The 57,671-nt window shown below is 39.1% G+C and carries 56 protein-coding genes, 2 rRNA genes and 1 pseudogene (1 of these 59 running past the window's edge); 38 read left to right on the forward strand and 21 right to left on the reverse strand.

Annotation, left to right across the window (positions count from 1 at the left end; genetic code table 11):
• The 3 genes from rrf (I6E70_RS08930) to glsB all read left to right on the forward strand — a co-directional run.
• Window positions 1-113, forward strand: a 5S ribosomal RNA gene (gene rrf, locus I6E70_RS08930); the annotation flags it as partial.
• A gap of 63 nt (window positions 114-176) precedes the next feature.
• A 5S ribosomal RNA gene (gene rrf, locus I6E70_RS08935) occupies window positions 177-291 on the forward strand.
• Between the two features lie 572 nt (window positions 292-863).
• A complete protein-coding gene (glsB, locus tag I6E70_RS08940; RefSeq protein ID WP_197188553.1) occupies window positions 864-1,787 on the forward strand; it encodes a glutaminase B in 924 nt (307 codons plus the stop codon).
• Window positions 1,788-1,824: 37 nt separating this feature from the next.
• On the opposite strand, the gene I6E70_RS08945 is transcribed toward glsB, so the two are convergent.
• A complete protein-coding gene (locus I6E70_RS08945) occupies window positions 1,825-3,129 on the reverse strand; it encodes an inosine/guanosine kinase (protein WP_010554383.1) in 1,305 nt (434 codons plus the stop codon).
• A gap of 178 nt (window positions 3,130-3,307) precedes the next feature.
• Here I6E70_RS08945 and tadA point away from each other — a divergent pair, with 178 nt between their 5' ends.
• The gene (gene tadA, locus I6E70_RS08950) at window positions 3,308-3,823 is read left to right on the forward strand and encodes a tRNA adenosine(34) deaminase TadA (RefSeq protein WP_169060046.1); all 516 of its coding nucleotides are present in this window, start codon (window positions 3,308-3,310) and stop codon (window positions 3,821-3,823) included.
• A gap of 2 nt (window positions 3,824-3,825) precedes the next feature.
• Here the strand turns inward: tadA and I6E70_RS08955 are convergent, their stop codons facing one another.
• Together I6E70_RS08955 and mltF are read right to left on the reverse strand one after the other, a co-directional pair.
• A complete protein-coding gene (locus I6E70_RS08955) occupies window positions 3,826-3,993 on the reverse strand; it encodes a hypothetical protein (RefSeq protein ID WP_007584688.1) in 168 nt (55 codons plus the stop codon).
• A gap of 198 nt (window positions 3,994-4,191) precedes the next feature.
• Entirely contained in the window at window positions 4,192-5,676 is a 1,485-nt protein-coding gene (gene mltF / locus I6E70_RS08960) for a membrane-bound lytic murein transglycosylase MltF (protein WP_197188554.1), read from the reverse strand.
• A 211-nt stretch (window positions 5,677-5,887) separates the two neighbouring features.
• On the opposite strand from mltF, the gene purL reads away from it, so the two are divergent.
• The 4 genes from purL to I6E70_RS08980 all read left to right on the forward strand — a co-directional run bounded on the left by purL (window position 5,888) and on the right by I6E70_RS08980 (window position 12,909).
• On the forward strand, window positions 5,888-9,778 hold the full coding sequence (gene purL, locus I6E70_RS08965) for a phosphoribosylformylglycinamidine synthase (protein WP_197188555.1): 3,891 nt from the start codon (window positions 5,888-5,890) through the stop codon (window positions 9,776-9,778).
• A gap of 121 nt (window positions 9,779-9,899) precedes the next feature.
• The gene (locus tag I6E70_RS08970) at window positions 9,900-12,368 is read left to right on the forward strand and encodes a YdbH domain-containing protein (RefSeq protein WP_197188556.1); all 2,469 of its coding nucleotides are present in this window, start codon (window positions 9,900-9,902) and stop codon (window positions 12,366-12,368) included.
• Window positions 12,369-12,370: 2 nt separating this feature from the next.
• Complete coding sequence (locus I6E70_RS08975; RefSeq protein WP_002961070.1) at window positions 12,371-12,568, forward strand: YnbE family lipoprotein; 198 nt, start codon at window positions 12,371-12,373, stop codon at window positions 12,566-12,568.
• An 11-nt stretch (window positions 12,569-12,579) separates the two neighbouring features.
• Window positions 12,580-12,909 carry a YdbL family protein gene (locus tag I6E70_RS08980; protein ID WP_002961068.1) on the forward strand — a complete coding sequence of 110 codons (330 nt, stop codon included), beginning with the start codon at window positions 12,580-12,582 and terminating at the stop codon, window positions 12,907-12,909.
• Between the two features lie 49 nt (window positions 12,910-12,958).
• Here the strand turns inward: I6E70_RS08980 and I6E70_RS08985 are convergent, their stop codons facing one another.
• Both I6E70_RS08985 and waaA read right to left on the reverse strand, forming a co-directional pair.
• Complete coding sequence (locus tag I6E70_RS08985) at window positions 12,959-13,507, reverse strand: DUF1415 domain-containing protein (RefSeq protein WP_024591451.1); 549 nt, start codon at window positions 13,505-13,507, stop codon at window positions 12,959-12,961.
• Window positions 13,504-14,802, reverse strand: coding sequence for a lipid IV(A) 3-deoxy-D-manno-octulosonic acid transferase (waaA, locus tag I6E70_RS08990; RefSeq protein WP_197188557.1), 1,299 nt, complete (start codon window positions 14,800-14,802; stop codon window positions 13,504-13,506). The genes I6E70_RS08985 and waaA overlap by 4 nt, the downstream gene beginning before the upstream one ends.
• Window positions 14,803-14,983: 181 nt before the next feature.
• Here waaA and I6E70_RS08995 point away from each other — a divergent pair, with 181 nt between their 5' ends.
• Entirely contained in the window at window positions 14,984-15,574 is a 591-nt protein-coding gene (locus I6E70_RS08995) for an SIS domain-containing protein (protein ID WP_002961065.1), read from the forward strand.
• Complete coding sequence (hldE, locus tag I6E70_RS09000; RefSeq protein ID WP_121954382.1) at window positions 15,574-17,013, forward strand: bifunctional D-glycero-beta-D-manno-heptose-7-phosphate kinase/D-glycero-beta-D-manno-heptose 1-phosphate adenylyltransferase HldE; 1,440 nt, start codon at window positions 15,574-15,576, stop codon at window positions 17,011-17,013. The genes I6E70_RS08995 and hldE overlap by 1 nt, the downstream gene beginning before the upstream one ends.
• A gap of 98 nt (window positions 17,014-17,111) precedes the next feature.
• Here hldE and I6E70_RS09005 read toward each other — a convergent pair whose 3' ends face one another.
• A complete protein-coding gene (locus I6E70_RS09005) occupies window positions 17,112-18,617 on the reverse strand; it encodes a capsule assembly Wzi family protein (protein WP_197188617.1) in 1,506 nt (501 codons plus the stop codon).
• 211 nt (window positions 18,618-18,828) lie between these two features.
• Here I6E70_RS09005 and I6E70_RS09010 point away from each other — a divergent pair, with 211 nt between their 5' ends.
• A complete protein-coding gene (locus tag I6E70_RS09010) occupies window positions 18,829-19,899 on the forward strand; it encodes a glycosyltransferase family 1 protein (protein ID WP_197188558.1) in 1,071 nt (356 codons plus the stop codon).
• Window positions 19,899-20,983, forward strand: a pseudogene (locus tag I6E70_RS09015) (glycosyltransferase). Before I6E70_RS09010 ends, I6E70_RS09015 begins: the two are co-directional and overlap by 1 nt.
• A 21-nt stretch (window positions 20,984-21,004) precedes the next feature.
• On the opposite strand, the gene I6E70_RS09020 reads toward I6E70_RS09015, so the two are convergent.
• Window positions 21,005-21,727, reverse strand: coding sequence for a 3-deoxy-D-manno-octulosonic acid kinase (locus I6E70_RS09020; protein WP_197188559.1), 723 nt, complete (start codon window positions 21,725-21,727; stop codon window positions 21,005-21,007).
• Window positions 21,728-21,849: 122 nt separating this feature from the next.
• On the opposite strand from I6E70_RS09020, the gene I6E70_RS09025 reads away from it, so the two are divergent.
• The 6 genes from I6E70_RS09025 (at window position 21,850) to glpG (ending at window position 27,111) form a co-directional block, all read left to right on the forward strand.
• Complete coding sequence (locus I6E70_RS09025; RefSeq protein ID WP_197188560.1) at window positions 21,850-22,911, forward strand: glycosyltransferase family 9 protein; 1,062 nt, start codon at window positions 21,850-21,852, stop codon at window positions 22,909-22,911.
• Entirely contained in the window at window positions 22,908-23,471 is a 564-nt protein-coding gene (gene gmhB / locus I6E70_RS09030) for a D-glycero-beta-D-manno-heptose 1,7-bisphosphate 7-phosphatase (RefSeq protein ID WP_197188561.1), read from the forward strand. Before I6E70_RS09025 ends, gmhB begins: the two co-directional genes overlap by 4 nt.
• A 169-nt stretch (window positions 23,472-23,640) precedes the next feature.
• Window positions 23,641-24,834, forward strand: coding sequence for a glycine C-acetyltransferase (locus I6E70_RS09035; RefSeq protein ID WP_024611251.1), 1,194 nt, complete (start codon window positions 23,641-23,643; stop codon window positions 24,832-24,834).
• Between the two features lie 50 nt (window positions 24,835-24,884).
• Window positions 24,885-25,910: an L-threonine 3-dehydrogenase gene (tdh, locus tag I6E70_RS09040; protein WP_077537083.1), complete on the forward strand. Its 1,026-nt coding sequence runs from the start codon at window positions 24,885-24,887 to the stop codon at window positions 25,908-25,910.
• A 68-nt stretch (window positions 25,911-25,978) separates the two neighbouring features.
• Window positions 25,979-26,296 carry a thiosulfate sulfurtransferase GlpE gene (glpE, locus tag I6E70_RS09045; protein WP_007584717.1) on the forward strand — a complete coding sequence of 106 codons (318 nt, stop codon included), beginning with the start codon at window positions 25,979-25,981 and terminating at the stop codon, window positions 26,294-26,296.
• Window positions 26,293-27,111, forward strand: coding sequence for a rhomboid family intramembrane serine protease GlpG (gene glpG, locus I6E70_RS09050; protein WP_024591461.1), 819 nt, complete (start codon window positions 26,293-26,295; stop codon window positions 27,109-27,111). The genes glpE and glpG overlap by 4 nt, the downstream gene beginning before the upstream one ends.
• A gap of 3 nt (window positions 27,112-27,114) precedes the next feature.
• Here glpG and I6E70_RS09055 read toward each other — a convergent pair whose 3' ends face one another.
• Window positions 27,115-27,513, reverse strand: a complete 399-nt coding sequence (locus I6E70_RS09055) for a flagellar basal body-associated protein FliL (protein ID WP_007584719.1) — start codon at window positions 27,511-27,513, stop codon at window positions 27,115-27,117.
• 154 nt (window positions 27,514-27,667) lie between these two features.
• On the opposite strand from I6E70_RS09055, the gene I6E70_RS09060 reads away from it, so the two are divergent.
• Both I6E70_RS09060 and ubiA read left to right on the forward strand, forming a co-directional pair.
• Window positions 27,668-28,207: a chorismate--pyruvate lyase family protein gene (locus tag I6E70_RS09060; RefSeq protein ID WP_165729394.1), complete on the forward strand. Its 540-nt coding sequence runs from the start codon at window positions 27,668-27,670 to the stop codon at window positions 28,205-28,207.
• Entirely contained in the window at window positions 28,204-29,082 is an 879-nt protein-coding gene (gene ubiA, locus I6E70_RS09065) for a 4-hydroxybenzoate octaprenyltransferase (protein WP_197188562.1), read from the forward strand. The genes I6E70_RS09060 and ubiA overlap by 4 nt, the downstream gene beginning before the upstream one ends.
• Before the next feature lie 37 nt (window positions 29,083-29,119).
• Here the strand turns inward: ubiA and I6E70_RS09070 are convergent, their stop codons facing one another.
• The 3 genes from I6E70_RS09070 to I6E70_RS09080 all read right to left on the reverse strand — a co-directional run bounded on the left by I6E70_RS09070 (window position 29,120) and on the right by I6E70_RS09080 (window position 31,517).
• Window positions 29,120-29,740 (reverse strand): 2OG-Fe(II) oxygenase, encoded by a 621-nt coding sequence (locus I6E70_RS09070; protein WP_007584723.1) that lies wholly within the window; start codon window positions 29,738-29,740, stop codon window positions 29,120-29,122.
• Window positions 29,741-29,832: 92 nt separating this feature from the next.
• A complete protein-coding gene (locus I6E70_RS09075; protein ID WP_007584725.1) occupies window positions 29,833-30,717 on the reverse strand; it encodes a LysR family transcriptional regulator in 885 nt (294 codons plus the stop codon).
• Window positions 30,718-31,094: 377 nt separating this feature from the next.
• Complete coding sequence (locus tag I6E70_RS09080; protein WP_007584730.1) at window positions 31,095-31,517, reverse strand: DUF2721 domain-containing protein; 423 nt, start codon at window positions 31,515-31,517, stop codon at window positions 31,095-31,097.
• A gap of 75 nt (window positions 31,518-31,592) precedes the next feature.
• Here I6E70_RS09080 and I6E70_RS09085 point away from each other — a divergent pair, with 75 nt between their 5' ends.
• From I6E70_RS09085 to tsaD, 3 genes are read left to right on the forward strand one after another with little or no spacing between them, the layout of a single operon-like run.
• Entirely contained in the window at window positions 31,593-31,946 is a 354-nt protein-coding gene (locus tag I6E70_RS09085; protein ID WP_007584731.1) for a putative signal transducing protein, read from the forward strand.
• On the forward strand, window positions 31,939-32,529 hold the full coding sequence (locus tag I6E70_RS09090; protein WP_007584732.1) for a YjaG family protein: 591 nt from the start codon (window positions 31,939-31,941) through the stop codon (window positions 32,527-32,529). Before I6E70_RS09085 ends, I6E70_RS09090 begins: the two co-directional genes overlap by 8 nt.
• A 38-nt stretch (window positions 32,530-32,567) precedes the next feature.
• Window positions 32,568-33,581 carry a tRNA (adenosine(37)-N6)-threonylcarbamoyltransferase complex transferase subunit TsaD gene (gene tsaD / locus I6E70_RS09095; RefSeq protein WP_007584734.1) on the forward strand — a complete coding sequence of 338 codons (1,014 nt, stop codon included), beginning with the start codon at window positions 32,568-32,570 and terminating at the stop codon, window positions 33,579-33,581.
• 11 nt (window positions 33,582-33,592) lie between these two features.
• Here tsaD and plsY read toward each other — a convergent pair whose 3' ends face one another.
• Complete coding sequence (plsY, locus tag I6E70_RS09100; protein ID WP_007584736.1) at window positions 33,593-34,204, reverse strand: glycerol-3-phosphate 1-O-acyltransferase PlsY; 612 nt, start codon at window positions 34,202-34,204, stop codon at window positions 33,593-33,595.
• Window positions 34,205-34,434: 230 nt separating this feature from the next.
• Here plsY and folB point away from each other — a divergent pair, with 230 nt between their 5' ends.
• The 3 genes from folB to I6E70_RS09115 are packed head-to-tail and all read left to right on the forward strand — an operon-like array spanning window position 34,435 to window position 36,080.
• Window positions 34,435-34,794 (forward strand): dihydroneopterin aldolase, encoded by a 360-nt coding sequence (gene folB / locus I6E70_RS09105; protein ID WP_197188563.1) that lies wholly within the window; start codon window positions 34,435-34,437, stop codon window positions 34,792-34,794.
• Window positions 34,795-35,283, forward strand: coding sequence for a 2-amino-4-hydroxy-6-hydroxymethyldihydropteridine diphosphokinase (folK, locus tag I6E70_RS09110; RefSeq protein WP_007584740.1), 489 nt, complete (start codon window positions 34,795-34,797; stop codon window positions 35,281-35,283). It abuts the gene before it with no gap.
• Window positions 35,280-36,080, forward strand: coding sequence for an undecaprenyl-diphosphate phosphatase (locus I6E70_RS09115; protein WP_197188564.1), 801 nt, complete (start codon window positions 35,280-35,282; stop codon window positions 36,078-36,080). Before folK ends, I6E70_RS09115 begins: the two co-directional genes overlap by 4 nt.
• A 63-nt stretch (window positions 36,081-36,143) precedes the next feature.
• On the opposite strand, the gene I6E70_RS09120 is transcribed toward I6E70_RS09115, so the two are convergent.
• Window positions 36,144-36,932 (reverse strand): hypothetical protein, encoded by a 789-nt coding sequence (locus I6E70_RS09120; RefSeq protein WP_007584744.1) that lies wholly within the window; start codon window positions 36,930-36,932, stop codon window positions 36,144-36,146.
• 251 nt (window positions 36,933-37,183) lie between these two features.
• Between I6E70_RS09120 and mpl the strand changes: the two genes are divergently transcribed.
• The 5 genes from mpl to trmB are packed head-to-tail and all read left to right on the forward strand — an operon-like array spanning window position 37,184 to window position 41,529.
• Complete coding sequence (gene mpl, locus I6E70_RS09125) at window positions 37,184-38,539, forward strand: UDP-N-acetylmuramate:L-alanyl-gamma-D-glutamyl-meso-diaminopimelate ligase (RefSeq protein WP_197188565.1); 1,356 nt, start codon at window positions 37,184-37,186, stop codon at window positions 38,537-38,539.
• 1 nt (window position 38,540) lies between these two features.
• Window positions 38,541-39,161, forward strand: coding sequence for a flavin prenyltransferase UbiX (locus tag I6E70_RS09130; protein WP_007584746.1), 621 nt, complete (start codon window positions 38,541-38,543; stop codon window positions 39,159-39,161).
• Complete coding sequence (locus I6E70_RS09135; RefSeq protein ID WP_007584747.1) at window positions 39,161-40,090, forward strand: ABC transporter ATP-binding protein; 930 nt, start codon at window positions 39,161-39,163, stop codon at window positions 40,088-40,090. The genes I6E70_RS09130 and I6E70_RS09135 overlap by 1 nt, the downstream gene beginning before the upstream one ends.
• Window positions 40,091-40,858 (forward strand): ABC transporter permease, encoded by a 768-nt coding sequence (locus I6E70_RS09140; RefSeq protein ID WP_007584748.1) that lies wholly within the window; start codon window positions 40,091-40,093, stop codon window positions 40,856-40,858. It begins immediately after the preceding gene.
• Window positions 40,858-41,529, forward strand: a complete 672-nt coding sequence (gene trmB / locus I6E70_RS09145) for a tRNA (guanine(46)-N(7))-methyltransferase TrmB (RefSeq protein WP_101217708.1) — start codon at window positions 40,858-40,860, stop codon at window positions 41,527-41,529. The genes I6E70_RS09140 and trmB overlap by 1 nt, the downstream gene beginning before the upstream one ends.
• A 6-nt stretch (window positions 41,530-41,535) precedes the next feature.
• Here trmB and I6E70_RS09150 read toward each other — a convergent pair whose 3' ends face one another.
• On the reverse strand, window positions 41,536-43,419 hold the full coding sequence (locus I6E70_RS09150; RefSeq protein ID WP_197188566.1) for a bifunctional diguanylate cyclase/phosphodiesterase: 1,884 nt from the start codon (window positions 43,417-43,419) through the stop codon (window positions 41,536-41,538).
• A 264-nt stretch (window positions 43,420-43,683) separates the two neighbouring features.
• Between I6E70_RS09150 and panP the strand changes: the two genes are divergently transcribed.
• Complete coding sequence (panP, locus tag I6E70_RS09155) at window positions 43,684-45,309, forward strand: pyridoxal-dependent aspartate 1-decarboxylase PanP (protein ID WP_024594075.1); 1,626 nt, start codon at window positions 43,684-43,686, stop codon at window positions 45,307-45,309.
• Between the two features lie 53 nt (window positions 45,310-45,362).
• Here the strand turns inward: panP and serA are convergent, their stop codons facing one another.
• The 5 genes from serA to metK all read right to left on the reverse strand — a co-directional run bounded on the left by serA (window position 45,363) and on the right by metK (window position 49,799).
• A complete protein-coding gene (gene serA / locus I6E70_RS09160; RefSeq protein WP_007584756.1) occupies window positions 45,363-46,592 on the reverse strand; it encodes a phosphoglycerate dehydrogenase in 1,230 nt (409 codons plus the stop codon).
• Window positions 46,593-46,601: 9 nt separating this feature from the next.
• Complete coding sequence (gene rpiA, locus I6E70_RS09165) at window positions 46,602-47,255, reverse strand: ribose-5-phosphate isomerase RpiA (protein ID WP_101217710.1); 654 nt, start codon at window positions 47,253-47,255, stop codon at window positions 46,602-46,604.
• Between the two features lie 53 nt (window positions 47,256-47,308).
• On the reverse strand, window positions 47,309-47,905 hold the full coding sequence (locus I6E70_RS09170) for a 5-formyltetrahydrofolate cyclo-ligase (RefSeq protein ID WP_101164181.1): 597 nt from the start codon (window positions 47,903-47,905) through the stop codon (window positions 47,309-47,311).
• A gap of 18 nt (window positions 47,906-47,923) precedes the next feature.
• Window positions 47,924-48,472: a hypothetical protein gene (locus I6E70_RS09175; protein WP_165728434.1), complete on the reverse strand. Its 549-nt coding sequence runs from the start codon at window positions 48,470-48,472 to the stop codon at window positions 47,924-47,926.
• A 175-nt stretch (window positions 48,473-48,647) separates the two neighbouring features.
• Entirely contained in the window at window positions 48,648-49,799 is a 1,152-nt protein-coding gene (gene metK, locus I6E70_RS09180) for a methionine adenosyltransferase (protein WP_007584761.1), read from the reverse strand.
• A gap of 304 nt (window positions 49,800-50,103) precedes the next feature.
• On the opposite strand from metK, the gene tkt reads away from it, so the two are divergent.
• The 6 genes from tkt (at window position 50,104) to I6E70_RS09210 (ending at window position 56,021) form a co-directional block, all read left to right on the forward strand.
• Window positions 50,104-52,095, forward strand: coding sequence for a transketolase (gene tkt, locus I6E70_RS09185; protein WP_197188567.1), 1,992 nt, complete (start codon window positions 50,104-50,106; stop codon window positions 52,093-52,095).
• Window positions 52,096-52,279: 184 nt separating this feature from the next.
• Window positions 52,280-52,594, forward strand: coding sequence for a pyrimidine/purine nucleoside phosphorylase (gene ppnP / locus I6E70_RS09190; RefSeq protein WP_002958974.1), 315 nt, complete (start codon window positions 52,280-52,282; stop codon window positions 52,592-52,594).
• 177 nt (window positions 52,595-52,771) lie between these two features.
• Window positions 52,772-53,128, forward strand: a complete 357-nt coding sequence (gene hpf, locus I6E70_RS09195; RefSeq protein ID WP_007584763.1) for a ribosome hibernation-promoting factor, HPF/YfiA family — start codon at window positions 52,772-52,774, stop codon at window positions 53,126-53,128.
• Window positions 53,129-53,330: 202 nt separating this feature from the next.
• Entirely contained in the window at window positions 53,331-54,506 is a 1,176-nt protein-coding gene (locus I6E70_RS09200; RefSeq protein WP_197188618.1) for an NRAMP family divalent metal transporter, read from the forward strand.
• Window positions 54,507-54,577: 71 nt separating this feature from the next.
• A complete protein-coding gene (locus tag I6E70_RS09205) occupies window positions 54,578-55,033 on the forward strand; it encodes a GNAT family N-acetyltransferase (RefSeq protein WP_197188568.1) in 456 nt (151 codons plus the stop codon).
• 187 nt (window positions 55,034-55,220) lie between these two features.
• Entirely contained in the window at window positions 55,221-56,021 is an 801-nt protein-coding gene (locus I6E70_RS09210; protein WP_197188569.1) for a hypothetical protein, read from the forward strand.
• A gap of 398 nt (window positions 56,022-56,419) precedes the next feature.
• Here the strand turns inward: I6E70_RS09210 and I6E70_RS09215 are convergent, their stop codons facing one another.
• Together I6E70_RS09215 and I6E70_RS09220 are read right to left on the reverse strand one after the other, a co-directional pair.
• A complete protein-coding gene (locus I6E70_RS09215) occupies window positions 56,420-56,842 on the reverse strand; it encodes a hypothetical protein (RefSeq protein WP_197188570.1) in 423 nt (140 codons plus the stop codon).
• 1 nt (window position 56,843) lies between these two features.
• Window positions 56,844-57,671, reverse strand: the 3' portion of a protein-coding gene (locus I6E70_RS09220) for a vWA domain-containing protein (RefSeq protein ID WP_197188571.1). The gene runs 360 nt beyond the window's last position; the window shows 828 of its 1,188 coding nt (coding positions 361-1,188); the start codon falls outside the window, past its right edge — the gene reads right to left on this strand; the stop codon is at window positions 56,844-56,846.

Here is a 57,671-nt window from a genome sequence, read left to right on the forward strand (position 1 = left end):
TGGTGACAATAGCGTTTTGGACCCACCTGATTCCATGCCGAACTCAGTAGTGAAACGAAACAGCGCCGATGATAGTGTAGCATTTGCTATGTGAAAGTAGGACATTACCAGGCTTCAAATTCAGTCGAAGGACTTTAATCTTAATAATTAAAAACAAGAAAATTGAAAAGAATTTTCTTGGTGACAATAGCGTTTTGGACCCACCTGATTCCATGCCGAACTCAGTAGTGAAACGAAACAGCGCCGATGATAGTGTAGCATTTGCTATGTGAAAGTAGGACATTACCAGGATTTAATTAAGAGAAACCCGTTACAGTAATGTAACGGGTTNTAAGAGAAACCCGTTACAGTAATGTAACGGGTTTTTTGCTTTTTGAAATTAGTAAAACTCTGCATACTAAGAGACGATACGATTAATAATAGTGTAGTATTTCACTGTGACTCTCTATCGCTGTGGGCACTACGACATCCTACTGCGTAGCGCACCGACTTCACATTGTAGAGCGCTCGAATTTAAGATTCGGGCTTTTTTATGTCTGCAGAAAAGTGAAAAACACGCAATTAACACACACTCACATCAACACCTATCACGTAGGTCGGGCGAGCGTAGCGACTCCCGACACTAAAATCATAAAAATCTCCGCTCGACAATGAGTTCGTAGCATTTGCACTGTGACTCTCCACCGCAGTGGGCATCATGACATTACCAGGATTTAATTAAGAGAAACCAGATACAGTAATGTGACGTTTTTTTCTATTTAAATTTAGTAAAATCTCACCGTTAAATTCGACAACAAAACTAGGTGCACCTAATAGCGCGTGTTAAAATCCAATTCTTATGAATGACGATATAGAGGTCTAGATTGCCTACAGCTGATTACCAAAAGGTGCTTGATGAAATAGCACATGAAGTACGTCCTTTATTATCACAAGGGAAAGTAGCTGATTATATACCGGCGCTTGCCGAGGTTGATCCGGAACAATTTTCTATCGCTATTTATACAACTGATGGTGAAACTGTGTGCGCAGGGGATTGTTCTCAACGCTTCACTATTCAATCAGTTTCTAAAGTTATGACACTTACTATGGCACTACAGCGTTATGGTGATGAACTTTGGCATAGAGTCGGAAAGGAACCCTCAGGTACAGCCTTTAACTCGCTTACACAGCTTGAATTTGAAAAGGGGATTCCTCGTAACCCATTCATCAATGCAGGCGCAATTGTAACGTGTGATGCATTATACAGCCGCTTATCTGCGCCAATGCATTCTATGCTCGAAACCTTCAGGTTATTAGCTGGTAATAGAGGCTTAGTAATTGATAAAAAAGTCGCTAATTCAGAGTATGAGTTCAGGCACCGAAATGCTGCGATGGCGCATTTGATGAAATCGTTTGGTAATTTTGAAAACGAAGTAGATGATGTTTTGTGGGCTTACTTTAACTTTTGCTCTATTGAGCTCAACTGTATTGAATTAGCAAAAGCTTATAATTTTTTAGCTAATAAAGGTGTTGATTATAGCTCTGGTAAACCCGTTTTAAGTAGTCGTCAGAATAAACAGCTTAATTCGCTTTTATTCACGAGTGGTTTATATGATGCTGCGGGGGATTTTGGTTACAGAGTGGGTATGCCTGGTAAGTCGGGAGTATCAGGAACTATTTTAGCTGTACTACCAAATAAGTTTACAGTGGCTGTTTATTCACCGGGGCTTAATTCGTTTGGTAATTCGGTTGCAGGAATTGCAGCGCTCGAGCTGTTATCTAAAAAACTCGATATTTCTATTTTTTAGGTAAACAAAAGGGAGCAATAATTGCTCCCTTTGTAATTTATTGTTCCCAGTAAACCTGCTCTAAACAATCTTCACGTTCAGGTAAGCCACGAGATAAACGCGGAGAGTGCTGAACTAATACTTCATAGCTCGCTCGGTTAGCATATTTACTAATTTGCGATAGTGACGAGTAAGTAATAGCTTGTTGCTGATGTTTAGCTGAGTTTGCCACATTAAGCTTATGGTAAACATTCGCTGACAAATCATGAAGCACAGCCGCAAGTGCGCAATCACCTGCACCATTGGTGTTTTTGATTGAATCAGGTCCACCCATAAATGGGGCCGTATGACTATATGCTCTGATAGGTTCATCACACTCATCTTTACGCATAGCTCGTGAGAATTCGTAACGGTTAAAATCAGGTATGGCGCCTGGTAGTAACGGGTATTCGGTTTCACGCTTTAAGCTTTCGTCTACGTAGCCGGCCATAAATAAGCCTTTTTCGCCAGCGGTACAAATAACTAAGTCTACCCAATCAAGTGCTTTATCAGCAGCTAGAAGAGGATCTTCAAAACCTGTAATAGCTAAACCTTCTTCTTCGTTCATAGCAAGAATATCAACATGCTTTTCAACAAAGTTTGCCCACCAAGTAGGGTCTTGTTCAATTAAGAACTTAGTACCGAGTGTAAGCACAACTGGCACACCTGCGTCATTAGCGTATTTTACCGCTTGCATAGTGGCTTCAGTCATTGTTTCGCTACCTTGAGTACGCATAAGATAGGCACTAATCACTAACGCTGATGAATTCTCAATAAGGTCTTTATCGATAGATTCAGGACGTAAGTGATTCATTAGGCCTGCACTTATTGCAAAAGTACGCTCACCGGTTTCATCAATTAATGTAAAACAACGGCCTACAGGCCCATCAACTGGTTGAAGGTAGTTTAAGTCTACACGGCTTGAGGTATTACATAAAAAACGGTAAGCGTAGCTACCTATTTTTATATTTTCGCTCATTACGCCTAATAAAACTGAGCGATCATCTGCAAGTACAGAGTAGTTGTGCATAGTGTTACCAATGGTTCCACCGGCAAACTCAAAATCAACCATATTGTTTAATTTTAAACGATCGTATAAGGCGTTTGTTGTATCGCTATCAATAACTTGCGACATCCCTCTACGTAGTTGAAATTCGTCAAGGAAAGCTTGATCAACTTTTGCCTCTATATCAACAACGATCTGATCGATACCCGTAATATAACTACGTTGTAATCGCTCTGTTGCGTTAAGTTGATTGGTAAGTGGATCTTTGGCTTCCACTGGAAAATAATGTTTATGCCTGCGGCGTCCAGGAAATTTCATTTGCTACCCGTGTTGTGAGCTAAATAAAAAAAGCGTGAGATTATAGCGTAAATCAGCACTAGTGAGCCATTACAAACGGGTAAATATTGTTTTATTTTTGCAATAAAGTAATGAATGGCGCACTTTAGAGTGCTAACTAGGTATAATTACAGCATAAAAGGTTATTTAAGTAGAAATAATGAACGAACCATTTGATGATTCCTACTGGATGGAACAAGCGCTTTTGTATGCAAAGCAAGCAGAGCTGCTTGATGAAATTCCGGTTGGAGCAATTGTAGTCAAAGATAACCAGCTAGTTTCAGTCGGGTATAACCGCTCAATAACGGATAATGACCCATCTGCCCATGCCGAAATGATTGCAGTGCGAGAAGCTGGAAAAGTCCTTAACAATTACCGCTTAATTGATTGCACCCTATACGTAACGTTAGAGCCTTGTTCTATGTGTGCGGGATTGTTAGTGCATAGCAGAATAAAGCGTTTAGTATTTGGAGCAGTCGATGCTAAAACAGGGTCTGCGGGTTCAATTATGAATTTATTACAAGAGCCTAAGTTAAATCATCAAGTTGAGGTGTGCGGTGGTGTTTTGGCACAGCAGTGCGGGGATACTATTTCGAATTTTTTTAAACGTAGAAGAGCGCAAATTAAAGCAGCTAAGAAAGCTGCTCGTGATGATCAAATAAATAAGCCTAGCTAAAGTTAACTAGCGATTGGCTCTATTTCTGATTCAGCCATTTGCTGCATAGCAAACATTCGGCGACGCCAGATGATTTTTTTGTGTAGTTTTCGCAACATAACACGACGACGTGTGGCCGTTGAATAAATGACATTGCGTTTTAATCTTTGTGTGCGTCTACGTTTTAGCATGTTTTCTCCTAATGCAAGAGTGAGAAAGGCACGGGTATATCTTATAAAATAATGATATACAATTAACACACATTAGTGATCATTTGGTGACAAGTAAACAGATATTTAATTTACTTAAATTTTGCTTACTGACATACTCAATAAACGGGTACTTATATTAATCTTAGCCATTGTTTTCACTCGACTGTTCGGGTTCGATTATAGGTTGTTTTTTTCTGTTTGAGCTTCATCGGCCTTACTTTTTACTTCACTTTTCACTTCACTTTTTTCGTTTAGCTTTAGCTCAGTATCAGTGCTCAACTCTGTAATTGGTTCTGGCTCAGGCTCTGCAGCAATAGCATCATTTTCATCTAGCCAAACAAGTGCATCGTAATAGCGACGAATATTATCGACATATTTAACAGCTACATCGCCTCGGGCATAACCGTAGCGAGTTTTACGGTAATAGCGCTTTTTAATTAATAGCGGTAGGCGTTTTTTTACATCAGCCCATTTGTCAGGACTTGCGCCTTGCTGTTCGGTAATTATACGTGCGTCGTTAACGTGCCCCCAACCTACATTGTATCCGGCCAAAGCAAGCCATGTGCGGTCGGGTTGCGGGATACGGTCAGGAATACGTTTAATAAGCTTGCTTAAGTATTTAGCGCCACCACGAATGTTTTGCTCTGGTTCTAACCGGTTAGTAACACCTACTTGTTTGGCTGTACTGCGAGTTAGCATCATGATGCCGCGCACACCTGTTGGTGATTTAGCGCGAGGATTCCACATAGATTCTTGATAGCTTAGTGCCGCTAATAACCGCCAGTCAAGGCTACCTGCATATTGTTCAAACCATGGCTGGTATGTTGGTAAGGTTTCTTTAATTGCTTCGATATAAGCAAGGGTATTTACATAGTTAAATTGGCGTACGTGACCAAAGTATTTTTCTTCAAGTACATAGAGCTGGTTACTTTGCTTAACGTCACCAAAAAATGGCACCAGCAACGCATATAAAGAGTCGTCTTTAGATTTATTAAGTATCCATGCAATCGGGTCGTTATGGCTAACTGAAAAACCAATGCTTAAATTTGGGTGATAACGGCGAAACAGCGATAGCGTGTGCGTATCAGCGAGTGTGTAATCTATCTCGCCATCAATAACTGCTTGAAGTAGTTCTTCTTCATCAAACTCTTCGCTTTCTATCCAAGTGAGATCTGGATTGTTCTTCTTCATTTTTTGTAGAGTAAGCGAGTGGCTACTTTTAGCTATAACAGTAAAGTTGCCATCTAAATCGTCAAATTCTCGAGGACGAACGCGCCCTTGTTTATAAACTAACTTTTGGCTGATTGTTCTGTAAGTTGGTCCGTAACGGTATTGCTCTGCACGGGTTTTATTATAGGTAAGTCCTGACGCTATTAAGTCTAAATCACCGCTTTCAAGGCGTTCAAACATATCAGATAAGTTAAAGAAAGGGACTATTTCAAGCTCTACACCTAAATATTCAGCGAAGGCTTGAGATAACTCATATTCAAAGCCTTGCTCACCTTGAACAGCTTGATAATAATTACTAGCACTGGCAAGGGTACCCACACGTATTTTATTGTGTTCTTTTATTTGGGCGAGTTGAGTTGGCTGCTCTTGCATATCGCATGCACATAACAGCATAACTAAAGTAATGATTATTATTAGTTTTTCTTTGAACATTGAGTGCCCCTTAAGCTCGCCAGTCACCGTTATAGCAAAACTAAGCCATCGCGTCACTTTACCTTTTATTTTATTAACCAAAAGAGGCTATAAATAAAGCTAAAAAGTTAATTTTATGAAAAGCGTAATTTTGAGTTAAATCTGAATGCTAATTGGACTATAATGCGTGCCTAAAATATCGTTCAATCCCTAACCCCGGATGAAATTACCTATGTTGATCCTTCGTGGTGCACCAGCACTGTCAGAGTTCAGAGTTAATAAAATTTTAGCGCGTTGCCAACAATCGCAACTTCCAGTCACTAACGTATACGCCGAGTATGCTCACTTTGCCGATTTAACATCGCCGTTGAGTAGCTCCGAGCAAACCAAGCTTGAAAAACTATTAACTTACGGTCCAACTATTGCTGAGCATACCCCAGCTGGCAAACTTGTACTTGTTACACCTCGCCCAGGTACCATTTCACCTTGGGCATCTAAAGCAACCGATATTGCCCATAACTGTGGTTTAAAACAGGTTCACCGTGTTGAACGCGGTATTGCTTATTATGTTGAAGGTGACTTAAACGCAGAACAACTTGCACAAGTAATTGCGTTATTGCACGACCGTATGACCGAAGCCACGCATAGTGAGCTTGAAGATGCTGCACAACTGTTTCGCAGTGATGCACCGCGCCAAATGTCGTCTGTTGATATTTTAGGCGGCGGACGCGAAGCATTAGCAATAGCTAATGTTGAGCAAGGTTTTGCCCTTGCTGATGACGAAATAGATTACTTGGTAGAAAACTTTATAAAGTTAGGACGTAACCCTAACGACATCGAATTGTTTATGTTTGCACAAGCAAACTCAGAGCATTGTCGCCATAAAATATTTAATGCTGACTGGACAATCGATGGAAAAGAGCAGCCAAAATCGCTGTTTAAAATGATTAAAAATACTTTTGAGTTAAATCCTGAAAATGTATTGTCGGCGTATAAAGATAACGCGGCAGTAATGAAAGGCTCAAAAGCGGGTCGCTTCTTCCCAAATGCGCAAGGTGAATATGCGTATCATCAAGAAGACATTGAAATACTAATGAAAGTTGAAACGCATAACCACCCAACAGCTATTGCCCCATTCTCTGGTGCGGCTACAGGCTCTGGTGGTGAAATTCGCGATGAAGGCGCAACTGGTCGTGGCTCTAAGCCAAAAGCAGGTTTAGTTGGCTTTACTGTATCAAACTTACGTATTCCAGGTTACGAGCAACCATGGGAAAGCGATTTTGGTAAGCCGAGTCGTATTGTTAACGCGCTTGATATAATGACAGAGGGTCCACTAGGTGGCGCTGCATTTAATAATGAGTTTGGTCGTCCTAACTTATTAGGCTACTTCCGTACTTACGAAGAAAAAGTAACAAGCCATAATGGCGAAGAAGTACGTGGTTATCATAAACCAATTATGCTTGCCGGTGGTTTAGGTAATATTCGCTCTGATCATGTTCAAAAAGGTGATATTCCTGTTGGCGCAAAATTAATTGCGCTAGGTGGACCTGCAATGAACATTGGTTTAGGCGGTGGTGCTGCATCAAGCATGGCCTCAGGTCAATCAAATGAAGATTTAGATTTTGCTTCAGTACAACGCGAAAACCCAGAAATGGAACGTCGTTGCCAAGAAGTTATCGATAAATGTTGGCAGTTAGGTGACGAAAACCCAATTGCATTCATCCACGATGTAGGTGCTGGCGGTTTATCAAATGCGTTCCCTGAGCTTGTTAATGATGGCGGACGTGGTGGTAAGTTCCAATTACGTAGCATTCCTAACGATGAGCCAGGTATGGCACCACACGAAATTTGGTGTAATGAATCACAAGAACGTTATGTACTCGCTGTTGGCGTAGAGGACTTTGACCGCTTTGAAGCAATTTGTAAGCGTGAACGTGCCCAGTACGCTGTTATTGGTGAAGCAACCGCTGAACCTCACTTAACAGTGTCAGACAGCCATTTTGAAAATAACCCTGTTGATTTACCGCTGGACGTATTATTAGGTAAAGCACCTAAAATGCACCGCGATGTAACGTCAAAGCAAGTTGTTGGTAAAGCGCTTGATACTACATTAATAAATGCAGCAGATGCAGCGCAGCGCTTAATGCGTTTACCAGCCATTGCAGAAAAAACATTCCTAATAACAATCGGCGATCGCTCAGTTACGGGTTTAGTCGCGCGCGATCAAATGGTCGGTCCTTGGCAAGTACCTGTTGCTAACTGTGCAGTAACTGCAGCAACGTATGATACTTACTACGGTGAAGCTATGTCACTCGGTGAGCGTACTCCTGCAGCATTACTTAATTACGGTGCATCTGCTCGTTTAGCTGTAGCTGAGTCGTTAACTAATATTGCCTGTGCAAACATCGGTAGCCTTGAAAACATTAAGTTATCGGCAAACTGGATGGCAGCAGCGGGTCACCCAGGTGAAGATGCTGGTTTATACGAAGCGGTTAAAGCCGTAGGGGAAGAGCTTTGTCCTGCGCTTGGTTTAACGATTCCAGTGGGTAAAGATTCTATGTCAATGAAAACGACATGGAAAGATGAAGGTGACTCACAAGAGAAGTCAGTAACATCGCCGCTTTCACTGGTTATAACTGCGTTTGGTCGTGTTGACGACGTACGTAAAACAGTCACTCCACAACTGCGCACAGATAAAGGCGATACATCGCTTATATTAGTTGATTTAGGTGCGGGTAAAAACCGCATGGGCGCATCAAGCCTTGCACAAGTTTATAAGCAATTGGGTGATGTAACACCTGATGTTGATAGCCCTGAGTTATTAAAAGGCTTTTATAACGCAATGCAAGCGCTTGTGGCTGATAGTAAGTTACTTGCTTATCATGACCGCTCAGACGGTGGTTTATTTACAACTGTTGCTGAAATGGCGTTTACGGGTCATACCGGTGTAACGGTTGATTTAGCTGGTTTAACAGGCTCTGACATTGAAGCGCTTTATAACGAAGAGCTAGGTGCGGTAATTCAAGTTGCAAATGCTGATTTAGATGCAGTAAATGCGGTGTTTGAACAACATGGTATAGCAGCAATTAGCCACAACATTGGCACGCTTAACAGTGACGATACAATTATATTTAACCGTGGCGAAAATACGGTACTTAATCATACGCGTACTGAGCTTCGTACTATTTGGGCTGAAACAACGTATCAAATGCAAGCACGCCGTGATAACCCTGAGTGTGCTAAGCAGGAGTTTGATGCTAAATTTGATGCAAAAGATCCAGGCTTAAACGTAAAACTAAACTTTGATTTAAACGAAGATATAGCTGCACCATACATTGCAACCGGCGCTAAACCGCAAATGGCTATTTTACGTGAGCAGGGTGTTAACTCTCATTTAGAAATGGCGGCAGCGTTTAATCGCGCAGGCTTTGCAGCCGTTGATGTACACATGAGCGATATTTTAGAAGGTCGTTTAACACTAGAGCAATTTAAAGGTTTAGTGGCTTGTGGTGGTTTCTCATACGGTGACGTACTTGGTGCGGGTGAAGGTTGGGCTAAGTCTATTTTGTTTAACGACATGGCACGCGATCAGTTCCAAAACTTCTTCCACCGTGAAGATACCTTTAGCTTAGGTGTATGTAACGGTTGCCAAATGTTATCAACGTTAAAAGAGTTGATCCCTGGTACTGAACATTGGCCGCGCTTTGTAACTAATAAATCAGAGCGTTTTGAAGCACGCTTTAGTTTAGTTGAAATACAAGAGAATCCGTCTGTGTTCTTTAATGGAATGGCTGGCTCGCGTATGCCTATAGCGGTTTCTCATGGTGAAGGTCATGCTGAGTTTGCAAACGATGCAGCCACTAAAGCGGCGCTTAATAGCGGCACTGTAGCGGTTAAATTTGTAGATAACTACGGCAACCCTACAACGCAGTACCCAGCTAACCCTAATGGTTCTCCAGAAGGTATTACAGGTATTACGTCAACTGATGGTCGCGCCACTGTAATGATGCCGCATCCAGAACGCGTATTCAGAAGCGTTGCCAACTCTTGGCATCCTGATGAGTGGATCGAGGATAGCCCGTGGATGCGTATGTTCCGTAACGCACGTAAAAACGTAGGTTAATTATATTTACGTTTATACAAGTTAGATTCATAATCTTACTGTAAAATTAAAAAGGCTGCATTGTGCAGCCTTTTTTGATTAGTATAGTTTTAGCTAAAAGCACAAAGCATTTAAGGATAGTATGTTTAAGCGAGTTGGTTTAATTGTTGGGGCTGTATTACTAAGTACCTTGCTGCTTGGTTATGTATTTCGTTTACCTTTATTACAGTGGGTTATAGCACCTGAGCTTAAAAAAGCAGGCATTACGTTAAGTTGTCTCGATTTTTCAATTACGTCTGAACTAAATATTCATGCTGATAAAGTGTGTGTAAATTACCAAAATCAACAATTACAACTCACTGGTATTACTGCAAATACAAAGCGTGTAGATATTAAAAATGCAGTGTTAACGGTTAATTCTTTCCCTAAAAGTGATAATGATAATCAACTTGCTAAAAATCTCGATTTAGCGCTGCCTTCAACCCGCCCATTAATTAATATTAAACAGCTTATAGTAAAAAGTGATGAGCTCAATAAGCCACTTAAAATAAGCATATTAGAACCAGAACTAAATAAATTTAATGTCTTGGGTGATATAAACGCGAGTGCAATTTTGACTGCTAATAAAGTAAGTGGCCAGCTTGAAATTAATGACACTTTTTTAAAGCACGTTATAAACACTAAAAATACATTAATTGCAGATACTAATTTTAATTCTCAGCAAGCGTTTAGCTTTGACGGTATAGAGGTTGAGTTAAATGGCGATATTAGCTCCCAGTTTGCTCACACGTATGAGTTTTCTCATACAAATCAGCAGTGCCAGATTAACGTATTAACCACTGGTAAATTGGCGACGCGTTTTAATTTAAATAGCCAAGTGCTAATGTTTAATACCGATTTGTTTAATAACAAAATTAATCTAACACCAAGCTGTGCTGAGTTAATTCCACCGAGTGAATACGCAGGCTTTGTTAGCAAACAAGTTCCTTTAAATTGGCAACTTAAACTCCCTCAATCAATTCGCTTAGAGGGTAGTGAGCTCAGTGTACCTGTAATTAATTTGATGAGTGAAGGCGATAAGCAATTTGATTTTTTAATAACAGATACAACACTAAATATTACATCTCCATTTGAGTACTTACAGACAAATTTATCAGCTCAAATAAATACACCCGATATAAATAATATTAGCGTTAATGCTCAGTTATCTGGCGCTGTTATTAAAGGCGATTACGCCATTATGCTTAAAAGTTTGCCTGAGTTTGCACCTGCAACAGCCAATGGGCTTAGCCTCAGTGGTCACTTTGATATAAGTGAGTTTATAGACTCAAAACCAGTTGGGCTTATAAATGCTAAATTAACGCTTAATAATGTAGATGCGTTTGATATAAGTGTAGTGCAATATCAAGGTGATTTAACTGCAAAAATGGATAAACAGTTAAACGCAGAGGTAGCGTTAACGCAGCAATTAAAAAGCGCAGAATATAAAGAATTTAAAGTCACAGATATAAGTAACACATTAACAGCAAATGCTAATTTAGGCGTAGGTGAGTTATTTGCTGATCTAACAGCAAAAACGAATATAAAGGCTGTTAATAGCCCTGACATAAAACTTAATAATATAAAAGTAGAGTCTACAGGCTTGCAAAGTCGTGCACTAAAAGCCACGCATCACGCATTTATAAACGATGTTGAGTTAGTTGTAAATCATCATATGTCGTCGCAAGCTCATCCGTTTGAAGTCATTATTCCTGAACAAAGTGCGCTGTCGTTAAATGCGTTTATTAGTCAATTTGAGGCACTTGCACAGTTAACAGAGGGCGAATTTAATGGCTATATTAGTGGCGATATAAACTTACAAAATGCACTGTTCAATATAGGGATTAGCCATACAAGTGCATTGTATAACGATTACCTTGCGAGTGATTTAAACAGTGTATTTAGCGGGGAATATAATTCAGGTAAGCTTAATGTAAAACCAACTACCTTTAATTTAAATGAATTTAGAGCAGGTGCTGTAGTTAAAGCGATTGAAGGTCAATGGCAAGTTAATAACAATACCGCGCTTATAAATGATGTAAAAGGAAGTGTGTTTGGTGGCGAGTTTTCATTAGATAGCTACACAGTAGGGAAGCCAAACCAAGTTGCTAATGTTAAGTTTGAAAACATTGATGCAAGTAAACTCGTTACACTCGACGATAAGTCGGGCATTGTATTAACGGGGCGCTTGGCGGGGTCTTTACCGGTTCACTTTGATAGTGGAAAAATTGAAATAATTGACGGTAGCTTATTTAGCCAAGGAACAGGTAATTTAAAAATTACCAATAATGACGCGTTTGATTCAGTAATGCAGCAACAGCAAGAGTTACAACCTGTGTTAGGGCTATTAACTAACTTAGATATTCAAAAACTGAATAGCAGTGTGGCACTAAAAAATGATGGTTGGTTAAAACTAGGGGTTAATTTGCAAGGCTATAATAAAGCAGAGCAGCAGCAGGTTAACTTTAATTATAACCACGAAGAAAACGTATTGACACTTTTACGTGCACTGCGTTTAAGTGACGAAATTACACAAAAAGTTGAGCAACAATACTCACAAAAAGGAAACTAATAATGAGACAGTCGTTATTGATAAAAGTACTGCTCGCGCTGGGTGCTATTAGTGCACTAAGTGCTTGCACGCATCGTGTTGAGGTGTCTGCTAAAGAGCCCATTACTATTAATTTAAATGTGAAGGTCGATCACGAAATTCGCGTAAAAGTAGATAAAGAACTCGACAATTTATTTAGTGACGACAGTGAGTTATTTTAAGGAGCTAGAACATGAATACGAAGAAAAAATTAAATATTATTACGTTAGTTAGTGCAGTATGTATGTCGTTCTCTGCGTGGGCTATTAGCCTTGATGACGCTAAAAACCAAGGTCTAGTAGGTGAAGATAGCTCTGGTTATTTAGGACTTGTTGTACAAAACGCAGAGGCAAAAGCCGTTGTTGATGACATAAATGCAAAGCGTAAAGCGCAGTACTTAAAGCTCGCTAAAAAGAATAACTTGTCGCTTTCACAAGTAGAAGCACTTGCTGCCGCTAAAACAATTGAAAAAACCCAAAGTGGTCATTACGTTGAAGTTAATGGTAACTGGGTTAAAAAATAAGCGTTTTTTTATTGTCTTGTTTTGCACAAACCAAAATAAAACCGAGCATTTAAGCGCTCGGTTTTTTACAGCCTTCAAGTAACTGCTGCCAAAAATCAATCCCCTTACGCCTTGCTAGATTTATATTATGCTCAGGAATAGATTCAGGCTCGTTATAACTATCAAGTGCTTCGCTCATACTTGCTTCGCGGATTAAGTGCAATGTAGGAAAGGGCGCTCTATTTGTGTAGTTTGCGGCATCGGTTTCATCGCTGTCGGCAAATACGTAATCAGGATGAAAGTTAGCAATTTGATACTTCCCTTCAAAGCCTTGCGCGACTAAAAGTGCATTAGCTAAATCGACCAAGTCTAAAAAGTCTTCAAAGTCACTAAAGCCATTGTCAAACATGATAAGGGTTGTTTCGCGCTCTGGTTCACGGTCAAGCTCAACACATTGCTCAAGCATATCCATTACAGCATCATCCATAGTTGCTGCTGGGCTTACTATGTAATGAATACAGTTGTTTTCTACTTCTTTTCGAGCAAATGGGCAAAAGTTATATTTAACAATAACAGATGACACCCATTCACGGGTTTGGCTTATAGCTATGTTGGTCACGGTTTTGGCTCTAAATATTGATTAATAATGGTAAGTGTTTTTTGTATAGCACCTTGGTTTTTAGTTACGCATTGCGCAGCTTTAATACCTAAGGTTTGGCACGCTTTTGTGTTTTGGCTAAACGTTATAAGCTGCTTTGCGAGTTCGTCGTTACTATCAACCACTACAGCACCTTTGAGCTTTGTTAGCTCGGGATAAACATGGTCAAAATTGTATGTGTGTGGACCTGTTATTACACCTACCGAAAACGCTGCTGATTCCAGTGGGTTATGCCCACCTCTGCGAATTAAGCTGCCACCAATAAAGCTCACATTTGCAGCGCCATATAAACACTGTAATTCACCAAGCGTATCAGCAAGAAGTACTTGCTCATTGTTATAGTTATTTTGGCTACGACGGCTAAAGCTAAGTGGGCTTTGCGTTAAAAGCTCTGCCACTTTGTCAAATTGCTCTGGATGGCGCGGGGCAATTATAAGTAATGCGTTCGGTTGTTTTTTTAGTAACTCTTGATGGGCTGAAAGTACCAGCTCATGCTCAACAGGATGTGTTGAGCCTGCTACCCACACAAAGCGCTCATCGTTATTGTCTTCATTACTGTTATAAAGCTGTTTAAGGTTGAGTACTTTGGCTAATTGCTCGTCATTTGGTGTTATATCAAATTTTATAGAGCCTGTTACATGGCTTTTTGAAGCTTCAAGACCAAGTTCAATAAAACGTTTAGCATCTGTTTTATTGTGACTCGCAAGTACCGTAATTGAGCGCATAATAATATGCGTTAATTTAGCGACCTTTTGATAGCCCTGCTGCGATTTCTCTGAGAGTCTTGCATTGATGACAAGCACTGGTATGTTTTTTTTGTGGCTTATCGCCATTAAATTTGGCCATAGCTCTGTTTCTAAAATACACAATGCTTGTGGCTTTATACGCTTTAAAAATCGGGCTGTCGCAAACGGAAAATCGATTGGTAAGTAGCTACACGGCACAGTATTTTTAAACTGGTTAAGTATTTGCTCTCTGCCTGTTGGAGTATTACAGGTTATAAGTATATTTAAATTTGGATGCGCTTTTTGAAGAGCTTTAATAAGCGGCGTTGCGGCTAGTACCTCACCAACAGAAGCACAATGAAAAACTAAAGGTTTGGTTTTAGTCGTAAATAAAGACTTACTGACAAACCCAAAGCGCTCTTTAAAGTGTGCACGATAACCTTGGTTTTTTTTACCTCGTAAAATATAGAGATAAAATACAATCAGTGGGCTAATAAAAATTAATGCTAATGAGTAAAAAATGCGTGCCATACTGATCTTTCTTAAAGGGAAGTGTCGTTAGTTTACCGTGAAATAGCCGTTTTCTAAACATACTCGCAATAAAATATGGTCTGGGTTCAGTTATAACCCGATAAAATGCACACAATTAAATAAAATTATGGAATAATGGATTTAATTTTTCCCTGCTATTTCAGTTCCTAGAGGAATTTTCATGTCAATTATCGATTCAGTGGCAACTAGCTACGTTGAAACATTAAACCGTCATCAAGCATTATTTGAAACGATGGAAGCTTATCATCAAGAATCTATGCAACTGTTAGAAGCATGCCACAGTGCATTACAAGCTGGTGGCAAGATTGTTTGGTTTGGTAACGGCGGTAGTGCAGCCGATGCGCAGCATTTAGCAGCAGAATTTGTAGTGCGTTATAAATTAGAACGTGGTCCGCTTGCCTCAATGGCATTGACTACAGATACATCAATTTTAACAGCACACAGTAACGATTATCACTTTGATACGGTGTTTGAACGCCAAGTTCAAGCGCTATGTAAGCCAGAAGATTTAGTGATTGGTTTAACCACATCAGGTACTAGTAATAATATTAATTTAGCATTAGAAGCTGCAAATAAACTAGGCGCTTTTACAGTGGCATTAACTGGACGTGATGGCGGTAAAGTAAAAGATATTGCTAAGTTACCTATCATTATAAAAAATGACGAAACAGCACGTATTCAAGAAGCTCACATGTTTATAGGTCACTGGTTATGTGAAGCCATGGATATGGTTGTTGCGGAGCAGCAGTAATGGATTTATCGTTATTAAAAAACTTATCAGCGGCACGAATATTAGTTGTTGGCGACGTAATGCTAGACCGTTATTGGTATGGTGATACAGGTCGCATTTCGCCAGAAGCGCCAGTACCGGTTGTTAAAGTGAGTAAATTTGAAGACAAAGCGGGCGGCGCAGCTAACGTTGCAAAAAATATAGCGCGGTTAGATGCAAAAGTTGGCTTACTGGGCTTAATTGGTGAAGATGAAAGCGGGCAGATTTTAGAGACTATTCTAAAAGGTGAAAAAATAAGTTCACAATTAGTCAGTGTATGTGATTTACCGACTATTTCAAAAATGCGTGTTATTAGCCGCCATCAACAACTGGTTCGTCTTGATTTAGAAGAAACATTTACCGAGCAACACAGCCAACTTTTATTAAACCGTTTAGAGCTTGTACTTGATGAATACGATTTTATTGTGTTCTCTGATTACAGCAAAGGATCTTTAAGCTTAATTAAAGAGATGGTAAGCCTTGCTAAGGGCGCCGGAAAAACGGTTTTAATCGACCCTAAATCGCCAGACTTACACTTATACGAAGGTGCTGATTACATTACGCCTAATTTACATGAGTTTAAGTTAGCGGGTGGTCAAACCGATTCAGAAGAAGCTTTAGCAGCAAGTGCACGTGATTTAATTAGCAAAAATGGCATTAAAGCCATGTTGCTTACGCGTTCTGAGCAAGGTATGTCGTTAATTAATGCAGATGAAAAGTTTGATTTTGCAGCACAAGAACTTGAAGTAAGTGATGTGACTGGGGCTGGTGATACGGTTATAGCTACACTCGCGGTTATGCTTGGTGCGGGCATGGAACCTAAAGATGCTGTCGAAATTGCTAACTTAGCGGCAGGTATAGCGGTTAGTAAATTTGGTGCAGCTACTGTCTCGCCAGAAGAGTTAAGTCGTAAGCTTGGTCAGTATTTACATACTACTGGTGAGCATTACCAAACACCATTTGATGATGTACTTCAGCATATTGAATTTGCAAAACAAAACGGCGAAACCATTGTATTTACTAATGGCTGCTTTGATATTTTACATGCTGGGCATGTGCGTTATTTAGCACAAGCTAAAGCCCGAGGCGATAGACTCGTTGTTGGATTAAATAATGATGAATCTATTACGCGTTTAAAAGGGGCCGATCGTCCTATTAACCCACTAGATGAGCGTGCAATGGTACTTAGCGCACTTTCATCAGTTGATTGGGTTATTCCGTTTGGCAGTTTAGATGAAAACGATACTCCCGCTAAATTAATTGAGCAAATAAGCCCTGATATTTTAGTTAAGGGTGGCGACTACACCGTAGAGCAAATAGCGGGTGCTGAGCATGTAATCCGCCATGGTGGGAAAGTTGAAGTGCTTGAATTTTTAGATGGATGCTCAACATCAAAAGTAATTAGTAAAATTAAACAGTAATTACTGATTTAGTTTGCTAAAAAATACAAAAAAGGGATGAAAACACTGTTTTCATCCCTTTCTTACTTTTAATACGTTACTTTATTAAAAGTAACGTATTAAAAGTTATATTCGTACTTAGCAAATGCAGAAGTATCGTTTTCAGCGCCGTCATTGTTAGACGCAAAAGCACCTAAAGTAACGCGGCCGCCCATAGAAAGCATTCTGTAACGTACTTCTAGTTGTTTAGAGTTAACCCCAGTTTTAGTGATGGTATTTCCTAAGTCAGGATTGTTAGGATAACGATCGCGATTGTCACTATTATAATCAACACTGCGCAGTTTTACCTGCCAATCATTACCATTTGACAGCTGGCCTAATAAAGTTAAAACAACTGATTGTGCATCATTATCGTATGTTGAGCCAATAGTGCGACCATGGTAGCGGTAACCTGATCTATAAGTATCATGCTCGTAGTAGCAGCTTTCAATCGTTGATTCAACTTGGCATGAAACACTGGTATCTATATATTCGATATTTACCAATATATTTTGATGGTATATACGCTGTGTTGTTTGCATACCAAATAAATAAGCTCTGTCGGCTGGCTTAAACTGTGAACTGGCATCTTCTCCAATAGTACTGGCATACACAGCATAAGGTCGGTTGAAAAGTGTATCTGACCAACGAATATCGATCCCCCCTAGCTGATTACCTATTTTTGACTCTAACTGGCTATCACAACTTTCATTACCATCAGTGCAAACTGCTTGCCCCGTAATTATATCAATAAAATCGCCTGCAGAGCTTGGTTGTTCGTCACCTGCCCATTGTGCAGACAGACTAAGTGCAATTTCTAGTTGTTGAATAGGGCGAAAATTAATACGAGTACTCCAAAGCAAAGCATCAGGTATAACACGTGTAGATTCAAGTTTTGCCATTTGAGCTGTAAAGCTCCATTGACCAATCCAGCTTAACCATGGTGTTTCAAAAGCTGTACTTTTTTCTCTTGTTACACTTAGTGCAGGTAAAGGTTTCGCATTACCTGACATAATTAAGCTATTATCAACACCAGGTCCCCAAAATTGTTCAACAGCACCGGCTCTAAAAATCCAGTTACCTAAACGGTAAGCTAAGTAACTATTATCAAGTGAGGTATCGTTACAATCGGTTAAAGCTTGCTCGTTGGTTTCAATGTCATCTATCGTTTTTCCATTAACTAAGCACTTCTTACCGTCTTTTCTATAATTTATAGCTACTTTAGCTGCAAAGTTATCGCCTAAATAAGCGTAAGCTGCTGAAAGCTCTGTTTCTTGGGTATCAGTTGCACCAAAACTTGTTGCTATGATTGGATCTGTGGCTGCAAAAGCTGATAATTGAAGACTATGTGAGCTATTATTTTCTGATTTATATCGATGTTTAACGCGAAGTAAAGCATCTTGTAAGCTTGGAGATAATTGCTCCAGCGGCATACTTTCCACATCGCTTATAAAACTTTTCCACATAAGCGGATAGGTAGTTACAGGAGCTAAAATAACACCGGCATCAGCTAATTGTTGAATATCAGCTCTTAGACCATAATCATCGGGTTTTACCCATGGCTCAGCATTAACTGATGCGCTCATAGCGCAAAAAAGAGTAGAAAGTAGAAAAATTCTGTTTCGCAAAGTTCAGATCCTTGTGATTAAGATTGCGGCTAAGTTTATCAATCTAAGTCTGCTATTGCAGTAAATAATCAAATTTATAGAGTTAATTTAATATATTAAAATGTAACCTGTCTATCGTAATAAGTATCTGATTGATATACTGGAGCTCAAATAGGACATTGAGAATGCAATGAGCAACAAACGACTTTTATTTATTCCAGTATCATCACCAGAAGGCATTGGTGAATATATGCGCTCGTTGTTGTTGGCTCAAAGTTTAAAGGCAGAACTTGCAGATTCTCTCGATATTCACTTTATATTAAATAAGCATACAAGCTACGCAAAAGATTGTCCTTTTGAAGCCACACTACTCGAACACTCAGCGACTAAAGAGCTTGATTTTGTTTGCGACTTTATAGAGCAATTTAAACCTGATGTCGTTGTTTTTGATTGTGCAGGACGTGCAGGGCATATGAAGGCGGCTAAAAAGGTAGGCGCTAAAGTTATATTCATTTCTCAGCATGCAAAAAAACGTGCTAAAGGCTTAAAACTTAACAGAATTAATTTAATTGATACACATTGGGTTGTACAGCCTGATTATTGTATTGAGCCACTTACATGGGCTGAAAGTACGAAGTTAGACATGTTTCCCTTGGCACATCCTCGTAATGTAGGTCCTTTTGTTACATTTGCCTCTTGCGCGCAAAAACGTGATGTTTTAAATCGCTATAAATTAGTACCTGAAGGCTATTTTATTGTTAATGCCGGCTCAGGCGGGCATATATTAAATAATATTAATTGTGCTGATGTTTACTTTAAAGCCGCGCTTAAAATTACTAAGCACACTGGTTTAAAAGCAGTTGTTGTGTTTGGTCCCAATTATAAGAAAGCCATTCCGAAAAGCGATGAGGTTACTTGTTTAGCAAGTCTGCAAAGTACTGATTTTTTGGCATTAATGAGCCAAGCTAAAGTCGCATTACTTAGCGGTGGAGATACTTTATTACAAGCAATTGCCGTTAAAACTCCCGTTGTGGCATGTGCTATCTCAAAAGATCAAAATACACGTTTAGATCGTTGTGTTAATACAGGTGTTGTAATTAAAGCAAATTTCGATGTTGATGAAATCATAACAAAAATAGCTCAAGTTATTACTGAGCCTTTTTATAGTAATTTTATTGATAAAAATAACCAGCTTGATAATTCAAATAGTTATGATGTAATCACTAATGGCATAAAAAATATGCTTATAGAGGAGCGCTAATGAATATAGTGATTGTAATTGATTCCCTAGTGGGTGGTGGTGCTGAAAAGTAATGCTTACCCTTGCTGAGGAAATGGCCAAGTTACAGTACTGAATCACTATTTTGTTTCTTGCTAACTCTATTGAATATAATATCCCTGAAGTACTTAACGTGGAGAGTTTATTCGCACATAGGGCATCAAAAGTAGATCGATTTTGGCAGCGTAAAAATAGCATTTTAACACTACAAACTTGGTTTGAAAAAAAACAAAGCGAGATTGGCAATATTGATCTAGTACTTTCTAACCTTGATAGAAGTAATAATTTACTTGCGCGTAGTAATATCAAAAATGTTCACTTTGTTATTCATAACTCTGTCAATGCAGAACTTGCACGTCAAAAAAAGTTAGGTCCATTTTCATACTTATATCTTAAAAAAAGTAAGCAAAATTTAAATGGTAAATCACTTATTTGCGTATCAAAGGGTGTTGAAAAAGAAATAATACAAGGGGATTTAATTAACCCAAGTGCAATTGCGACTATTTACAACCCGTTCGATTTTGAAAAAATAAGACAGCAAGCAAATGAGCAAAATAACAATATCCCAAATGAGCCCTACTTAATTCATGTAGGAAGACTCGCCAAACAAAAACGCCACGATATATTATTTGCAGCATTTGCAAAGCTTGATAAAAAATACAAGTTAGTACTTTTATGTAATAAACCGGCTAAAGCGCTAAAGCTTGCACAGGAATACGGCATAGAAAAATAGTTAGTAGTGCCAGGATTTCAACAAAACCCGTACAACTGGATTAAGCATGCCAAAGCTTTAGTGTTGAGTTCTGATTTTGAAGGACTTCCAACGGTATTAATTGAGGCTTTAGCGGTGGGTACTCCGGTAGTTAGTACTAATTGTACATTTGGACCAAGCGAGATATTAACAGGCGAGCTAAGTAAATATTTAGTACCCGTTCAGCAAAGTGAGGCATTAGCCAATGCCGTTAAGCAGGTGCTAGCAGATAAGCCAAATGTAGAAAACGCAGATATTCTAAAACAAGTACAGGCAGAGCAGGTTGCTCTGCAGTATTTAGCATTGGCTAACTAAGTTAACTTATATTAGGTTAACTTAGTTAGCGAGTGCTTTGAGGTAGTTGCTATGCAGAGTTTGCCAGTCAGTCGCTTGCCAATTAAATGACTCGTTTCGACCTTGTTCTTTTAAAAATGAGCGCTCAAGTCGTTCCATATTACTTTGTTGCCACTGCACATTAGGCATTTTTATTTCACCTCTATCAAAGTCGATAATGTACACATCACCAGTATCATCAAACAAAATGTTATTAATGTTTAAATCGGCGTGATACACACCTTTTGAATGAAATAGCGCGATTGTTTTAGCTATGCGCTCCAACTCATCTTCGGTCAATGGGCGTTCAATTAATACATCGAGTACACTTTTAGCGCCTTTAACAGCCTCGGTAATAATATCACCACGATAAATTAATCCGCTGCGGGTTACTTTAGCTGCAATAGGGGTTGGTACGTTTAAACCAAGCTCTATAAGTTTACTCATTAAGCTAAACTCTTTATACACACGGGTTTGTTCAAGTCCTGGGTATAAATATTGATCGCTTAGCAATTTACCTACGAAGCCACCGCGCCAATAATGCCTAAGTACGGCTGTTAATTCGTCTTGCTTAAAAAACCACGCAGTTGCTCGACCTTTTTTAGCGCCCACAATTTTATTTTGTTGTTGCCAATAATTTGCATCAAACCAATCGAGGGTAATTTGGCTCGTGTATTTAGGGTGGCTTAATACAGTGTGATTGCCTTGCACGTGTTGTTTAAACATAGCTCTGCGTAATTGCTAAATAATGTGCCTATATTAGCGCGTTTTAAAGCTGAGGATAAGTGCTTGCAATAGCGTGATTATAATTTAAGATCGGCTTTTGTATTTAATACCTAAGGGAATGTGTGACTCAAGCTCCTAACTATTCATCTATTTGTATATTAAGACTCTCAGCCATTGGTGACGTATGTCATGGTGTGAGTGCTGTACAAGCCATTCAAAAAGCACACCCAAATGCAAAAATCACGTGGGTTATTGGTAAAATAGAAGCGATGTTACTTGCCGACTTATCGGGTGTTGAGCTGGTGGTATTTGATAAAAAACAAGGTAAAGCAGCACTTAAAAGCTTAAAGCAACGCTTTAAAGATCAACAGTTTGATGTACTACTTAATATGCAAGTTGCATTAAGGGCTGGGTTTGTAGCGCGTTGTATTCCTGCAAAAGTAAAAATAGGGTTTGATTGGGCGCGTTCAAAAGAATTGCACGGCTTGTTTATTAATAAACGAATAGCCCCAGAAGCTCAGGCGCATGTGCTTGAAGGCTTTAAAGGTTTTGCAAAAGCCATTGGTGTAGCTGATTATAAACCGAGTTGGGACATGCCATATACAGAGCAAGACCAAGCGGTTGCTGATGAACTACTAACACCAGAGTACCTAACTAATAAACTGTTAGTAATATCGCCAGCAGCAAGTAAAGCACAGCGCAATTGGCTCGCTGATCGTTATGCAGCATTGGCTGATTATGCAAATGAGCAAGGCTTTAAGGTGGTATTGACGGGGGGGCCAATAGAACTTGAAATTAACCTAGCAAATAGTATTGTTGAGTATAGTAAAACACCTATTTTAAATTTAGTGGGTAAAACGAAACTCAAAGAATTGTTGTGCGTGTTAAAGCGTGGCAGCTTAGTGCTTGCGCCCGATACAGGCCCTGCACATATGGCGGTAACTGTTGGTACGCCGGTTATTGGTTTATATGCACATTCAAACCCAGCACGAACAGGCCCTTACTTATATCAAGATTACGTGGTTGAGGTTTATCATCAAAATTTGCTTAAGCAAACAGGTAAAACAGCTAAGCAAGTACCGTGGGGTACGCGCGTAAAAGGCGATGATTTAATGAGCCAAATTACGGTTGATGATGTAAAAGCAATGTTTGACCATGTTGTACAAAAAGAGTCTTTGCAATGAATGTACAACAAAAAAATAAAGCGCTTTTTTTAGATCGAGATGGCGTGGTAAACGTTGACCATGGTTATGTGTATCAAAGCGATAAATTTGAATTTATTGAAGGTGTTTTTAGCACTTGTAAAGCATTTTATGATGCGGGCTATAAAATCATAATCGTCACTAATCAATCTGGAATTGGTCGAGGTTATTACACCGAAACTGATTTTTTAGCACTAACTGATTGGATGAAAACCCAATTTAGCGATCACAGTATTGAAGTTGCCGATGTGTATTTTTGTCCGCATCACCCTAAAAAAGCGCACCCTGAATATTTGAAAGAGTGCAGTTGCAGAAAGCCTGCGCCAGGTATGTTATTACAAGGCATACAAAAGCATAACATCGACCCTGCTTGCAGCATTATGGTGGGCGACAAACTCAGTGATATGCAGGCTGCGAAAAAAGCGGGCATTACGACCCGCGTTTTAGTGCGTTCGGGTCAAAGCTTTGATGAAAGTGCTAAGCAAGAGGCTGATTTAATTATCGATTCTATAAACAGTTTACCTGCACTTTTAAAGACATAAATAAACTAAACAGATTAGCCTGTAAACTGGCAGGAATTACTTCCAGTCTAGGGTGTTTACGACGAACTGCAAACCGTGCATTTTTCCCATTAAACTTTTACAATACCCCTCATAATAAACAGTCGTTTAAATGTGATTGTTTACCCGTTCAAATATATGGAGAACTTAGATGAGAGCATCTGCTTTTTTTAGCCAGTTACAACAGCAAATTGAAGACGTAAAAACCGAAGGTTTGTATAAAAGCGAACGTATTATTAAATCTCAGCAGCAAGCTCAAATCGAAGTTGCATCAGGTAAAGTAATCAACTTTTGTGCTAATAACTACTTAGGTTTAGCTAATAGCCCAGAGCTAATTGAAGCTGCGCAAAACGGTTTAAATAATCATGGTTTTGGTGTGGCGTCTGTTCGTTTTATTTGTGGCACGCAAGATATTCATAAAACGCTAGAGAAAAAAATCAGTGAGTTTTTAGAAACAGAAGATACGATTTTATATTCTTCATGTTTTGATGCAAATACAGGCTTGTTTGAGACTATTTTAGGCGCAGAAGACGCTATTATTTCTGATTCGTTAAACCATGCATCAATTATTGATGGTGTACGTTTGTGTAAAGCTAAGCGTTTTCGTTATGCAAATAACGACATGGCTGATCTTGAAAAGCAACTTATTGCCGCAGATGAAGCCGGCGTTAAAACGAAACTAATAGCTACCGATGGCGTGTTTTCTATGGACGGCGTTATTTGTAATTTAGAAGCCGTGTGCGACTTAGCCGATAAATATGATGCGCTTGTAATGGTTGATGACTCTCACGCAGTTGGCTTTGTTGGCGAAAACGGTAAGGGTACACCTGAGTACTGTAATGTATTAGACCGTGTAGATATTATTACCGGCACATTAGGCAAAGCGCTAGGCGGCGCTTCAGGTGGTTATACTTCAGGTAAAAAAGAAATTGTTGAATGGTTACGCCAACGTTCGCGCCCATACTTGTTCTCAAACTCATTAGCGCCTTCAATTGTTACTGCATCAATTAAAGTACTTGAAATGCTAGAAAGTGGCGGCGAGCTTCGCGCTAAACTTTGGTCAAATGCTAAATATTTCCGTGAGCAAATGGAAGCTGCTGGTTTTACGTGTGCAGGTAAAGATCATGCAATTATTCCAGTAATGCTAGGAGATGCAAAAGTAGCCTCGTTAATGGCTGATAAGTTACTTGTTGAAGGTATTTACGTAACCGGTTTTTCATTCCCAGTAGTACCAAAAGGGCAAGCCCGCATTCGTACACAAATTTCAGCGGCGCATAGCATTGAGCAACTCGATATTGCTATTGATGCATTTACCCGTATTGGTAAAGAAATGGGCGTTATTTAATTTTATTTTAAACCGAAGCCTCGCTTCGGTTTTTTAGTTGAGTGTGGATTATGAAAGCATTATCTAAATTAAAAGCAGAACCGGGCATTTGGATGACAGATGCACCAAAGCCAGAAGTGGGTCACAACGACTTACTGATTAAAATTCGCAAAACAGCTATTTGCGGCACCGACGTACATATTTACAAGTGGGACGAATGGGCAAGTAAAACGATTCCTACTCCTATGGTTGTTGGTCACGAATATGTTGGTGAAGTCGTTGATATGGGCCAGGAAGTTCGTGGCTTTAAAGTAGGCGACCGCGTATCGGGTGAAGGTCATATTACCTGTGGGCATTGTCGTAATTGTCGTGCTGGGCGTGTACATTTATGCCGTAATACAACGGGTGTTGGCGTAAATCGTGAAGGTGCATTTGCAGAGTATTTAGTTATTCCTGCATTTAATGCATTTAAAATTCCAGATAATATTTCTGATGAGCTGGCTTCAATTTTTGACCCATTTGGCAACGCTGTTCATACCGCATTATCGTTCGACTTAGTTGGCGAGGATGTACTTATTACTGGTGCTGGCCCAATTGGTATTATGGCTGCGGCTGTAGCAAAACACGTGGGTGCTCGCCACGTTGTTATTACCGACGTAAACGAATACCGCCTAGATTTGGCGCGTAAAATGGGCGCATCACGTGCTGTAAACGTCGCAAACGAAAAGCTTGAAGACGTAATAAAAGAGCTAGGTATGACAGAGGGCTTTGATATTGGTCTTGAAATGTCAGGTGTGCCAAGCGCTTTTAATTCAATGCTTAATAACATGAACCACGGCGGTAAAATTGCCATGCTAGGTATTCCACCTTCTGATATGGCGGTTGATTGGAACCAAGTTATTTTTAAAGGTTTAGTGATTAAAGGTATTTACGGTCGCGAAATGTTCGAAACGTGGTACAAAATGGCAAGCTTGATTCAATCTGGTCTTGATTTGAACCCAATCATTACACATCAGTATTCTGTGGATGACTTCCAAGCTGGCTTTGATATGATGATTTCAGGTCAGTCAGGTAAAGTAATTTTAAACTGGGATTAGTTCCTAACTAAATTACAAGAAGGGCGGCTTTAGCCGCCTTTTTTATACTATTAATTAAAGAGACTTCAATGGCATTTAAACACATTTCTATAGCGCAAACGTTAGAACTTCTAGATAAAGAAGACGTTGTAATTGCAGATATTCGCGATCCAAATTCGTATCAAGCTGGTCGTATTCCAGGCTCAGAAGCACTTTCTAACGGTAATATTGCACAATTTATGATGGAAAAAGAATTCGATCAGCCAATTATTATTGTGTGTTACCACGGTATGAGCTCTCAGGGCGCAGCTAGTTATTTAGTTGAGCAAGGTTTTGAAGATGTATACAGCATGGATGGCGGTTTTACTGCTTGGGAAGCGTCTTATAGCGAGAAAGTAGAACGATGATAGAGCTTGGCAGTTTAAATAACCCACGCGCCGCACAAGGCTTTATAGATTATTTAAAAAGCCAAGGCCTAGATGCAAAGATACACTCAGCAGATGGCAGTAATGTCATTATTAGCGTGACTGAGGAGGACTTTCATCAAGTTCAGCCTTTATGGGTTGAGTTTACACAAAACCCTAATCATGAAAAATACCAGCAAGCATCTTGGGATGTAGGCAGCACACAATCGCCGCTTAAATATCAAGGGCAATCACTTAATCTTATGGCGCGGTTTAAAGCGCTTAGCTGGCTTAACCAAACTGTTAGCATATTGAGTATTGTTATTTATGTCGCTTTTTTATTGGGTGGATTTGATGAAATTTATACAGTTCTGCAATTTAATCCATCACAACCACTAAGCTGGCTAACTCCCGCGCTTGTGCATTTTAGCGCGATCCATATTGTGTTTAATTTAATTTGGTGGATGTCGCTTGGCGACAATATCGAAAAGCAATGCGGAAAACTCAGCTTAATAGGTTTGTTTTTAGTGACTGCACTTATTAGTAATTGGGCGCAATACCTAATGGTTGGTCCCAACTTTGGCGGTTTGAGTGGCGTAGTATATGGGTTACTTGGTTTTTGTTGGATTCATAGCTTTTTAAATCCGAACAAACCTGCGCTGGTTAGTACGGCTATTGTTGGTTTTATGTTGATTTGGTTAGTGCTTGGGTTTGCAGATGTATTGTTTGTAGGTATGGCTAATTGGGCGCACTTAGGTGGGTTAGTTAGCGGTATGGCTTTTGCCTACACCGCCAAAGTATTTAACGCAAAACGTTAAATACTAATGATATAAATATTTAGTGAACAAGACTTCACGGATGATCTCTTGTCCTGTTTCTTCTTTTAAGAGGCTTTTTAGTTTTTCGGCGCACTTTGCGCGTATTTCTTCACGGCCAGTAAGGGATTTTATTTTTTCTTCAGGCTCTTTAGATAAAATCTCTACTAGGGCATCACGTAGTAATGGCGTGTGGTGCTCTACTACTGCAATATCTGAAGTGTCATTAAGCATTAAATCAATAGTTACACGCACATAGCCCATTTTTTTACTTGATGCGCCAATGTAGTTGGTGATTATATCGGGCTCAAAACCAAAATAACCAACTGTAGATTCAGCACGAGCTGTAAAGCTTATGACACTTACAAAGAACGTAAAAAGACCTGCGTATACTATTTTTTTCATATTTAAAGCGTTTCTTAAAACTTGTTACAAATAGTTTATACTTAATAGTGGGTAATAAACAGCGCCAAGCTATTATTTATGGTTATAAAACATCACTTTTTCAAAAGCTTTGACAATGGTATCATCTCGTTGTTTTTTATTTTGTTGAGCTATTGTGATTACTTATCCTCTGTCTATATCTGCTAATTGGCAGTCCACTTCATATGTAAGTGACTTATCTCCTCTAGAGCAAGAATGGCTTTTTGAACCTAATTCTTTAACTGCTAAATTAAAAAGTAAATCACAAATTTTTAGTGTAAGAGTATTAAGCGAGCAGTTATTTACTTTAAGTCTAGAGCAAAAGTTATTACTAAACTGTAGCGCTAAAACAGCTATTAATAGAGAAGTACTCTTATTGTGCGATAACAAACCTGTGGTATACGCACAGAGCTGGCTTCCTAAAAATGATTCGAGCAATCCTTTGCACAATATGGGTGAACGACCTCTTGGTGATGTGATTTTTCAAGACCCAGCACTAAAACGAACGGATATAGAAATTGCTTATTTTGATGCCAAGCACCCCGTTCAGCAATTAGTTGCAAAATTAAACCTACCCGAAAAAAACTTACTAGGGCGTCGAAGTGTATTTTCACTCAAAGAATATAAATTTTTAGTGTGTGAAGTGTTTTTACCAGGAGCATATTTATACTCATGAAATTAGCCGCTTTAAAGCCAAAACATATTTCTTACTATATACAGCTAATGCGTATAGATAAGCCCATTGGTACCTTGTTATTACTTTGGCCAACATACTGGGCTTTATGGCTTGCTAATAGTGGGATGCCGAGCTTACTCAACTTTATTATATTTACGCTGGGCGTTGTTGTTATGCGAAGTGCAGGGTGTGTAATTAATGATTTTGCAGATAGGAAAATAGACGGCTCTGTAAAGCGCACAGCTCAGCGGCCGCTAGCTTCAGGGCGGGTTAGTAGTGGTGAAGCACTTAGCCTATTTTTACTGCTCATAGTTATTGCGTTTATTTTAGTATTAATGCTTAGCGTTAATACTCTTTTGCTTTCTTTTTGGGCTTTGGCTTTAGCCTTTTGCTACCCTTTTATGAAACGCTATACACAATTACCACAAGTTGTTTTAGGAGCTGCATTTGGTTGGGCTATTCCAATGGCCTATATGGCTTCAATAAATGCATTACCGCAGCAGGCATGGTTATTATTTATAGCCAACATTTGCTGGACAGTTTCTTATGACACTATGTATGCGATGGTTGATAGAGATGACGATTTAAAAATAGGGGTAAAATCAACCGCTATTTTATTTGGTAAATTCGACCGCCACATAATCTTTTTACTTAATGCTGTATTTATAGCGCTGGTTGCGTTTATTGGTATAAGTAATCATTTAAGTGTCGCGTTTGGCGTTGGTTTGAGTGTAGCAGCTGGTTTATTGGCATATCAACAAACGCTTATTCATAAGCGTGAAAGAGATGCCTGCTTTAAAGCGTTTTTAAATAATCATTATGTGGGCTTGGCTATCTTTATAGGGTTATTACTTTCATACCCAATAGCATTTTAAAGCCTTAGTAAAGGCTGTTAAAATGAGTTATTTAGAGCTATCGGGGCGGATCAATAATACCGCTAATAGAGGCGTTTTTTCTAAACCACCCAGCAATAGAATAGCGTTCGTCAACTGCAGGAAGCACTTCATGAGCAAAACGTTCACTTTCAAACATAACCAATGTGCCAGCAGTTGGTTTAATCGTTATTTCTACTTCTTTACTTTTAGGTTTATATATAACAAGTTCGCCACCTTGCTCTGGCGTATTTAAATAAAGCACCGTTGTAAATACACGATTAGATCGACCTTTAAATGCATCTAAGTGTTTTTTGTAAAAATCACCCTGTGTATATTTTGCATAATGGCATTCGTAATCAAATAGCCCCATAAAAAAGCTACGATTTAACGTGGTTTTTATACTTTGCATTATTGCTTGATACGTAAGCTGTGCTTGAGAGCTGCCGTCAAACCAATAGGTTTTGTCAGTGCGAATAGTTTTATCTATTTGTAAGTTATTTAATCGACCAATACCGGCAAGGCTAAAGTGGGGGTTTATACGGTGACAATCTGCAACTAAATCGTTAACTAAATCGGCAATAAGCGCGTTATGAATTACGGTGTATCCTTGGCGTTCTATATCATCTAAATAGACATCAGGACCAAAAAGTGTGTTCATTCACATCAGCTGTTTAAAAAAGGTGCGACAGTGTAGCCGAAAAGCGATTTAAAGCTACTGTTTATTGTGCCGCACTTTTTCAAAAAGAAGGGTTAGTTAAATGCAGCTCCCGCCTTTTTTATAAGCGACAACAAGTGTTCTACATGTTCGGTAATAGACGTTTGTTGGCTTGTTTGTACAACGAGTTGTTCGTGATTTAAATCTTTATTTGTTTTTAGTTGCACGAGTTCAGAGTTCTCTGCGATTGTGTTTGCATGCTCAATGCTTGCAATAGCAAAGTGATCTGATTTAACTACACCAGCCATTACTTGCTCAATGCTACCCACTTTAATACTTGATGATTTATTTAAAGAATCAATTGCTTCATTAAGCATAGTTTGCACTTGTTTAGATTGAGAGAAGCAGCCAAACATAGGGTAGCTATCAAGATTTTGCTTACTTATATCGTTTTTATGTGCAAGAGGGTGATTTTTTGAAACAAATAATACAAGCTGATCAGGTAAGTGAATGTCACTGCCAATACTATTAATAGCTTGAGAGTATACACTTATGTCTATTTCACCTTGTTGGAGTCTGCGTGTTAGCTCTTGTTGATCTTGTAACTGCATTTCAATTTTTATATGAGGATATTGAGCTAAAAACTGTCCACAAGAAATAGGTACTATGCTGCTTGCCTTATTGGTATAGCCAATAACAAGTTTTTCATTAGCATTACCGTTTACTGATTGAAAAATCCGTTTTTTCGTTAGCTCAAGTTCCGATAGAGTCGTTTTAGCATATTCAAGGAAAAGTTCGCCTTCAGGCGTTAATTTAACAGAACGAGTTGAGCGTTTTACTAACTCATATCCCATTTCATTTTCAAGTGTTTGAATGCTGCGCGTTAGCGCTGAAGTACTAATTTGGGTTTGTTCAGCTGCTTGTCTAAAGTGACGTAATACACCAAGTGCTACAAATTGCTCTAATTGTTCAAATCTCACTTTATAGTCCCTTTTTATAAGTAAGTCGCAGATACCACGGATATCAAATATATTAATTTTTATTCTAAAGTTTAGTAAAATTCTATATTGAAATACGGTTGCAAGTTCATACGTGTTTCCAGCAGGATACCCCCCTTTTAGTATTAATTAAAGAGGAAAGCGACCAAATAGTATTACTTTTTTAATTGATAACTAGTTGTTTATTGTGTTTTGTCTATATTTTTGCAATTAACTATCTAGGCAAAGTTATTTTAACTCAGTGGGTTAGTTAGGAGATTGGAATTTAATTGTTCTAATTAATAAAAAAGTACGCCCCAAAATAGGGCGCACATATAACATGATTATGACAAATAATAGGGTGTTTTATCTATAAGAGTTTATTTTACAAAATTTCTATTTATTCGGCTGCTTAATGGTTTATTTTCAATGCTTTGTAGTTCTATTTCAATCGCATCACAGGAAATATGTATTTCGAATAAAGACGTTAATAACGATAAACTTAAGCAAGCTAAGCTAATGCCAAATAAAATAATCCCTGTGGTATTAAATTCAATAAATAAAGCAAACATCGAAAATGTACACAGTAAAAAAGAGGCTACGCCGTATACCTGCATTGTTCTTATTAAGTTTATTCGTTTACGTAAGTTAGTGATTTGAGCGACTACAACAGGTCGGATAGATTCGCCTTCACGCGCATTTAACTCTCTAATTAATTGCGCTAAAACTAAAAATCGGTTTGTATAGGCTAATAATAGCAGCGATATGGCCGGAAAAAGTAAGCCCGGGGTTGTAAGTGTCATGTTTATTCCTTAAAAGTGCAGCATGCTAATAATTTAGCGCAGGATATTGATAACACAAAATAAATGAGGTGAATATTGCAAAATATTAATAATAAAAATTCAACTGATAGCTCTTTTCAATGGGTTACAATTTATAAAGCCGAAAATACCCTTGAAGCTAATATTATTAAAGGTTTAATACAAACCAGTGGCATTGAATGCAAAATAAAAGGTGAGATGCTCCAAGGCGCATTGGGAGAAATTCCATTTGATCAAGCACAAGTTAGTGTGCAGGTTTATGCGATAAAAGAGCGCCATGCGCGCCAAATATTGTTAAACTATCAACAAGTAAAACAATCCGCTCCAGATTGGGTATGCCCTAACTGTAATGAGCATAATGGATCAACATTTGATTTTTGTTGGTCGTGTGAGACGTTAAAGAATGACTAAAGCAAATAATTTTCAGCGTATTAGAGAGCTTAACTATTTACAAAAAGCTGTTTTAGCAAGTGCTTTAATAGAGCGAATGCTGCCAAATTACGGTTTATTTAGCGAAGCAACGGGGTTTGGTGATGAAACCTTACTTCGTAATTCGCTTAATGTTTGTTGGGAAAAAATATTACTGCCTAAAAGTAAAATAGATCTCGAAAAACAAGTTGAAAAAATAGAACCGAATGTTCCTGAACTTGCTGATTTTGATATGTTTGGTACTTACCCTGCTATTGATGCTGCAACGTCTTTACTTAGCTTAATGCATGGTTTAATGGCGCAAGATGAGCAAGAGTTCATTAGTGTCAGTAAAATATCTCAAGCAACAGTGGCCCGCTTTATTGAATATCAAATGACGGTTGAAGGTGAGGTTGCAGATAACACGGCCGTTAGAGAGCATCCATTAATGCAATACGAAATTGAAGTATTAGGTGAGCTAATTGATTTTGTAGAAAATATGGGGCGTATTACCTCTGATAGCGTGAAGGCACTTAAAAAGTTTGCCCTAGAAGATGGCCAAACAAATATTGGCCTTACGTTATAAAAACAGCGAAGTGAAATATTAAAGGCAGGAGAAGTACAGTGCGAATTTTAGGCATTGAATCGTCATGCGATGAAACAGGTATTGCAATATACGATGACGAAAAAGGCTTGTTAGCTCATCAACTATACAGCCAGGTAAAAGTACACGCTGATTATGGCGGTGTAGTACCGGAACTTGCATCGCGCGATCATGTTCGTAAAACGCTACCACTTATAGACGCAGCTTTTGCACAAGCGGGTTGCGGCCCAGAAGATTTAGACGGTATTGCTTATACTGCAGGCCCAGGTTTAGTTGGAGCATTATTGGTAGGTACTTCTATTGGTCGTTCATTAGCATACGGTTGGGATATTCCAGCTGTTGCTGTTCATCATATGGAAGGGCATTTACTTGCTCCGATGCTTGAAGAAAATATTCCTGAGTTTCCGTTTATTGCATTGCTTGTATCGGGCGGTCATACCATGATGGTTAAAGTAGCGGGTATTGGACAATACGAAGTACTAGGTGAGTCAGTTGATGATGCCGCAGGCGAAGCCTTTGATAAAACGGCTAAGTTACTTGGTCTTGACTACCCTGGAGGTCCGCGCTTAGCTAAAATGGCCGAACAAGGCGTTGCGAAGCGCTTTATTTTTCCTCGCCCGATGACCGACAAACCAGGTCTTGATTTTAGTTTTAGTGGTTTAAAAACTGCAGCATCAATCACTATTCGTGAAAATGACGACGACGATCAAACTAAAGCTGATATAGCGCATGCATTTCAAACAGCGGTTATTGATACGCTGGTTATTAAGTGCAAGCGAGCGCTTAAACAAACAGGTATTAAGCGTTTAGTAATCGCCGGTGGCGTAAGTGCAAATACACAGCTTCGACTGCAGCTTGAACGCGTAATGAAAGGTATGAAAGGCGAAGTTTTTTATCCGCGTACTGAATTTTGTACCGACAACGGTGCAATGATTGCTTATGCAGGAATGCAACGTTTAAAAGCAGGGCAATTTGCCACGCTTGATATGAAAACAAAACCTCGTTGGCCTATAGATAGCCTTGAGCCGATTTAATGACTCATATTTTAGATATTTTTGTTTTCATCGGTGGGTGCTTTTTTAGCACCCACTTTTGGTTCTTCCCCGCTAAATAATCGAATAATATTAGTACGGTGACGAAATATAATTAACAGCGTGATAAAAGTAACGGGAAGAGTATAAAGTGGTTTTATTAGCCATGTATATAAGGGCGCTAAAGATACAGCTACAAGCGCTGCCAGTGATGAATAGCGTGTTATTGCCACTATAACTAACCAAGTGCACACAAGTAAACCAGCCAATGATAAGCCAATAGGTAATAATGAGCCAAATGCCGTTGCTACGGCTTTACCGCCTTTGAAGCTAAAAAACAGTGGGTACATATGGCCTAAACAAGCAGCTACTGCGACTAAACCAAGCTCTAAAGGTTCAACTTCTAAAAAATAAGCTCCCCATACTGGAATAGTGCCTTTTAAAATATCAAACACTAAAACCAAGCAAGCCGGAAATGCTCCGCCTAATCTATAAACATTTGTAGCCCCTGGGTTGTTAGAACCACTATTACGAGGGTCAGGGAGTTTGAACAACCGCGACACTAAAATAGCCGACGAAATCGACCCAAGTAAATAAGCTAAAACAAACATTAAAGTGGCTAACACACGCTTCCTTATTTTTTAATTGCTATACCAATTGATAGTACTTTTAAGCTATTATTGGCAGCAAAATTTATCGTGAAAATTATTAACAGGCTATTTAATAGCTAGTTTGGTTATTTTGCTATTGTAGAAGTTATTTTCACATATTTAAACACTGGCTAAACCATATACAGTATTAATTTTATTGATGCCTTGTATAGTTGCTTAGTCGTTTGTTGTTATTTGGAGTATCAATGGATAAGGTTTTTATATCTCAATTGCACGTCGACACTATTATTGGAGTGTACGACTTTGAAAAAGAAAGTAAACAGAGCCTTTATTTTGATATTGAAATGTTTAGTGATATTAAGCCTGCAGCCGAAAATGACGATATTAATTTAGCACTGGATTACTCAAAAGTAAGCGAACGCGTTATTAAGCACTGCACTGCAAAACCTGTTGAGTTGCTAGAGACTTTGGTTGAGCAGTTGGCTGAGATTATTTTAAGCGAGTTTAATACGCCACAAGTTACTATAAGAGTAAGTAAACCTGCAGCAGTAGCACAAGCACAAACTGTGGGTGTTGAAATTACACGTGTTAAGGCAACTGACTAAATGGCTCAAATTTATATCAGCCTAGGGTCAAATATAAATAAAGCGCATTATATACAATGTGCATTAATTGCACTTAAGCAGCACTTTGAGCACATTGTGCACTCGTCTGTTTTTGAAAGTGAAGCAGTTGGGTTTGCTGGCAATAATTTTTATAATTCAGTAGTTGGCGCTACAACTGATATGTCGCTTGCTGATGTATGCGCTTTATTAAAACAAATAGAGCGTGATAATGGGCGTACAGCGAACGATAAAAAATTTAGTCCACGAACGCTCGATTTAGATTTACTGTTTTATGATGATGTAACTTGCGATTCCCCAGCGCAATTACCACGTGATGAAATAACTAAAAATGCATTTGTATTACAACCTCTGAGTGAGGTTGCCCCAGATTTTTATCATCCTGTAGCTAAGCAAACGATTGCGCAGTTATGGAATGAATATAATAACCCTCAACAAAAGCTATGGAAGGTGGAGTTTTCTAACCTATGAGTATTATCGAAATAATTATTTTAGCCCTCATACAGGGATTTACTGAGTTTTTACCAATATCGAGTTCTGCGCATTTAATTCTCCCATCGCAAATTTTAGGCTGGGAAGATCAAGGGCTTGCGTTTGACGTAGCAGTACATGTTGGTACTTTAATAGCCGTTGTTATTTATTTTCGTAAAGAAGTAGTAGATATACTAAGCGCATGGTTTAAATCTTTTGGTAAGCAAGGCACTACCGATGACAGTAAATTAGGCTGGTGGATTATACTAGGTACAGTGCCTGCCGCTATTTTAGGTTTACTTTTAAAAGACTTTATTGAGTTATATTTGCGAAGCGCTTGGGTAATTGCTACTACCACCATTGTATTTGGTTTGTTGCTTTGGTACGCGGATGCAAAAGGGAAACAAACTAAAACTATTTATCAGCTCAATTGGAAAACGGCACTTATCATTGGTTTCGCACAAGCTGTTGCAATGATCCCGGGTACTTCTCGATCAGGTATCACGATGACAGCTGGTTTAATGTTGGGTATGAATAAGCAAAGCGCAGCGCGTTTTTCGTTTTTACTAGCGATTCCGATTATTTCTATGATGGGGCTTTATTATATTGCAGAGCTTGCACTGGGTGACCATGTAGTTGATTGGAATACATTATTGCTTGGTGTGATGCTATCGTTCTTATCGGCTTATGCATGTATATTTATGTTTTTAAAAGTAATAGAGCGAATGGGTATGTTGCCATTTGTAATATATCGTTTATTACTCGGTGTCGGTTTGATTGTATTTTTAACGCTATAAACAAACTTAATTAGTAAAACCAAAAAAAGCACCTTTAGGTGCTTTTTTGGTTTTAAACTCAGCTTATAAATTTAATAAATAAGCTTCAATAAAGCGGCGTTGGTTAGCGGCTTTTGGCGCTGTTTTAAATATAAGTGTATTACCATTTTTACGTAGTTTTAGCTCATTAGTAAATTTACATTCGATAGCATTGAACTGAGCTATGTCGTTTTTAAAACTTTGGTCTTTTTCGCACATGTATGCCATTTCGTTTGCAACTTGTGCACAAAATGAACCCACTGGATATTCTTTTAGGTTTTCATCATCAATGCTTTCCCAATCAACATTGGTATTTATTTTTAATCCGCATTGCTTATCTATTTCGCTATTAGCGGCAGCTATATTTTTTTGTTGATACCCTAAATGCTTTTCACGATTAAACTTCGCTAGTTTAGCTTGAGTACCTTTATTTAACTGTTGATCGTATTGCGCTTTTAAATCTTCAACAATGGCAGGGTTTGACTCTTCTTTTTTTGATAAGTAAATTCCATCACGAGTGTCTGGAATATAAAGATTGTAAGAGCAACAGCGGTAGCCTTCCTCAACACTTACTAAACTTCTTTGTGTACCATCGTAAGTATATTTGTAAGCTTTATTACTACCATGAGGTTTTAAATCGGTTAAAAATACAATGCCATCAATATCATGGTTTATGCCTGTTACTTTTACTAAAGCTTGTTTTTTATCTGTTGTTGGGGCAATAACAACATTAACGCCTTCGCCCGAACTTAGTTCTATTGGGTACTTAGCAAATTCCAAAGCAAAGCTTTTTTGACTAAGTAAAATACAGGCTATAAAGAATAGTTTTTTCATATTAAGTCCTTTTTAAGTTTTAAAGTTATACAGCAAGCTGGTTTATAACATTGATAATAATTGATTAAAAGCAATACAGGGTAGGTGAGCGTGCCTATTTTTTGATTTTTAGCGTTTAAAAAACTAATTAACGTGTTTTTGGCACGAGTGAATTGTGCAGACGTACATAGTAACTAAGCACGAATTTTGGCATTATAGCGCCATTAAACTTTGCATAGCTGTAAAGTGAGCATACGATTTAAGGAAAGTATATGCATATACATATTTTGGGCATTTGTGGCACGTTTATGGGTGGTATTGCAGCCATTGCTAAATCATTAGGTCATAAAGTAACGGGTTCCGATCAAAACGTTTACCCACCAATGAGTACGCAACTTGAAGAGCTTGGCATTGAACTGACTCAAGGCTACGACGTATCTCAATTAGAGCCAAAACCAGATATGGTAGTTATCGGTAATGCAATGAGCCGTGGTAACCCGTGTGTTGAATATGTGCTTGATAAAGGCCTGCCTTATACATCTGGCCCTGAATGGCTTAAACATAATTTATTACAAAAATCGTGGGTACTTGCTGTAGCCGGTACGCATGGTAAAACAACCACAGCAAGTATGCTTGCGTGGGTATTAGAGTACGCAGGTTTAAAACCAGGGTTTTTAATTGGCGGCATAGTCCAAAATTTTGGTGTATCGGCCAAATTAGGTGAAACGCCATTTTTTGTTATTGAAGCCGATGAATACGACACAGCTTTTTTTGATAAGCGCAGTAAGTTTGTCCATTACCTTCCGCGTACACTTATATTAAATAATCTTGAATTCGATCACGCTGATATTTTCGAAGATTTAAACGCAATAAAAAAACAATTTCATCACTTAATGCGTACATTACCTCAAAGCGGCAAGGTAATTTGGCCTAAGCAAGACGTAGCGCTTAATGACGTAATAGCACAAGGGCTTTGGAGCGAAAGCGAAACACTCGGTGATGACTGGGGCTATGAATTAATAAAAGCCGATGGTAGTGAGTTTAATGTACTTTTAAATAACGAAAAGCAGGGCACTGTTTGCTGGCAAGCAATAGGCGAGCATAACGTTAAAAATGCAATTATGACTATCGCAGCAGCGCGCCATGTGGGTATAGCTGTTGATCATAGTATTGATGCCCTAGGAGAATTTATTAGCCCTAAAAGGCGTATGGAGCTAAAGGCTGATATAAATAATATTAAGGTGTATGACGATTTTGCGCATCACCCAACAGCAATTAAAACTACGCTTGCAGGACTGCGCGCAAAAGTAGGCGATGAAAAAATTATCGCTATTTTAGAGCCGCGCTCAAACACAATGAAAATGGGTGTGCATCAATATACATTATTAGATTCACTGCGTGATGCTGACGACGTACTACTTTTTGAACCAGAGAATCTAAATTGGTCGCTAAAAGAGCAAGCAGATAAAGCTGGTATGCAGTGCTTTAGCAGCACACAAACAATTATTGATACGGTGCTTAAAAATATTGAGCCTAATCAACATATTTTAATTATGAGCAATGGCGGTTTTAATGGCCTTCATCAACACCTTGTTGATGGTTTAGCTGATAAATACAGCGGAGAATAGTGTGCAATTTAAAGATAGAATTACGCTCGCTTTTAGCGGTGCATCAGGTGCGCCTTATGGTTTAAGGTTACTTGAAGTATTGCTTGAGCAGCAATTTCAAGTTTACGTACTTATCTCAAGTGCTGCGCGAGTGGTGCTTGATACAGAATCAAATATTAAGCTCTCTGGTAATGAAGACAAAGCCACTGAGCAGTTAAGTACGCTGTTTAATGCTAAATCTGGGCAGTTAAAAGTATACGGTAAAGATAACTGGTTTAGCCCTGTGGCTTCGGGCTCTGCGGCGCCTAAAAAAATGGTGGTATGCCCGTGTAGTGCTGGGTCGGTTTCTGCAATTGCAGTAGGGGCGTCAGATAACTTATTAGAGCGCGCCGCTGATGTGGTAATTAAAGAACGCGGACAGTTAATTTTAGTGCCGCGCGAAACACCGTTTAACGAAATTCATTTAGAAAACATGCTTAAGTTATCTCGTTTAGGTGTGACCATAATGCCAGCAGCGCCTGGCTTTTATCATAAGCCACAAAGTATTGAAGACTTAGTTGATTTTATGGTGGCGAGAATTTTAGATCATTTAAATATTGAACATAACCTAACAAAACGTTGGGGTTATGGTGAGGGTAAGTAATGAATAAGCAAAATATTGCTTTAAATATAGAAGGCCTTACCAAGGTTTATAAAAATGGTGTTGAGGCTATTAAAGGCGTTGATTTACAAGTTAAAGAGGGCGACTTTTTCGCTTTACTTGGTCCAAACGGAGCAGGAAAATCAACCACTATTGGTGTTATTTCGTCACTTGTTAATAAAACAAAAGGCAAGGTAGAAGTATTCGGTTGTAATATTGATACTGATTTAGAAGCTGCAAAAGCGCATTTAGGCTTAGTGCCGCAAGAGTTTAACTTTAGTCAGTTTGAAACACTTAGCCAAATACTTGTTAACCAAGCCGGTTATTATGGTGTGCCACGTGGCGAAGCCCATAAACGTGCTGATAAGTACTTAGCGCAGCTTGGCTTACTTGAGAAAAAAGACAAACAAGCACGTACGCTTTCAGGCGGTATGAAACGCCGATTAATGATTGCGCGTGCCCTTATGCACGAACCTAAGTTGCTTATACTTGATGAGCCAACAGCGGGGGTAGATATAGAACTTCGTCGTTCAATGTGGGATTTTTTACGCCAAATAAATGAGCAAGGCGTTACTATTATTTTAACTACGCACTACCTTGAAGAAGCAGAGTTACTGTGTAAAAACATCGCCATAATCGATAATGGCCGAATTGTTGAAAACACGACCATTAAAGCACTGCTTGCAAAGCTTGATAAAGAAACCTTTATTTTAGATTTAAAAATGCCAGCAAACCCTGTAACGCTTGAAGGTTATAAATTTACCATGACGGACGATCACACTGTTGAAGTAGAAGTCGCTAAATCTCAAGGATTAAATGCGGTTTTTAGTGCATTAACAACTCAAGGTAATACTGTATTGAGTATGCGAAATAAAGCAAACAGATTAGAAGAGTTATTTGTTGGATTACTAGAGCAAGGGCGGGGCGAATAAATGTTTAAATATGGCGTAGCCTTAAAGAGTTTGTGGATCAAAGAGTGCATTCGTTTTTTACGTATTTGGGTGCAAACTTTAGTACCGCCAGCAATTACGATGAGCTTATATTTTGTTATTTTTGGTAACTTAATTGGTTCACGCATTGGCGACATGGGCGGCTTTAGTTATATGGAGTTTATTGTACCTGGCCTTATAATGATGTCGGTCATTACTAATTCCTATTCCAACGTAGCCTCTAGTTTTTACTCAACAAAGTTTCAAAAAAGCATTGAAGAGCTTTTAGTTGCACCTGTACCTAACTACATCATTGTTCTAGGTTATATGGGTGGCGGTATGACGCGCGGTATTATGGTGGGCTTTATAGTTACCTGTGTATCGTTATTATTTGTTGATATTCAAATTCATAATATTTTTGTAATTATGGCGACGGTTATTTTAACCTCAGCTGTGTTTGCTTTAGGTGGCTTAATTAATGCGATTTACGCAAACAGCTTTGACGATATAAGCATTATCCCCACCTTCATACTAACGCCATTAACTTACTTAGGCGGTGTATTTTATTCAATTACGTTGCTGCCTGAATTTTGGCAGAATGTATCACAAATCAACCCTATAATTTATATGGTTAACGCATTTCGTTATGGTTTTTTAGGTGTGTCGGATGTTGATTTGAGCGTGGCTCTTGGGGTTATTTTAGTATTTATAACAGCGTTATTTACATTAGCGCTTACATTGATCAAAAAAGGTGTGGGGCTAAGACACTAATGAGTGATGCAAATTCACGTAGTATTGTATCTAATCAAGCGGGTATTCACGAAAAGCTTGATGAAATAGTAAATAAGCACTTAGATGCTGAATTTAAAAAGCCAATTGCAGCGCATACCCAAGCCGCATTTGAGGAGGTTAATGCTAAAGTACAAGCCTTTAGTGGCCCGCTTATTTTAGACTCGTGTTGTGGCGTAGGTGAAAGCTCAGCTAACTTAGCTAAGCGCCACCCAGATGCACTTATAATTGGTATTGATAAATCGTCGCACCGATTAGATAAGCACGATGTTGAATATAAGCAAACCGACAGTGGTCAGTACATCTTAGTGCAAGCAGACTTAAATGACTTTTGGCGTTTAGCGGTTGCTGCTAATTGGCAACCTACGCACCATTATTTGTTGTATCCAAACCCGTGGCCTAAATCTAAGCATATTCGTAGACGCTGGCATGGCGCGGCTATTTTTCCATTTATCGTTAAGTTAGGTGGAAAATTAGAAGTGCGCAGCAATTGGGATATTTACGTTAAGGAGTTTGCTCGGGCGCTCGAATTAACAGGCAACCCTTGCGATGTAACGCTTTATGAGTCAGACGATGCAATTACGCCTTTTGAGCGTAAATACTGGGCCAGTGGCCAGCAAAGCCACCGACTCGTTATTAACTTACCTCGCTAAAGTAAGTTAAAGTGCTAATTCTTCTTCTATAACCGTACTAACATGTGACACTGGGTGGGCAAAGTAGTTGCCTTGCATTAGTGTCACATTCGCCTTTTTAAGTGCGGTTACTATGGTTGCATTTTCTACCGACTCTGCCATTAATTGCAAACCAAGTTGATTAGCAAAACTGGCTATATGTTCAATAAATAAATAGATATCTTTGTCATTCACTATTTGCTTTATTAGTGCGCCATCTAGCTTAATACCATCTACTTCCAGCTTAAGTACGTTTGATATATTTGAATAACCACTACCAAAGTCATCAATAATAACCTTAACGCCTTTCGTTTTAACCATTCCAATAAATGCTTTCACCTCAGAAAAGTTGGCAATAGCTTGGGTTTCTAAAAGCTCTAGTGTGATATTACCAGGATGCGGGTAGCGCTTAAGTTCGTCCGCAATAAACTCACTTAAATTAGGGTCGAGCATATCTTGTGCTGTTATATTTAAACTCCAGCAAATATCGGTTTTTCTAAAGCGACTAACACATTGTGAAAATAGAGTACGGGTAAGTATTCCGTCCATTCTTGAGCGAGTAACAACATTTAAAAATGCATCAGGTTTCAACACTTCCCCTTGCGCCGTTACCATTCGAGCTAAACATTCGTATTGAACGACCTTGTTGGTATTTGTATCAATAATGGGTTGAAAGTAAGGCACTATACGGTTGTTATCAAACGCTTCACGCACCTCTTTAGCCATTTCAACATTGTATTGATATTGCGTTTTTACATCGTGTAGCGCTTTTGAGTAGTTAACTACGCTATGCCTGCCTTGTTTGGCTTGCAGTGCCGCTATATGAGCGTTTTCAAGTAGTAGTGATTTATTGCCACTGGCAATACCTGCACATAGGGTTATGTAAATAAAAGGGTCAGTTAACACTGGGGTATTAAAGTTATATGTTTTTACGAGATCGGTAAATTCGTCATTACTCATTTCTTTAGGCGCGAGTAATACTATTTTGTTGGTTGCTAGTCTGTATATATGGCAATGCGCAGAGCTTCTGAGTTTAAAGTGAATGAGTAAGTTTTTCATTACTTTATCACCCACTTCAGTGCCGTAGAAACTGTTTATATCTTCTATTTCATTAACCCAAATAACGGCTAACTGCATGTGATGAGCATTACTTTTTTTAATAAAGTACTCAAGAGCAATATGATTAGAAAAACCAGTACTTGAGTCAGTTGCTAAAGAGCGCTTTAGTAAATAAATATATATGGCGGCAACAAGTATCGCGATAAAAAAGAAGAAGCTCGCCATTGCAGCAGCTTTCGATACACTTTCTTTAAGTTTCTCGTTTAAATTGTAAATAGTTATATCGGCACCCGTTAAATAGGTATTGCCGTTAATAGGGTCAACGTAAGGAATAAAAATAGTTTTAAAGTGGCCCCACTGATCGCTCGATATTTCAAATACAGGCTCGGTTGAGTAAAAAGCACTTATATTTGCATCGGTAGCTTCAGGGTAGAGATCTAAAAATTGAGTTACCTTGCCATTATTCTGATCGTCTTGCGTGTAGCTTGATGAGCTAAAAAGCACCTTACCGTCTTTTAAAATCATTGAATAGACATAAGCAATATCAAGTGCTTGAGCAAACTCAGAGAGTTGTTTACTTTTATCTTGATAGTAAGAAAAACTTATGTTGTCGCCTTGATTAACCGCACTTAAGTAATTTTCACCTAGAATATGTTTAACGCTGGTGGCGGCATTAAGTAAGCGATTATCAACCGACTGCATTATTTCAGCACGCGTGGTTTGGTAAGTGTAGTAAACATAGGTAAGCAAGCTTATTAAAAATAAGCTAAAGCCTGCCACTATCCAACTAACTTTGACTCTTCCTTCTGGCATATGTGTCCCTTTTTTGTTATCAAATTTATTATACCCAAAATAAGTCAATGCCCAATAAATAATTAGGTTTGGTAGAGTTTTAATTAAATTATCATTTTTTTGTCATCGCTTTGATTGCTTTTATAGGTTTAAACGAGACATTTTAGTTATATTGCAGTAAAGTTAGCGCAATTTTTAAAGAAACACGATTGCTCTAAATGTCCTAATAATTAGGCGTTTTTGATGGGTAAGCGCGTGTTTTAGCTACACACACTAGGTATTGAGATGGATCAAAAGCGTTGTGCCGTCGCCTCTAAAGAAAGCCTTAAGCGTATATTTACTGTACCTGAAGCGCCAGACTCAACTTTAAGCAAAATCGAGCTTGAAATTTCGAGTAATTTAGCAGGTTTTCTAAACGAAAATATAGCGGCAATTGAAAAACCATTACATGAAATCGAAAAAGATTTTCAGTCGGCAGTGATCCCAGAGGATCCAACGTTTGTATCTGCTTATGCCCAAGACATAATGGAGCAACTTGTTGCACATTCTGTGCATACAGCTGCGCCTAGCTTTATTGGTCACATGACCTCTGCCTTGCCGCATTTCTTATTACCGCTGTCAAAATTGATGGTAGGGCTAAATCAAAATCTAGTAAAAATAGAAACGTCTAAAGCGTTTACGCCTCTTGAGCGTCAAGTGCTTGGAATGATGCATCATTTAGCTTATGGACAAGAAGACTCGTTTTATTCTAAATGGATGCACAGTGCTAAAACCTCATTAGGTGCATTTTGCTCTGGTGGAACGGTTGCTAATATTACTGCGCTTTGGATTGCTCGAAACCGCTTATTAAAACCCGATGGCGATTTTAGAGGTATCGGCGCACAAGGCCTAATTGCCGGTATGCTGCATTACGGCTATAAAGGTTTAGCAGTATTAATATCAGAACGCGGACATTACTCATTAGGTAAATCGGTTGATTTACTCGGTATTGGCCGCGATAACTTAATTGGCATTAAAACCTGCGAAAATAATAAAGTTGATGTAGGAGCTATGCGCGAAAAAGCACGTGAGCTTGAATCGCAAGGCATTAAAGTAATGGCGATTATTGGGGTAGCGGGTACAACCGAAACCGGTAATATTGACCCTCTTGATGAAATGGCCGACTTAGCACAAGACATTAACTGCCATTTTCATGTAGATGCTGCATGGGGAGGAGCAACCCTTTTATCGAACACGCATCGCCCTTTACTAAAAGGGATTGAGCGAGCAGATTCAATTACCATCGATGCACATAAACAAATGTATGTACCAATGGGAGCGGGCTTAGTTTTATTTAAAGATCCCGCTGCAACTGATGCAATAGAGCATCACGCTGAGTACATATTACGTAAAGGTTCAAAAGACTTAGGTAGCCACACGCTTGAAGGCAGCCGACCTGGTATGGCAATGTTAGTACATGCTTGCTTACGTGTTATTGGTCGTAAAGGTTACGAAATGCTGATTGATCGAAGCATCAAAAAAGCACATTACTTTGCTGATTTAATTAAAGCTGATGAAGACTTTGAGCTTATTTCGGAGCCTGAGTTGTGCTTATTAACGTATCGTTATGTACCTAAGCAAATTAAACAAGCAATAGCCGATGCTGATGCAGCAACTCGGTTAGATATTTTTGCTTCACTGAACCGTTTTACTGCCAGTATGCAAAAACGTCAGCGAGAGTCTGGTCGCTCATTTGTATCACGTACACGCTTAACGCCTTCTAAATACGACAATCAACCAACGGTTGTATTTAGAGTGGTCCTTGCTAACCCGCTTACCTCAGGCGCTATTTTAAAAGAGATATTAGCTGAGCAAAAAGAGTTGGCTGCAACAGATCCGGTATTCAAAAAATACTTAAGAAAGTATATGTAATCTAAATACAAAAAAGGGTCCATAAGGACCCTTCTTAATATCAAAAGTACTTATTAATGTAAAATACGTGCTCTAATTGTACCTTCAACAGCGCTTAGTTCTTTAAGTGCTACTTCAGATTGATCTGTATCTACATCAATAACTACATAACCAATAGATGCGTCTGTTTGTAGGTATTGCGCAGCAATGTTAATACCGTGCTGTGCAAACGCTTGGTTAATTTGCGTTAGTACACCAGGGCGGTTGTGGTGCACGTGTAATAAACGGCTACGATTAGCAAGCTCTGGTAGTGATACCTCAGGAAAGTTAACAGCTGTAATAGTTGAGCCATTATCTGAGTATTTAGCCAGTTTACCCGCTACTTCAATACCAATGTTTTCTTGCGCTTCTTGTGTAGAACCACCAATGTGCGGCGTTAAAATAACATTGTCGAATTGGCGCAGTGGCGATACAAATTCTTCATCGTTAGATTTTGGCTCAGTAGGGAACACATCGATTGCTGCACCACTTAGTTTTTTCTCTGTTAGTGCTTCTGCAAGTGCATCAATATCAACAACAGTTCCGCGTGAAGCGTTGATCAAAATAGATCCCTGCTTCATAACAGCAAGTTCTGCGCTACCAATAAGATTTTTAGTTTGCGGTGTTTCTGGTACGTGTAAACTAATAATATCAGAGCGTTGTAATAGCTGAGTTAGGTTGTGAACTTGCTTTGCATTACCCAGTGATAACTTATCTTCGATATCGTAAAACTCCACGTTCATACCGATATTTTCAGCCATAATACCTAGCTGAGTACCAATGTGACCGTAGCCAATAATACCTAATGTTTTACCACGTGCTTCAAACGAACCATTTGCTGTTTTTAACCAGCCACCACGATGAGCCGCTGCATTACGCTCTGGAATACCACGTAATAAAAGTAGGATTTCACCAAGTACAAGTTCAGCAACTGAACGAGTATTAGAAAATGGTGCGTTAAATACAGCAATACCGCGTTCGCGTGCTGCATCTAAATCAACTTGGTTTGTACCAATACAAAAACACCCAACAGCAACTAGCTTGTCAGCTGAGTCTAATACGGCTTGGTTAATATGAGTACGAGAACGAAGTCCTACAAAGTGAACATCTTTAATGCGCTCTTTTAATTCGTCCTCAGGTAAGGATGTTTTAACGTAGTCGATATTGCTGTAACCGTTACGTTTTAGCGTTTCAACAGCGCTTTGGTGAACACCTTCAAGCAAGAGAATTTTAATTTTGTCTTTTGCTAACGATACCTTACTCATAACCTCATCCTATTTAATTTGTGGCCCATTTTTAGTACCGATAATCACTTTATCAGCACCACGCATTGCAAATAGGCCGTTGGTAACTACGCCAACAATTGAATTTATTTGTGCTTCAAGTTGTTTAGCATTGGTAATTTTTAAGTTAAATACATCTAATATAACGTTACCGTTATCGGTAACTACGCCTTGGCGATAAACAGGGTCACCACCAAGCTTTAATAATTCTCGTGCAACGTAGCTGCGCGCCATTGGAATAACTTCTACCGGAAGCGGGAAGTCGCCTAATGTTTTTACTAATTTGGTGTCATCTACAATGCACACAAATTGTTTAGCTACTGCGGCTACTATTTTTTCGCGAGTGAGGGCTGCACCGCCACCTTTAATCATTTCGTTTTGATCGTTTATTTCGTCAGCACCGTCAACGTATACATCTAAAGCAGCAACGTTATTAAGCTCAAATACTTCAATACCTAACGCTTGTAGGCGCTCGGTTGAGGCTTCTGAGCTTGATACAGCGCCTACAATAGTGTCCTTTACTGAACCAAGGGCATCAATAAAGTGATTAACAGTAGAGCCTGTACCCACACCTACAATAGTGTTTTCTTTTACAAACTCGAGTGCTGCCCAAGCAGCTGCTTTTTTTAATTCATCTTGTGTCATTGCTTTGTGCTCATGTATGTCAGAAATATGCGGTTAGTAATCAAATTTAATTGTTACCAACAGTATGTTTTATCTGGGGTGATAATGGTTTTAAGTGGTACATCCCACGACTCGATTGGTAGGGCCTCAACTTTTTGGCATTCATGTGCAAGGCCAATTAGTTGCGGTTTTTGCCAATTTTGTTCATGTAAACGCGCCAATGTCCGGTCGTAAAACCCACCTCCCATTCCTAGGCGATTACCTTGTTTATCAAATGCAACTAATGGCATAAGGAGGTAATCAAGCACTGGTAATGGGCATATTTGAGAGCAGTTCAGCTTAGGCTCCAAGATACCATAGCGATTTGCTCTCATGGGTGAGTTTTTCTCATAGCGCTGAAATAGTAAATTAGCGCCATTGAATGGGTGTATTATAGGTAGGTAAACGGTATGGTTTAAACTCCATAATTCTTTAATTAACAATGAAGTGTCTAGTTCCCCATCGTTACTCAAGTAAATGGCAATATGCTTTGAATTCGTTGTTTTTTCGCTTTTTAAATGTTGAATAAAATTCATTTTTAGCGATTGCGCAGCAATTATTTGCTGATTATTTGACAAGTTTTTACGGGTATTACGAATTTCTGCTCTTATTTTTGCGCGTTTATTACTCATTAAATTAATTAGCCATTCTTAAAAAGAGAATAAATCGGGAAAAATTAAAAAAACAGCCAGTACGACTAGCAAAATGGTGGCAGTCGCAATCAATGAATATAAAAGTAAGTTACTGCGTTTTTTAGGAGGCGCTAAATCATCATCTAGCATTAGATCGTCACCTTGCCATTCGTCAATACTTTCGTCTGGTGCTTTTAATTGAGCTTCAGGAAGGCGTTGCTCTAACTCGTCTAGCTTTTCTTCAAGGCGAATTAAGCTGCTAGTGATGTAATCGAGTGCATCAAAAATACGTTCGTCACGTTGGTTGTTATTTGCAGCAGGGTTTGAGCCATTTTGAATGATGTTTGAAACAGCTTGAAGCTTACTTTTAATGCCTAAGCCTGCTAGTAACTTAGCCTGTTTTAACGCTTTGTCTTTATCGCTTGGTGCAAACAGTGGCTTACCTTTAAAAAAAAGAGCTACTTTTTCATCTGACGTTTTTAATTTTGCAGCTAAATTTGTGCATGCTGTTTTTATGTCAACGTTATCGGCAAGTCCTGCAAATATAACGCGAAAGTTATCGGCCATTTAACTGTCCCTAAAGCTTTTATAATGAAATGAGTATATACCTAAAGTACAAAAGAATTCGAGGTCGATTTAATAGTTATTTTGTAGACGCTCTACAAACAATATAGCGAATAAGTTTTAGATGCAAAAACGGCCCTTAAAAGGGCCGTTTTTAATTTACTACAACAATTTTGGCTTAAAGGCCAGCAGCTGCGCGAAGTGCGTCTGCTTTATCTGTACGTTCCCAAGGGAATTCGTCACGACCAAAGTGGCCATAAGCCGCTGTAGGAAGGTAGATAGGGCGCTCTAAATCAAGCATTTGAATTAAGCCGTAAGGGCGCAGGTCAAAATGTTCACGAATAAGCTCGATTAAACGGCTTTCTTCTAGCTTGCTTGTACCAAACGTTTCAACGCTGATAGAAGTAGGCTCTGCAACACCAATTGCGTAAGAAACTTGTAGCTCACACTTGTCAGCAAGACCAGCAGCAACAATGTTTTTAGCAACGTAACGTGCAGCGTATGCTGCTGAACGGTCAACTTTTGATGGATCTTTACCAGAGAATGCACCACCACCGTGACGAGCCATACCACCGTATGTATCTACAATGATTTTACGACCAGTTAAACCACAATCGCCCATTGGTCCGCCAATAACAAAGCGACCTGTTGGGTTAATGAAAAACTTAGTTGCACTTGTAATAAGTTCTGCAGGAAGTACCGGCTTGATGATTGTTTCCATCACAGCTTCTACTAAATCTTTTTGCGAAATGTCTTCGCTGTGCTGAGTAGAAAGTACAACAGCATCAATACCTACTGGCTTACCGTTTTCGTATGCAAAAGTAACTTGAGATTTTGCATCTGGACGTAACCAATTAAGCTCGCCGCTTTTGCGTACTTGCGCTTGGCGCTGTACTAAACGGTGTGAGTAAGTAATTGGAGCAGGCATTAGTACTTCTGTTTCGTTACATGCGTAACCAAACATTAAGCCTTGGTCGCCAGCGCCTTGCTCTTCTGGGCTAGTACGGTCAACACCTTGGTTAATGTCAGGAGACTGTTTACCAATAGTGTTCAAAATTGCACATGAATCGGCATCAAAGCCCATGTCTGAATTTGTGTAGCCAATGTCACGAATTGTTTTACGTGTAATTTCTTCGATATCAACCCATGCGCTAGTAGTGATTTCACCACCAACCATAACCATACCGGTTTTTACGTAAGTTTCGCATGCAACACGGGCATGAGAGTCTTGCTCTAGGATAGCATCAAGTACCGCATCAGAGATTTGATCGGCGATTTTATCCGGATGACCTTCAGAAACTGATTCAGAAGTAAATAAATGTTTTGCCATTGTAATTCTGCTCACAAATATTGCGCTTCACAAACGTCGGTATTAGCGCTAAAAAATTAAGGGGCGTATTTTATCGAAAACAAAACACCTTGCATAGTGTTTTTACGCCTAGACGTCTAAATAAAATTACTAATAACTTTTTGGTCTTAAAAAATATTCATAATGCCTCACTTTTATAGGGTTTTTAATTGCACACAGCCCCCACAATAAGTAAGAATGGTCGGTATAAACGAACCCAAGTTACTTGGGTGCATAAACAAACACATAAATACCCGCGCAAATACACATAAAGGTAGGAGAATTCATGCCATCTCGCAAAGAACTTGCAAATGCTATTCGCGTCTTGTCAATGGACGCAGTACAAAAGGCCAAATCTGGTCACCCTGGAGCCCCTATGGGCATGGCTGATATCGCAGAAGTATTATGGCGCGATTATCTAAAACATAACCCAACGAATCCAGAGTGGGCTGACCGTGACAGATTTATTCTTTCAAACGGCCACGGTTCAATGCTTATCTATTCTCTATTGCACCTAAGTGGTTACGACTTACCACTGGACGAAATTAAAAACTTCCGTCAAATGCATTCTAAAACACCAGGTCACCCTGAATATGGCTATGCACCAGGAATCGAAACTACTACGGGTCCATTAGGTCAAGGGATCACAAATGCCGTAGGTATGGCAATTGCTGAAAAAGCACTTGCTGCACAGTTTAACCGTGAAGGTCACGATATTGTTGATCACTTTACCTATGCATTTATGGGCGATGGCTGCCTTATGGAAGGTATTTCTCATGAAGCAGGTTCACTTGCAGGCACATTAGGTCTGGGTAAACTTGTTGCATTTTGGGATGACAACGGCATTTCAATCGATGGCGAAGTAGAAGGTTGGTTTACAGATGATACACCAGCTCGCTTTAAAGCATACGGTTGGCATGTAATTAGTGGTGTTGATGGCCACGACAGCGATGCTGTAAGTGCTGCAATTGCAGAGGCAAAAAGCGTTACCGATAAACCTTCACTAATTTGTTGTAAAACAATTATTGGTTACGGCTCACCTAATAAATCTGGTAGCCACGATTGTCACGGTGCTCCACTAGGTGATGACGAAATTAAAGCATCTCGCGAATTTCTAGGTTGGACTGGCGATGCGTTCGAAATTCCTGATGATATTTACGCACAGTGGGATGGCAAAGAAAAAGGCAAGCAGCTTGAATCAAGCTGGGACGAAAAATTTGCAGCATACGCAAAAGCATACCCAGAGCTTGCAACTGAATACAAACGTCGTATTAATAACGAACTGCCTGGCGATTGGGCTGCAAAATCACAAGCGTACATTGAGCAATTACAAGCAAACCCTGCAAACCCAGCGTCTCGTAAAGCATCGCAAAATGCATTAAACGCATTTGGTCCGTTATTACCAGAATTTATGGGTGGTTCAGCCGATTTAGCAGGCTCAAACTTAACAATTTGGGATGGCTCTAAAGGTTTAACACGCGATGATGCAAGCGGTAACTACATTTACTACGGTGTACGTGAGTTTGGTATGTCGGCAATTATGAATGGTATTGCCCTTCATAAAGGCTTTATTCCTTACGGTGCTACGTTCTTAATGTTTGTAGAATATGCAAAAAATGCTGTGCGTATGGCTGCATTAATGAAGCAACCAAGCATTTTTGTATACACGCACGATTCAATTGGTTTAGGTGAAGATGGTCCAACTCACCAACCAGTAGAGCAAATTGCAAGCATGCGTTTAACGCCTAACTTATACAACTGGCGTCCATGTGACCAAGTTGAGTCGGCAATTGCATGGCAACAAGCTATTGAGCGTAAAGACGGCCCTACATCGCTTATCTTTACTCGCCAAGGTCTTGAGCAACAAGCACGTGACGCACAGCAATTAGCAGACGTTAAAAAGGGTGGTTACATCCTTAGCTGTGACGGCAATCCAGAGATTATCTTTATTGCGACGGGCTCTGAAGTGCAACTAGCACAAGATTCAGCAAGCGAACTACGCAGCCAAGGTAAAAAGGTACGTGTTGTATCTATGCCATGTACTGATGCCTTTGAAGACCAAAGCGCAGCATACAAAGAAAGCGTATTACCGGCATCTGTTTCACGCCGCGTAGCAGTAGAAGCTGGTATTGCTGACTACTGGTACAAGTACGTAGGCCTAAACGGCGCAGTAGTAGGTATGACTACCTTTGGTGAGTCAGCACCTGCAGGCGAGCTGTTTGAGCACTTTGGTTTTACAGTGGCAAACATTGTAAGCAAAGCAAACGAGCTTTTTTAATCGCTTTGATTAAATAAAGTAAGTAATTGAAAAACCCGCACATGTTGCGGGTTTTTTTATGCCCTTACATGAAGCAACTTCACCTTGAACAATGCAGCTTTCCTTGCAAGAAAGTAAGCTATCAGGCAAGGTAGTGCGATAAAATTTACAAATAAAAATCTTAAATTAATAGCAGGAGCTAAAAATGCCAAAGTTCGATAACGTGAGTGTAGTAAAAAAAGCCAATGTATATTTTGACGGAAAAGTGTCGAGCCGTACCGTTATTTTAGGTGATGGCGAAGCGAAAACGTTAGGCTTTATGCAACCAGGTGAGTTTGTTTTTGATACAAACCAAAAAGAGTGCATGGAGCTTTTAGCTGGCCAATGGGATATTTTATTACCAGGTGCAAGTGAGTGGAAAACATTTAACGCGGGTGAATCGTTTAATGTTGATGCAAATGTAAGCTTTAAAGTAAAAGTATCTGATTTTGCTGACTACTGTTGTTCGTACACAGATTAATCAGTACAGCTAGACGTCTGAAAGCCCATGCACTATGGGCTTTGCATAAACTTTGCGCAACTCATGATTTAAATCACCAAAAACCGCAAATAAACCTCAAATATCTCTCTTTTTTCCTTGTGTTAATCTAAATAGCCCCCAATACTATTTATGAGGTAACAAATAAAAGGATACCCTATGAAAATTAATCTTTCTGGTCACCATGTTGAAGTTACTGACTCTATTAGAGAGCACATCAACGAAAAATTTTCAAAAATCGAGAGCCATTTCCCATCGCTTATTGCACTCGAAATTATTTTGTCTAAAGAACATCATAAAATCCAAGCTGAAATTAGCACTAATTATGAAGGCACGCGCATATCGGTAAAAGGGGAAAACGAAGTTATGTACCCTGCCATTGCAAGTGCAGCTAAAAAACTCGATGCAGCACTAAAACATCGAAAAGGGCAGATAAAAGCAAACTTACACGAAAAGCCTGTTAGCACTACACCTGAAATCGCACACGAGATCATCCAAGAGATGGATCTTAAATAAAATTTAGTCACAAAGTATTGTAAAAAAGAGCCGTATGGCTCTTTTTTATTGCCTGTAATTTAGGTAAGTTATGCGTTCTTGCAGTTTATTAATTATAAAAATTGATAAAAAGAACACACAACACACATATTTTGAGAAATTAATGCACAAAACAAAAGCAGTATGGAAATCTCGACTAGGTGCGCTTGGGCCTGGGATCCTAATGGCAACGGCCGCTATTGGCGGATCTCACCTAGTTGCGTCTACACAGGCTGGAGCAATATTTGGCTGGCAATTATTTTGGCTTATCCTCGTTGTTAATGTTTTAAAGTACCCGTTTTTTCGCTTTGGTATGGAATACACACTCGCCACTAAAAACAGCCTAGTGGAGGGCTATAAAAGCAAAGGTCCGTTTTACTTCTACAGTTTTATTGGCTTAAACATTGTTGCCGCCGTAGTTAATACCGCCGGCGTATTACTGCTTACCGCAAGCTTACTGCATTACGCCTTACCCGTGGTTATTGAAGTAACCTTGCTTTGTTGGATGCTGCTGGGTGTATGTTTAGTTATATTGCTACTTGGGCACTTTAAAGCGCTTGATAACGTTGCCAAAGGCATTATGGGGCTGCTTACGCTCGCTACTTTGATTGCCCTTGCCATTGCATTTAGTAACGGCCCAATGGCACCTGCTGATTATGTGGGACCTTCACCGTATGAACTTGCCATGCTTAGCTTTATGGTGGCTTTAATGGGCTGGATGCCAGCCCCTATCGAAATATCTGCATTAAGTTCTTTATGGCTAAAAGAAAAACAAGCGCAGCAAACAGTGACTAAAAGCCAAGGCTTGTTCGATTTTAACGTAGGTTACTGGCTTACAGCTGGCTTAGCATTAGTATTTTTTAGCTTAGGTGTATTAGTGCAGTACGGGCAAACCAGTAGTATAGAACTTGGCGGTGTCGCGTTTGCCAAGCAGCTTATTGATATGTACGCATTAACAATAGGCGAGTGGGCAAGGCCGCTTGTATCAGCAATCGCCTTTTTATGTATGTTTGGCACTACACTCACCGTGCTAGATGGCTACGCCCGTACGCTTAACGAATCTCATAAACTACTTGGCTTTAAGCAATCAAAACACAGTCTAAATATTTGGTTAATACTACAAGCACTTGCCGGTATGGCGGTTATTTTATTTTTTAAATCAGCCCTTGGCCCCATGCTTACGTTTGCTATGACACTTTCATTTGTTACAACGCCTGTATTTGCATGGCTCAACTTTAGCCTTGTGCGCTCAGAGCCTGCTATAAAGCACAGCGTGCTATTACGCAGCTTAACGTGGTTAGGGCTAGTGTATTTAGTAGGTTTTGCTGTCGCTTTTGTAGTGTGGAAACTAGCATTCTAAATACAGCCACTTACTTTAGGGTTTTAATTAAAGCCCTAAAGCATTAAATTCTAGGATTAAACGAGATATAAATGGATATTAAAATAGGTGAGCTTTCAAACCCACACGTTATAAAGCTACTACAAGCACACCATAACGATATGCTAAAACAATCACCCGTTGAGAGCGTACATGCACTTGATGTGAGTAAACTCACTCAGCCCGATATAACTTTTTATAGCTTATGGATTGATAATAATTTAGCGGGTGTTGGTGCTTTAAAAGCACTAAATACAACGCATGGCGAAATTAAATCAATGCGCACATCAAGCAGCTATTTACGCCAAGGCATAGCGGCTAAATTGCTCACCCATATTATTGAGCAATCCACACTGCGAGGTTACAAAACGGTAAGCTTAGAAACCGGTACCGCTGAGGCATTTTTACCCGCACAAAAGCTTTACACTCAATTTGGTTTTAAAGAGTGCGAACCATTTGGTGATTATGAGCTAGACCCGTACAGCTTATTTATGAGTAAAGTGCTTTGAACAAAAATGAACGAGAAAGTAAGGTTTTATAGTCAGACGACGTATATATTATTTGTATGGCGGCTCAGAGCGTGAAGCTGACAGTTAAAAATTATGATGTATGAAGTCAAGATTTGATACTTTGCTTTTATAAGGGGAAGCCGAGATTGTGTTATGTTACTAGATGTCTATATAAAGGAAATGTTAAATGCTTAAGCATCTAAAAGTAAAAGTAGGTCGACTTTATATAAATTACTTCTTTTGGCTCGCTCTTTGGCTTTCAATAGCAACTCTTTTATATGGCTCATTTATAATTCTATCAGCAAAGGGAGTGTCTAGTAATATTTTAGCAAACTTTGGAAGCTTTTCTGGTGGAATGGCTACAGTTGTAGCTGCTCTTGTTGCTGTAAGAGAATTTATATTATTTAGGCATAATCAAGGTGTTAAAGAGTTTAGAGAGTTTCTCAGTAAACAGGTACAATCATTGCCTAATTTTGTTCTTGAGATGGCTGATGAGGCTTATTTACTATTTGCTAAGTTGGATCGTAAAGCTCAAGAAGATTTAAAAATACCCGAAATAATTAATGAAATACAAGAGCTTGAGAATGAGTTGAAGCTGCTTGAAGAAGCGGTTTCTATCCGATACCACCAGCTAAGTGCACAGGCTGCTAATATTTTTTCTATGAGTACATACTTAGAAATATTAATAGGCACTAAAACTAAACGTTTGCTTTGTATTTTAGAAGAGTTAGAAGACGCAATTCATAATTACGAGTTGAGAGCTAATTATTATACCAGTGCAGTCTCAAAAATGAGGAGCTCAGAAATAAAGTGTGGTTACGTAGTTAATAATAAAAACGAGTTTATATCGCACTATCCTGGCTTAGATTACAAACGAAAAGGATCACTATTTCATAGGATGCCAAAGCTCCTAGGAGCTAAAAGTAATTCAATAATAGGAGAAGTTTTTAAAATATATGAAGAGTTAGAAAAGTTAAAGATAACTTAAATTTACGACCATAAAAGAAACTTCTATTTCTAAAGAACCACAAGTATGAGAGGTGTTTAGCTTGCATACGATTAACGTGGTAACTCGGGGTGTTTCTAGTAAATTCTTCATTTTTGTCGGATGGCGTGGCTTCGCTACTTATTCGACCTACGTCAAAAGGTAGGTTGGTTAAGCCGAAGGCGCCACCCAACAGAGTTTCAGATACACGCCTAGAAGGTTAGCTGCAGGAACTGAACTGTCGTTAGTTCGCATCTAACTCAGCTCTTTTATCGCTCCACTGACCCCATCTAAACTAAGCGCATACATGCGGTTGTTCATTAGCTTTTTTATAAAGCCAATTGATTGATAGTACAGCCAATGCTCAACGAGTTATGACTTTAGCTAATCTAGCCTAATTGTTACTCATTTGAGTAAACAATAATTTCATCAGAATTTGGTAATTTATAAAATCCAACATTTTTTGATTGCTTACCCATGAAATCAATAGCATATTTCATCTCTGCAATTGTTCTTACTGTAGAAAACTTATCTTTAAAACATGCTGAGAATTCGTATGTGAAAGATGTTGACTGATCATAACCTCCCAGCTCTAAAAGGTTATATTCAGTAAAAGGATCTGGTCCTAAAATTTGATGAGAGGTAATAAAAGGCACCCTAGAGTCTTGTGATTTCCAATCATTCAAGCATTTAGCTTCAACATTGCTTGCTAATAAATAAATGCTTTTATCCTTTTTAGAGTCACTTAGAGAGATAGTAATAAAAACCATATTTATAATAAGTGATGCAAACAAAACTAATTTTAATATATTCCTATTACTCATTTTAACTCAGCTCTTTTATCGCTCTACTTATCCCGTCTAAACTCAGCGCATACATGCGATTGTTCATTAGCTCTTTTATAAAACCAATTGATTGATAGTACGGCCAGTGTTCAACGGGTTGCGGGTTGAGCCAGGCGACTTTATCAAAGTGGTTTGTTATGCGTTGTAACCATGCACTGCCGGGCTCTTCGTTGTAATGCTCTACCGAGCCGCCGGGGTAGGCTATTTCGTAAGGGCCCATAGTGGCATCGCCAACAAATATTACTTTATAGTCGCTGGTGAACTTGTTTATGAGCGTCATGGTGTCAATCACGTTTGAATGGCGGCGCGCGTTGTCTTGCCAAACGTGTTCGTATAAACAGTTATGAAAGTAGTAAAACTCTAAATGTTTAAATTCGCTGTGGGCTGCGCTAAATAATTCTTCGCAGGTATGAATGTAGTCATCCATTGAGCCGCCAATATCAAACAGCATGAGTACTTTTACTGCATTGTGGCGTTCGGGCGCCATTTTTACATCAAGCATGCCGCCTTGTTTTGCAGTAGCGCGAATAGTCTCGTTTAAATCAAGCGTGTCGCTTGCGCCAGTGCGGGCAAACTTTCGTAACTTTTTAAGGGCGAGTTTAACTGTGCGCGAACTAATTTCTCTGTCGGTGTCGAGGTTTTTGTATTCTCGTTTATCCCACACTTTTACCGCTTGGCGGTTACGGTTGCCGTCTTGCCCAATACGCACGCCTTCTGGGTTATAGCCGTATGCACCAAAAGGTGATGTACCGCCAGTACCCACCCATTTATTGCCACCAGCGTGGCGTTTTTGTTGCTCTTCTAAACG

It is taken from the genome of Pseudoalteromonas sp. NGC95 (genome assembly GCF_015864705.1).
GTDB lineage: Bacteria > Pseudomonadota > Gammaproteobacteria > Enterobacterales > Alteromonadaceae > Pseudoalteromonas > Pseudoalteromonas arctica.

Bases quoted from the DNA above. Each gene is read 5' to 3' on its own strand.
- I6E70_RS09170 (WP_101164181.1), bottom strand. From the start codon at position 47,905: ATGAGTAATAAACGCGCAAAAATAAGAGCAGAAATTCGTAATACCCGT.
- I6E70_RS09080 (WP_007584730.1), bottom strand. From the start codon at position 31,517: ATGACACTTACAACCCCGGGCTTACTTTTTCCGGCCATATCGCTGCTA.
- tkt (WP_197188567.1), top strand. From the start codon at position 50,104: ATGCCATCTCGCAAAGAACTTGCAAATGCTATTCGCGTCTTGTCAATG.
- I6E70_RS09055 (WP_007584719.1), bottom strand. From the start codon at position 27,513: ATGAAAAAAATAGTATACGCAGGTCTTTTTACGTTCTTTGTAAGTGTC.
- I6E70_RS09020 (WP_197188559.1), bottom strand. From the start codon at position 21,727: ATGTTTAAACAACACGTGCAAGGCAATCACACTGTATTAAGCCACCCT.
- I6E70_RS08970 (WP_197188556.1), top strand. From the start codon at position 9,900: ATGTTTAAGCGAGTTGGTTTAATTGTTGGGGCTGTATTACTAAGTACC.
- I6E70_RS09150 (WP_197188566.1), bottom strand. From the start codon at position 43,419: ATGCCAGAAGGAAGAGTCAAAGTTAGTTGGATAGTGGCAGGCTTTAGC.
- I6E70_RS09205 (WP_197188568.1), top strand. From the start codon at position 54,578: ATGGATATTAAAATAGGTGAGCTTTCAAACCCACACGTTATAAAGCTA.
- rpiA (WP_101217710.1), bottom strand. From the start codon at position 47,255: ATGACACAAGATGAATTAAAAAAAGCAGCTGCTTGGGCAGCACTCGAG.
- hldE (WP_121954382.1), top strand. From the start codon at position 15,574: ATGGATTTATCGTTATTAAAAAACTTATCAGCGGCACGAATATTAGTT.
- tdh (WP_077537083.1), top strand. From the start codon at position 24,885: ATGAAAGCATTATCTAAATTAAAAGCAGAACCGGGCATTTGGATGACA.
- I6E70_RS09120 (WP_007584744.1), bottom strand. From the start codon at position 36,932: ATGAAAAAACTATTCTTTATAGCCTGTATTTTACTTAGTCAAAAAAGC.
- ppnP (WP_002958974.1), top strand. From the start codon at position 52,280: ATGCCAAAGTTCGATAACGTGAGTGTAGTAAAAAAAGCCAATGTATAT.
- I6E70_RS09210 (WP_197188569.1), top strand. From the start codon at position 55,221: ATGCTTAAGCATCTAAAAGTAAAAGTAGGTCGACTTTATATAAATTAC.
- I6E70_RS09215 (WP_197188570.1), bottom strand. From the start codon at position 56,842: ATGAGTAATAGGAATATATTAAAATTAGTTTTGTTTGCATCACTTATT.
- mpl (WP_197188565.1), top strand. From the start codon at position 37,184: ATGCATATACATATTTTGGGCATTTGTGGCACGTTTATGGGTGGTATT.
- folB (WP_197188563.1), top strand. From the start codon at position 34,435: ATGGATAAGGTTTTTATATCTCAATTGCACGTCGACACTATTATTGGA.
- I6E70_RS09070 (WP_007584723.1), bottom strand. From the start codon at position 29,740: ATGAACACACTTTTTGGTCCTGATGTCTATTTAGATGATATAGAACGC.
- I6E70_RS09175 (WP_165728434.1), bottom strand. From the start codon at position 48,472: ATGGCCGATAACTTTCGCGTTATATTTGCAGGACTTGCCGATAACGTT.
- I6E70_RS08955 (WP_007584688.1), bottom strand. From the start codon at position 3,993: ATGCTAAAACGTAGACGCACACAAAGATTAAAACGCAATGTCATTTAT.
- I6E70_RS09200 (WP_197188618.1), top strand. From the start codon at position 53,331: ATGGCAACGGCCGCTATTGGCGGATCTCACCTAGTTGCGTCTACACAG.
- glpE (WP_007584717.1), top strand. From the start codon at position 25,979: ATGGCATTTAAACACATTTCTATAGCGCAAACGTTAGAACTTCTAGAT.
- I6E70_RS09035 (WP_024611251.1), top strand. From the start codon at position 23,641: ATGAGAGCATCTGCTTTTTTTAGCCAGTTACAACAGCAAATTGAAGAC.
- I6E70_RS09135 (WP_007584747.1), top strand. From the start codon at position 39,161: ATGAATAAGCAAAATATTGCTTTAAATATAGAAGGCCTTACCAAGGTT.
- glpG (WP_024591461.1), top strand. From the start codon at position 26,293: ATGATAGAGCTTGGCAGTTTAAATAACCCACGCGCCGCACAAGGCTTT.
- I6E70_RS09140 (WP_007584748.1), top strand. From the start codon at position 40,091: ATGTTTAAATATGGCGTAGCCTTAAAGAGTTTGTGGATCAAAGAGTGC.
- panP (WP_024594075.1), top strand. From the start codon at position 43,684: ATGGATCAAAAGCGTTGTGCCGTCGCCTCTAAAGAAAGCCTTAAGCGT.
- I6E70_RS09115 (WP_197188564.1), top strand. From the start codon at position 35,280: ATGAGTATTATCGAAATAATTATTTTAGCCCTCATACAGGGATTTACT.
- mltF (WP_197188554.1), bottom strand. From the start codon at position 5,676: ATGTTCAAAGAAAAACTAATAATAATCATTACTTTAGTTATGCTGTTA.
- I6E70_RS09010 (WP_197188558.1), top strand. From the start codon at position 18,829: ATGAGCAACAAACGACTTTTATTTATTCCAGTATCATCACCAGAAGGC.
- I6E70_RS09005 (WP_197188617.1), bottom strand. From the start codon at position 18,617: ATGAGCGCATCAGTTAATGCTGAGCCATGGGTAAAACCCGATGATTAT.
- metK (WP_007584761.1), bottom strand. From the start codon at position 49,799: ATGGCAAAACATTTATTTACTTCTGAATCAGTTTCTGAAGGTCATCCG.
- I6E70_RS08980 (WP_002961068.1), top strand. From the start codon at position 12,580: ATGAATACGAAGAAAAAATTAAATATTATTACGTTAGTTAGTGCAGTA.
- gmhB (WP_197188561.1), top strand. From the start codon at position 22,908: ATGAATGTACAACAAAAAAATAAAGCGCTTTTTTTAGATCGAGATGGC.
- hpf (WP_007584763.1), top strand. From the start codon at position 52,772: ATGAAAATTAATCTTTCTGGTCACCATGTTGAAGTTACTGACTCTATT.
- trmB (WP_101217708.1), top strand. From the start codon at position 40,858: ATGAGTGATGCAAATTCACGTAGTATTGTATCTAATCAAGCGGGTATT.
- waaA (WP_197188557.1), bottom strand. From the start codon at position 14,802: ATGGCACGCATTTTTTACTCATTAGCATTAATTTTTATTAGCCCACTG.
- purL (WP_197188555.1), top strand. From the start codon at position 5,888: ATGTTGATCCTTCGTGGTGCACCAGCACTGTCAGAGTTCAGAGTTAAT.
- I6E70_RS08945 (WP_010554383.1), bottom strand. From the start codon at position 3,129: ATGAAATTTCCTGGACGCCGCAGGCATAAACATTATTTTCCAGTGGAA.
- ubiA (WP_197188562.1), top strand. From the start codon at position 28,204: ATGAAATTAGCCGCTTTAAAGCCAAAACATATTTCTTACTATATACAG.
- I6E70_RS08975 (WP_002961070.1), top strand. From the start codon at position 12,371: ATGAGACAGTCGTTATTGATAAAAGTACTGCTCGCGCTGGGTGCTATT.
- I6E70_RS08995 (WP_002961065.1), top strand. From the start codon at position 14,984: ATGTCAATTATCGATTCAGTGGCAACTAGCTACGTTGAAACATTAAAC.
- I6E70_RS09090 (WP_007584732.1), top strand. From the start codon at position 31,939: ATGACTAAAGCAAATAATTTTCAGCGTATTAGAGAGCTTAACTATTTA.
- serA (WP_007584756.1), bottom strand. From the start codon at position 46,592: ATGAGTAAGGTATCGTTAGCAAAAGACAAAATTAAAATTCTCTTGCTT.
- tadA (WP_169060046.1), top strand. From the start codon at position 3,308: ATGAACGAACCATTTGATGATTCCTACTGGATGGAACAAGCGCTTTTG.
- folK (WP_007584740.1), top strand. From the start codon at position 34,795: ATGGCTCAAATTTATATCAGCCTAGGGTCAAATATAAATAAAGCGCAT.